The sequence below is a fragment of the Erwinia sp. S38 genome, assembly GCF_016624545.1.
GTDB classification, from domain to species: domain Bacteria; phylum Pseudomonadota; class Gammaproteobacteria; order Enterobacterales; family Enterobacteriaceae; genus Erwinia; species Erwinia coffeiphila.
Map to the genome: position 1 here is coordinate 1 of NZ_JACVTS010000024.1, position 57671 is coordinate 57671.

Here is a 57671-nt window from a genome sequence, read left to right on the forward strand (position 1 = left end):
AATACTATACACAAAAAAAACCAACCCATAAACCCCCTACCCGCCCCCCGGGCCCGCGCGGCGGCGGCTGGTCAGTGGGGGGCAACCGGGGTGCAGGTACGGCGCGGGTCCTGGCGGAGAGGGGCGCGGGGGGTTCAGGTTCGGCTCGGTGTGGATGTTAATAGATGTATTTATGTGTGTTGTAACTAAAGGCTAGCGTTTTAACTCAATGTGCAATTCTGATTAACTTTCGGTATCGTCAGCTTAAGGCAAATTCAATTGAGGTGCGTATGAATTCAACCGCATATGCTCGCGGAACAAAAGCTGCGTCTGTCTGGAAGCGCTTATCTCGCGTCTACCTTGACGCTGATGATCGCTTTGCTGCCTGGGCTGAAAGGAAAAAGATACCGGCATCGATAGGAAAATCTGTTGTGCCTTTTTCTGTTCTTTTACTAATGACGCTGGCCATCGTTGCAGGATTCGCATTCGGCGCCGTAATCATGATTGTTGCTGCTTTTGTTTATATGGTTCGCCACATCCAGCTAAGTGGATCAGATGATTTGGATTCTACGTCATCTAACAGTTCTTGTGCTGCAGGCGGGCAATTCAGAAGCGGCAATGATGGAGAGGGTTTCTACAGCGGTCCTGACAATATTACGGTGACAGCTTCAAGGTTAGACAGAGAGGACGACGATTAGTCGATGCTAAACTAATCGTCGGTTTGATTAGATTTTCATTGCCCCTTTTGCCTTCTCAACAGCTTCTCCCCCACTCTTTTGAACCTGAGAGGTTCCACTTTTAAATGCACCGTCTAAAGTGCTGCCCATTCTGATACCCGCCCATGACAGAGCCCCCATCCACACTGCAGGTAGTACAAGAAACATCGTGGCCATAACAAAGTTCATGATCAGGTCATCCGAACTGTTCTGAAAACCTGCCATGTTAAAGCTGCTGTGTGTGTCAGAACTGTATAACGCTGTCAGCAGCCAGCTGTCGAGCCACCGAGCCAGCTCCCACCAGAACGTCAGGAAGTTAAGGGCAAAAAGCACAAACGTGAGCGTAATGACGGTTTTAATTTCATAGGCTGAGAACGCCAGGATAAGCGGCAGAATCACCACCACCGCCATGAGTAACACAGCCTGCACCATTGGCAGCGCCTGGCGCATGGCATCAAATGCCGGGAACGCTGCCAGACTGCCTAGAGCGGTACCGCCGATCGCAGCCACACGGGAAACGGAGTTATCAAGCGTAAAATCGGCGTTGCCTCCGTAGCCGGCATAGACGTGTCCCCCCTGTGATACGGTCAGGCTCTCAGGGCTGACAAGACGACGGATAATGGCCTCCTTATAGTCAGCCGCATTGCCACCAATCATGGTCATAGCGGCCGACAGACGGGTCCATAGTCCCGGGTCAGCCTGATCGACGACGCGCGACTGCAGTCCGGTGTCAGCATTATTCCACCACTCGTTGCAGGTTGGGTAGCCACCGCGGCCGGTATCCGGCCTTCCGCTGTCACGGCTCTCATTCCAGGCAAATTCCGCCCGTGGCGTTTTCGATTGCAGGTTGCCGTAATAATTACTGAGGAAGGTTTTGCTGCCTATCCACTCAATATCACGCAGCGTGGCTTTGTCTTTCGTCTGCCCCTGATCATGACGCTTCCACATATACAGCGCGAGCGAATAGCAGTCGTTGGTAAAGTCCTGCAGCTCTTCCGCAAGAGCCTTGTTGTTAATCCGCGTGTGCTGAACCTCAAAGCGGAGCTGACGCATGTCCGGACGGCAGGGGATTGTGGCAACAGACGCCTGCGTGATGCCCTTTGCCAGCTTGTGAATCAGATACCACCAGACCGGCGCTGCAGCAGTCTGATCGTTAATGCTCGATATAACCGGTGAATATCCCGTGTCGTCGGGCGCTTTTGGCGTCCACGTCCCGCAGCTCTGCGCACGTGACGTGTCATATTTGATCGTGCTCATATCGACGTTCATCAGCGGCATACAGCAGGCAATCATTACCAGAAAAGACGTGTAAACCGCATGCTCCATTCGGGGTATGGACAGGGCACCTTTATTCCCCTCATCTTCACCTTCTTCACGTACTTTCAGCCAGATGCCGATAAGCCGGAAAGCGACAGGCGCGGCAAACAGACCCGTTGTGATGAGAATATTCCAGAGTCCGTTGTTAACCACCCAGCCAAGCAGGGTAAGGAAATATTCCAGGTAGCTGTTAGTCAGCATCAGGACGCTCCCGTGCCGCCGAGCAGCACCAGTTCACAGACGACGGCAAAAATGACGCTGACGGCCGCAATGCGGATAAGCGGCTGGCGGTGTTGCGGGCCGAAGCCGGGCGCACGAAATACTTTCACAAAACCCCACGCCAGCGCACCATAAACCGCCAGGCGCCACATCAGCCAGCCATAGCGGGCATGCTCCATCCAGTCACGAAATGCAGCGGCCTGAGCAGGATTCCTTACAGCCTGGTCCGCGACAATGAGCCCGGCCAGCAGGAATACCAGCAGAGCACCGGCAGTACACAGCACGCGAAACAGCACGGGGTGCCGGCGGAAAAATGAGGCGCGTTGCGCCCCGTTTTCGATTTTCACAGGATGCGCTCTCATCAGTTGTTTTCCGTCTCAGGAACGGCCAGACGGTTAATGCGGTTGTCGGTGCTGTCATCGCTCTGCGTCTGCGGGTTACTGTTAACGCGCCCGTTTTCCCGCTCGATAATGGTGAGCACAGAATTGCGGGACAGCTCGCGCTTGAGCTCCATTTCGTTGCGTAATGCGGTGATCTCGCGATCGATGGCCGCAACGCGACGATCGCCTTCCTCAATGGCCGCATTCTGCGCGGCAGCGTTAGGCTCAGACATGCCGGTAACAATCATGCGGCGCATAATCAGCGCGGTTTCAACCGTATCCGCCATCGCCAGTTCGCCGGCGAGGCGGGCGGTCAGGGCGGCGTTGTCAGGATCCCTCTGAAGTGCTCTGATGACGCCTGCAGTAATGGGTAAACTGCCGGTTTTGAGTTTTGCCAGGTTCGTCGCGTTAGGCTGCTCGGTGCCGTTAACGAGTTTTACAAGCTGTTCAGTGTTCTCTTTGGTGGTCTCTTCCAGGATGGGCGCAAATCCGGTGCCGGCCTGAGTGGCACCCGGCTGCTGTTCGTCATCGCCGCTGGTACACTGAGATGCGTCGCTGCAGGTGCGCAGAGAGCTGTCCCCCACGACCTGCACCACAGCTTTAGCCGCTTCTTCAGCGCTGGCATATTTTCCACAGGCCCCCCCGTTACAGCTGTTGCTGCTGACTGAGTCAGAACTCAGTACCGGCAGGCTGTTCATCATGTTGAATCCCGCAGCGGTTAAATCATGCGTTGGCCGGATGGCCTGCTGCCCCTGACCGCCCCGTTTCTGTCCGCCGATCCAGTTCTGGCCTGAGTTGCCCTGCAGCTTGTCCGCTGAGTTATTCACGCGGACAGCATCAGCGTCTCCACTGTTAACAAGCGATCGGTACTCATCCATGACCGCGCCCTGCGTCCATTTGTTATTGCCGGCAAAATCCATCATGCGCTTCGACATGTTCTGGCAGTTGAGCTGGGCTTTATCAAAAGAGACGTTTGCCTGCAGCACGCCGTTTGTGAGCATGTCGTACAGGCCGGGATTGGCACGCTGGATAATCATTGCCGGCAGGCTGGCGACGGCACCGGTGGCGTTCTGCACCACGTCGCCCATAAGGTTTTTAAAGCCGTTTGTTACCTCGTTGAGCTGATTACCGACGGTCGTTTTCAGGTCGAAGTTGCCGCACATCAGGTCGCTGCTCCAGCCTGCGCTCATACCGATTTTACGCATGCTGCTGCGCGTTGCCGGCTGCGAAATGACAGAGCCGCCGCCGAGCGTATAGTAAAGCTTGTCAGAAACCGCGCCGCTGACGTCCTTGCCGTAGCCTATGGCGCTGTTATTCACGGAGGGCAGTGAAATACCGAATGCGCCGGACCGGTTATCATCAGCCGCCTGCGCGGATGCCGCTGCGGACGTGATGCACAGCGCAAGCGCGGCAGATTTAAATTGAACTGGTGACATTGTGCCTCTCAGAAGTCAGTTGAATAGAGGAAGGTCTGTCCGCGTCGCTTGCAGCAGCTGTAGGGCTGCCAGAGCGCATAGGCTTCGTTGCCGTCCTGAGCAATGGGATACGCGCCGTCCGGAAAGACGGCGCAGGAAGCTGAAAGCGTGGGCGACAGGCGCTGCCATTTATGATTCGCCGTGCCCGTGTTTTCTTTCACCTCTCCGGGCGGCCAGTAGCCGGCTTTGTGTGTACCTTTCAGTACCTGATAAACGTGAGGCTGCCCGGAGCGGGTGATAATGTCGGCTACCCGCTGCGCGACCACGGCGGAGGCTTTGTCATCGTCTGTCTGGCTGACGAAGCCGGATCGGGGATAAATATTGCCCCACATGTTGGCGCTGACCTGGCTGCCCAGTTCGCGCTGGCCTGGAACCAGCGCCTCGGGATACAGCGATTCAGGCAGTCCCGATCGCCAGACAAGTGAATCCAGCGTGCTCAGAAAGTAGGGATTAAATGGCGTGGCGGCGGTATCGCACGAATAACCGGCAATGCTGCCGCCTATGACGGAGGTGGCAGGGTGGCCTATCGCATCGGCGTATTTGAATTTGATGTTCGACTTGCGCTGCCCGGGCGTCTTGATATCGGCGGCGTTACCGCCGCCGGCTGGCGCACCGCTGGTCAGCGCGTTATCGATCGTACCGGACGCGCCGCTCATAAACGCCATCTCTGTCCAGGGATTACCTCCCGGGCCGGTGTAGGTGGACACCACCACTTCAGGAATGAAGTGCGTCACCTTAACGGAGGTTTTCACCGAACAGCCAAAGGGCGTACACATCAGCCAGTAACAGATGCCGCTGACGCGCCAGCTGATGCAGTCCTGGGTAATGGCGCTGGCAATGATGCCGGCAGTATTAATGGCGGAAACCGTGGCCGGAGTCGCGGCTGCTACAAGCACGGTGGCAATACCGGCGGCGTTGAAGTGCGTTCCGGGGGAGAAGCGCATCATTTACCCCCCTGACTACGAAGCGTTGCAGCCCGGGCAACGTCGGCCGTGCCATAAACCACATCCCTATCATCAAAAACGACGGCGGGGAACTTATGCAGCCCGATCTTCCAGGCATGTACAACCTGCCGGTATGCCTGAGCAATCTGCTCCTGCTGTCCGGGCCACTGCGGCGACTGAATGATTTCGCGGGCCTGCTGAGCGGCCAGCTGAGGATCTGAAGGCAGCTTGCCGAAAATGGCGTCCTGCAGGCGGTCGGGGCCATCAAGCCAGACAACAGAGCTTTCTTCAGTCAGGTTCTGAGGGGGATGTTCGGCATCGGTATACACAACGTTGCCGGCCATCAGCTGAAACGGTATAAACAGGAAAAGTGAGTGTAATAGCCTGAGTCGCATAGCGGATCTCCGTACGGTAACAGGCCTTCAGAGTGGCAGCGCGTGGTCAGGCTTTCAGCAGTAAACTCTTTTTCCGAGTTTGAAAATTACTGAGGTCGGAATTAAAACGGATGTTAGCGGTTAGTGAAACTGTCTCTACCGCAGTCATGACGTTAAGCAACGAGGTCAGCTTTTTGCCTAAAGCAGGCGAAGCTAATGAGATTATGAATTGATCAATGGGGAGCAGGCCACTATTAAAAACAAACCTGCATGTATTATCTGAACAGGCCTCAATTTCGCCATTCTAAACTCCTTACGGACTAGAGAATATTCAGTGCTTTATCCTTATAATTATTACGCGCCTTTAGCCTGCCTTAAGCGATAATAAACCAGCCCAACTATTATCAACACACATCCAGTCAATTGTTGACAAGTCATTTTTTCACCATACCAGAGAGTTGCTGCCAGCACTGTTAACAAAGGCTCAATGATCATAATCAATGCAGCATTTGCCGCCGTAGTCATGCTTTGCCCTTTAAGCTGCAACCAAAACCGAAGGCTCGTTGCGATAAAGGCACTGGACAACAGCCATCCCCAGGTAGACTCACTAACCTGCTGCGGCCATTGTTCAAAAAGTAAAGAGAGTAACAGAGCGATGATGCCCGTACAGCCGAGCTGGAAGGCAGCCAGAGCCTGAACCGGAACTGTGGCAGCAAAGCGTGTGCAGAAGCAGAAATAGACCGCCTGCAATAAAGCTGAAGCCAGAAACAGCAGTTGGCTTACTTCAAAAGTGAGTCCTTGTTTTAAAGTGAGTAATGCCAGTCCAGACATGCTTATTGGCAGTGCAATCCAGAACGCGATCACTGGACGATTTCCCAGTATCAGCCAGGCAAACAGGGGGACAAACAGCATTGATAAGCTCATTATGAATGCGCCCTCGCCTAATGCTTTTGTAGTGGCAACCGCGTATATCCACAACAAAATATTCGCTGTCTGCAAAAATCCAGTAAGGATTACGGCTCTTAGGCTGCGCATCATATTACGTAATTCAGCAGGTCGACTCAGCAGCAGTAACGCCACACTGGCTAGCAAAAAACGGATCGCTATAAATGCAAGGACTGGCATTTCAGCCACAGACTCACGAGAGCATACCCAGCCAAAGGCGGCAATAAAGGTTGTACAAAATAGCAACCCATCCGCTTGTTTTTGTTTAGAAAAGTTCATTTTTCGAATCCGTTAGATGCGGCTTGAAGAACTGGCAAGAATTAAAAAATAAATTTCACAAGACAGTTTATTGAAATATTCGATTCATAATAGCGCAGATTGGATGAAGCTTCATCTGCTGTACTAATCAATGTTGGCGGATCTGGTCATTAAAATGTGTGACCTCTCAATCGGCCAATTTTTGCAAGGTCGAAGAAGCAGTTGCACAAACTGCAAACAGGAAACGAATGGAGCCGTGCTATGGAAGGTGGCAGTTTGAACCTGAACATATGTGCTTTCTTTTTATCAGTGAGCACGCGGACAATATGGCAGTCGTTAGGTTTGAAGGGGCTATGCTATTAGATTTCAGCTGCCTGCTTGCGTGGAAAATTTAGCTGGTAAGCAATTTATCATGCCTTTTCCTGTGATTGCCCAATGGAATGATTAAATTTTAAACACATCTGCCAGTCGGCATACGCCTGTATCACATGTCGTTCAAACGAACTGCGTTAATCTAAACGCCGCAGATTCCACCGGATACACTTCAGAAGAAACCCAATAGAGATATAACTAAAAATGTAAGTGATGATTTCTAAACTTTTCAATTGTTATGTTATGACATACCCAAACGAATAGACATTAACTTTTTGTTTATTTTTTCACCAGTGCTTGTGGGGGAAAATAAAGAATTCATGCGAAGAGTTGAATCCGGAAATTTCAGAGGGATAAGTGATCAGTACAAGTTTTAAACCAGTGAAACACACGAAGTGGAATGTCGTGACTGTTGTAAGTTTCGTGCTTCTTTCAGGCAATGCATATGGAAACGATGAGATTTTAGGTAATGATGATGACCTTATAGTTACTGGTGAAAACCGAAGTGAAGAATCTGATGCCAGAAAATCACTGACACGACAGTATAAAAACTCTTTGTCTGTGCAATACCTCAAGGATGAGGAGCTAATCCATCGCCGACAAAGCGGACTGGGTGAAACGCTTGCAGGATTACCCGGTATACATCTGGACAGCTATGGCGGCGGAGCTTCCCGACCCGTCATCAGAGGACAGACCTTACCGAGGGTTGCCGTGCTCTCTGACGGAGCAACAATTTACGACGTATCGTCAATTTCACCCGATCATACAGTTGCAACCGATCCTCTGCTTCTTGATGAAATTGAAATCATCAAGGGCCCGGCTGCAACTATTTATGGTGGTAATGCATTAAATGGGGCAATAAATCTCATTGACAGCAAAGTGCCGAAATCAGTACCTGATGACAACATTACAGGCTCAGGAGAATTAAGATATGGTACCGGCGATCATGAAAAAACCGGAGTAGGTCGCATAACAGCCGGAGCCGGTAATTTTGCTTTTCACGTTGAGGGGAGCAGCCATGACGCAAGTGATTACCGGGTTCCATCGTCCTATGGGTCAAATCATCTTAAAGACTCTTACTCTAATAATAAAAGTACGTCTGTAGGCGCATCATGGATTACTGAAAAAGGTTATATTGGTGCCGCTTACACCCTACAACGTAATAACTATGGTTTGCCTGGCCATACTCATGAAAATAATATCTGTCATACTCACGCCAGCACGAAGCTCCACTGCGCGTTACACAACGGTGATGTGGATCCTTTTGCAGATATTGACGATTCAGATACAGCGTTCATCGACCTGCGCAGCGAGCGTTATGATATTCGTGCCGATTATGATTCAATTTTACCTGGAATCGAGCATGCAAGGGTTCGTTTCTCGCACACAAATTACAACCACAACGAAATCGATGGTGGAACCTTATTCGCAAACTATAATAATAAAGTAAGAGATATTCAGATTGAGTTAACACACGTTCCTGTATATGGCTTTTCAGGAATGATAGGTTACCAATATACTGAATCTTTTTTCAGTGGACTTGATGATAATACCGTACAGGTTCCCGCTCCTGAAGGTGCGCCAAGAAGGCTGAGACATAATTTCCTTTCTGACAGTCATGCCTTCTTCATTTCTGAAAAGAAAAGCTTGGGCCCGCTTGATGTTGAACTGGGTGCCAGAAAAGAATTTAATCATACAAATATCGACTGGCCTTTCTGGCGGGAATTCGCTTATAACGATTCTGATCTTAACCCGCTGTCACTCTCCTTTGGTACCACATGGCATTTTGATGACAGTTATTCCCTTTCACTGGATATCAGCCGAACGCAACGCGCGCCAAGCGTGCGTGAGCTTTACACATTTGGTAATAATCTGTCGACAAATACGCTTGAAGCCGGACTGATTACCGGAAGAAATCTCATTAATAATGACTGGATTGATGATCACTCGAAAGTGATAGAAACAGCAAAATCAGTGAACCTGACTCTCAGGAAGTCGAAAGGGTATACAACCTTTGAGGTGGGCGGATTCTATCAGGATATCCATAACTATGTTTACGGAAGGCTGCTTGATAAGGCTGAGGGCAGAGACTTTATGTACTTGATGTATACGCCGGCAGATGTTGTGTTCATGGGCGTGGACGGCGAGGTAAAACACTATTTTGATTATCAGACCAGCGCGAGTCTGTTCGGGGATTATGTTTATACTGAGCTCAAAAGCGAAAATGATAAATTACCAAGGGTCTCTCCGGCTCGTCTGGGCGTACGTTTATATCATGATTTCGTGAACTTTAACGGTGAAGTCGAGTTTTACCACACATTTACGCAAAACCGACATGCATCATATGAAACAAAAACGTCTGGATATAACATGCTTAACATGACTTTATCCCGGCCGTTCGAAGTCGGAGATTTTCAGAACGGAGAGATTTATCTCAGAGGCACAAACCTGACCAATACTTTAGCTTATGCTCACAGCGCATTTATTAAAGAGAAATCTCCCCTGCGCGGCAGAAATATTGTTCTTGGGTTAAGATATAATTTCTGACCTCCTTATTAGTGTATTAGTCGGATGACCACTGCACCTCCATAGCGGGAGGTGCAGTTTGCATCATCGTTAAAATAATCTTTTATAAAAAATTTAATAGTAAGATTCGCCGGACTAAAATTTCTTTTTCATGCACAATCAATTATTCAGATGATTAAATATTCCAACAAACAAACTGCCAGCGATCTGATAATGGCACAATTTTTAATGCTTTATATAATAATCTGCACAGGCCCGTGATTATCGCAGTGCTCGCCATGAGGGTGATGCAAATGTCCGTCTACCAGATAGTCAACGTGGTCACCGTGCGGAACAGCCTCATGGCCACATCCCGGGCCGTGCACGTGATCGGGTGCATGCCCTGAGCAATGGTGTTCTGGTGTACATACGTCGGGATTACTGGCACTGACTTCCAGCACGTGCTCATCCACATGGTCGCCGTGAGGATGGTGCAGATGGCCATCATGGAGGTAATCGACGTGATCGCCATGCTGAATGGCGATGTGGCCACAGCCGGTGCCGTGAGTGTGATTGTGGTTTACGTGATGCTTTTCGTTGCAGCTGGACATTACTGACTCCTGAATATCAATGGTCTTCGTTTATGTGTTCACGGGGTTTGACGGTCAATGGTGTAAAAAACCACGCTAAGAAGATAATTCATTGTTTAAATTGAAATTTAATGGTCTCAGCTCTCCCTTCAGAATATCCTCCGGCAGCGTGAACGTATAATGCCCCAGCATATTGATATGCCCGTGCATCAGTGGCGAAAGCCGGGCAATATGTTCATCCTCTGGTGTTTCCCCCATCATCCTGAGATGCGAAAGCGCTTCCTGCATGTAAAGCGTGTTCCAGAGCACTACTGCATTCGTAACCAGGCCCAGCGCACCCAGCTGATCTTCCTGTCCCTCACGGTAACGCTTTCTGATTTCACCACGCTGCCCATAACAGATGGCCCTGGCGACGGCATGTCGGCCTTCTCCCCGGTTGAGCTGCGTCAGGATCCGCCGGCGATAATCCTCATCATCAATATATTGAAGAAGGTACAGCGTCTTGTTGACCCGCCCTACCTCCATGATCGCCTGAGCCAGCGCCGATGGACGGGTACTCCTGAGCAGGGAACGGAGCAGTTCCGATGCATGGATGGTGCCCAGCTTCAGGGAGCCGGATGCCCGCATCATTTCATCCCAGTGATTTTCAACCTTCGGCAGCTCCACGCATCCCCGGGCCAGTTCATCCAGTGCGCCGTAGTGGGCATTTTTGTCGATTCGCCAGAATACGGCTTCTCCGGCATCCGCCAGCCGGGGCGAAAACTGGTATCCCAGCAGCCAGAACAGGCCAAAAATAATATCGCTGGTCCCTGCCGTATCCGTCATTATTTCAACCGGATTCAGCCCGGTCTGCTGCTCCAGAAGACCTTCCAGCACAAAAATAGAATCCCGCAGTGTTCCCGGTATGACGATGCCGTGGAACCCGGAATACTGATCGGAAATGAAGTTATACCAGGTGATCCCCCGCCCTGAACCAAAGTATTTCCGGTTAGGTCCGGCGTTGAGGGTTTTAACCGGGGTAACAAAGCGCATGCCATCGGCTGAAGCCACTTCGCCGCCACCCCAGCGACCAGCCAGTTCCAGCGTGGACTGAAAATCGACCAGGCGGGCGTTGGCGCTGACCAGCGTTTCAGCCCGGAGATAATTCTGCTTCACCCAACTGAGCCGGTGGCGGGTCAGCGCCGGTATATTGTGTTTTATCAGGGGTTCATGCCCGATATTGCAGGCTTCGGCCAGCAGAACGGCACACAGACTGACGTGCAGATCTTTTGCTCTGGCCTCAGATTCACTGACGTGTGTAAACTCACGGGTGAAGCCTGTTCTGGCATCAATCTCAAGCAGCAGTTCGGTGAGATCCACGGGTGGAAGAAGTTGTTTCACCCGGCTGCTCAGTTGCGTCAGCGCGGGCGGCTCATCGAGCCTTTCCAGACTGCCTATGGTCAGAGAGGGGTATTTACCTTCATGACACATGCTCACGGCATCATTGCTGTCAAAGCGCGCAGACACGGCTTTCCAGGTCTCGTCCAGCTGGTTCGCCAGCTGCTCTGCGGCGGTTCTGCCGTCAGTGGGGTGCCCAAGCGCCCGACAGACAGCGACCCGCTGGGCCTGCCATTCTTTCCCCTGAAGCAGCTTCTGACGCGGATCACCCCAGCGCTCGCTGTTTTCCAGCCAGAGATCACGACGCCGCAGTGAATCCTGAAGTCGCTCCAGCAGGCACAGTGAATAACCGGCGCGTTGAATCCGTCCCTCCGCATCATAAACCAGGCGTTTCCAGGGGCCGGTAATGATGTGCTCAGGCGCATCATCAAGGATACGTTTTTTCGAACCGTTCAGTTCTGTCAGGTAATGGATAGCAGCCAGGGTGTGCTCACCGCCAGGCACGGCTCGGAAGTGTAGATCACGCAGAAGCGCAGGCAGGAAACGCTTTACCCGTCCGTACTGCTCCACCATTTCATCCTGAAAGCTGGTGTCCTGCGGGCGGGCGAGTTCGTTAACTTTATCAACAGACTCCGCAAGCCTGGCGACCGGCACGGTGCTGAATATGGTCTTTCGCAACGCTTCATCATCCGTGTTTTCGTCAAGCAGAAGTGCACAGGCCCTCGCCAGAAGCAATGCTGCCCGGTCAAGATCTTTCAGCGTCCTGAGCCGCTTTTTCTGCCCTGTTTTCTTCGCCTCGCGGGTGATGTCCAGGATCAGCATATCCAGTACATCCACTGCGTCGTCCAGCGCGGCTATTTCCTGCGCTTTAACAAACGCGGTCAGAACGGCCAGACGTCTTATTTCGGGCATTCTGGCGATATACCTTGCTGACGCCATGCCCGCATAGCGGGCCAGATTACGCAGTTGTATGGCCGGGAGTCCGTCAAAATTCAGCCGTGAAAACTCAAGGTTCCTCAGGCGGGTATACCGCTCCAGCGCTTCTGTAAAAGACGGACCGCTTACCGTTACGGGACCTTTTCGCAACTGCTCCATCACCGACACCCGCTGTCCTTCAGGGACTTCAAGTAAGCCAGCGAGTTGTGCTGTCTGCCAGCTGTCAGGCAAAGATGCCAGCTTTCTCCACAGGCGACGATTAGCCCGTTCTCTTACTTCACCAATAATCCTTGTCAGCGTTGAGGCGGCGGGCAGCAACACTTTGTGCTGAAGCAGCCATGCCGTCGCAAAATCAAACATCAGTCCGGGACGCTCATTGCTGAGCCATGCCCGCGTGTACAGCAGACGTTTAAGCCTGAATGCCCAGGGGAAATCGCCAAAATCATGATAGCCGTAATGCTGTCTGATAAGCGCATGGTGTTCCCAGCGTGTATTTTCCCTCAGTGCATAACGGGACAGGACCTCCGGTCGGGGAATACCTAACTGGGCAGCCACATAGCTCCGTACGCCAGCAGGGGTCTGCATGAGATCATTCATAAACGAGCCCAGAAAACGGGCGGTGGTGAGCTGAAGAGCAATGCCAAACCGGTTGTGCCTGCCCCGGCGTTGATTAACGAAATCCAGGTCGCGCTCATCAAGATGAAAATACTTTGCCAGCTGAACTTCATTTGGCTCGGCGACATAGCAGCCATAATTCTGAATCTGGTCATCGGTCAGAAAATCACCACTCATGAGTGCATTCCTTTGTCATCCATTATTCCATCATTTTTTTGGAAGTATCAGATATTATGATATTTGATACCCGTCAAAACCGGAGCGGAAACGGGTATCAGAAATCGCAATTTATGCATTATGATACCACTTTGTATCAAAACCGATTTGTGAGACTTAAAATGGCGTTACTGGGCTATGCCAGAGTATCAACCAGTCATCAGAAGCTGACCGTGCAGATCATGGAGTTAAAAAATGCCGGTGTGCGTGAGGACCGGATTTTTACCGACATGATGAGCGGAGCAACCGACGAACGGGAAGGACTTCAGCGCCTCCTTGGTCGGGCAGAGAAAGATGACATCATCATCTGCACAAAAATGGACCGGCTTGGCCGAAACACCGCTGACATGATTCATATCGTGGATGCCTGCTATAAAAAAGGCATTGCCATTCGCTTCCTGGAAAATGGCCTCAGCACGGAAGGCACGATGGGTAAGATGATTATCCAGATCCTTGCCGCCGTAGCAGAGGCCGAGCGTGAACGCATTCTGGAGCGAACCAATGACGGCCGGACAGCCGCAATGGAGGCTGGAGTAAAGTTCGGACGGAAACCCCATAAGGCCTCTCAGGCAGCACTGAAGATGATTAAAGAGGGTCTGCCGGTAAAAGAAGTCGTGCGCAGGACAGGAATATCACGCGCGACAGGTTTCCGTCTCAGGCGGCAGACCCTGTGATACAGTAAAAATCAGGCGGAGCGGCTTACTGCATCAATGCCCGTCAGAGAAGCAGACAACAGCCACAGACGTTCAGCTTCTGACGGGCAAACCGCCCAGGCTCTGACCCCTCTGAAAGTGGGAGCAATGCTCTCATCAATCTCTGCTATGTCGCAGTCTTCACAGTACATGCCTCCTTTCCCATCGAGAGAAGGTGATGTTGCCGCCCAGACCTGCGTAGCGGCACCCTGTTGTGGCGTTTTAAATTCAGGATCTGCTGGCCGGCCTTCTTTGTCCAGCCATCCGGCATCCGTCATTTCCTGTTGTGTAAGATGGCGCTGCAGGGGAGTAAATATTTTTCCCGGGTGCAGTGAAAAAGCCCGAACCCCCTGCTCCCTGCCTATCCTGTCCAGATGGACTGCACAAAGGGCATTCGCCGTTTTCGATTGCCCGTAAGCCAGCCATTTATCATAACTTTCTGAAAAAGTCAGGTCGTTCCACCGCATGCCCGAGGCGTGATGTCCTGCGGATGAAACCAGTACGACTCTTGCGTTGCCTTTCAGAGCCGGCCATAAACGATTGATAAGGACATAATGCCCAAGATGATTTACAGCAAACTGAATTTCCTGCCCGTCAGACGTCCGGGTTTCAGGGCAGGCCATAATGCCTGCGCTGCAGATGAGAATGTCTATGTGTTGATGTGATGACATAACCTGACAGGCAAAAGCAGTAATACTCTCCGGGCGGGCCAGGTCAAGCTCCGCGACCTGGATGCGGGGCGTTCCGCGTAATCTGCTCTCTGCTTCTTTCTGGTGCCTTGCACCGACAATGACCCGTGCACCGGCTTGTGAGAGCGCTCGGGACGTTTCAAATCCTATCCCGGAATGGCCGCCGGTCACTACCGCCGTCAGTCCGGTCAGGTTCAGCCCCGATACCACCTCACTGGCCGAAGATCGGGAACTGAATCCGGAATTCAGAGGCTTTTGCATATTGTTCATAAAACACTCCCTGGTGCCTTGTTAAATAAGTCCGGTTTATTATTCGCTGACGATGCGCCAGAATTAAATGTAAAATAATCCTTATTTCTGTCGGGATCGTCCAGGATGCAGTCAGACCCACTTTCAGATTTTCTGCTCTCTCTCAGTGCGAAATCGACCTTTTTCACCGGGCTTTACGCAGGCGGGGAGTGGGCTATCAGTTTTCCGGCTCCTGAGGGTTTCAAATTTAATACCGTGCGCAAAGGCAGTTGCTGGCTGACGGTGGAAAATACCGGGGAGCCTGTTTTTCTCCATGAGGGCGATTGTTTCCTTCTCAGCCGGCAGAGGGCATTTACGCTCGGGAGCGGTCCTGATGTAAAAACGATAAACGCGCAAAAGGTATACTGTAACGCCGTGAACGGTATCGCCCGTTATGGTACAGAAGAAGATTTTTACCTCGTAGGCGGCCGGTTTGAATTCAATGAGGATATGTCACTGATTTCTGAACTGCTGCCGCCCGTTCTCATTATCCGCCGGAATGCGCCTCAGGCTGATGCCCTTCACTGGTCACTGGAAAAGCTGGCAAACGAACTGGCGAAGCCTCAGCACGGCAGCGCGCTGATGATATGCCATCTTGGTCATATTATGCTGGTTCAGGCGCTGAGGCTGAGTTTTCGTACAGAAAGCAGGGTAGCCCCGGGGTTACTCGCTGGACTGACTGACACGCGGGTTGCACGGGTGATCCGGGCAATTCATGAAGACCCGTCCCGGCACTGGAGGCTTGCAGAACTCGCGGCCATCGCTTGTTTGTCCCGTTCAGCGCTGGCGCAGATATTTCGTGAGAAAACGGGTATTCCACCTGTGGAATATGTGCTGCGCTGGAGAATGCAGCTTGCAGGGCGCGCCCTGATAAATTCAGATACTCCGGTTTCTTCCCTGGGGCAGGCATTTGGATATGATTCTGACAGCGCTTTCAGTCATGCGTTTCGCCGAATTAAAGGTCTTACACCCAGTGAATACAGGAAGACCATGCGTTTAAAAACAATGAATTAACCTCTTAACGTGGTTTTTTACATCATTGACCGTCAAACCCCTTCACAGGCGTTGCGGATGATATCGGCAACATGTTTGTCGGCGAGGCTGTAAAACATCTTCCTCCCCTCTCTGCGGCGGACGACCAGTCGGTGGTGAAGAAGGTCCCGTAACCTTGCAGAGACGTTCACCATCTTTTCACCAGACAACTCTGTAAGTTCAGTCACGCTTTTCTCACCGCTTTCGAGCAGGATGACCAGTCGCATTCGACCTTCATCAGACAAGGCGTGAAAAAAAAGTGATACCGCCTTCAAATCTGATTCCATAGCTGAGCCTCACTCAAAAAATCTATAGATATATAGATTATACGATTGAAAGCATAATTCAATCTTTAATTTGCTAAATCGTTTGTAAATGACTACATGAATGTGACGTTTTTATTAAAACCACTTTTAATCTTTAATACATTGATATATATGTAAAATTAACCAAAATACTACCATGCAAGATAACGATTATTGCCAATGATTGTAAGCAAACGTCTTTTTATGTGGTTAATTGTTATGTTATAACGTTTCGCATTGAGGTTTGTGCTCATCCGTACCATCAGCGATGAAACTGCGTACTTCATATAAAAATTCTGAATTTGAGTGACTTAAATTAAAAAATGGATTAATTGATGAATATCAGGGCAGTAACTTTTGCAATCGCCTCTCTTCTCACTGCTAATGCCTGCGCGGTAAGTATTGATTATCGCCATGAAGTTAAAGATACCGCAGAGAACACGCATAAAGACCGCCTGCTGATTTCACATCGCTTCAGCAACGGGTTTGGTATTTCTTCGGAAGTGAAATGGAAAAGCGGAGACTCCGGCGCACGCAGCGATAACGTTTACCACGAAAACGTGAGCGATGGCTGGGAAGCCGTACCCAGCTATCTCTACCGTTTTAATCCACTTTTTGCCCTTGAGGGCGGTCTTAATCTCGCCGTAGACAGTAATTACACCAACTATCGTCCCTACGTAAAAAGTTACGTGTATTTCACAGATGACCTGAACTGGTCACTTCGTTTCCGCCCGTTTTATAAGCGCTACAGCGGAAATATCAACACTGAAAAAAATACGCAGGAAAAAGGCATGACCATTACGTCCGTGCTGAGTTATCGCCTGCCGGGCAACTGGGGTATCGAGTACGAGCTGGAATACCACAAAACCGACACCAAAGAGTTTGCGCCCGTTGCAAACAACAAAGACTACCAGTGGACGCACGACGTCAAGGTCTCCTATGCCGTTGACAAAAACTGGAAACCCTACGTGGCTGTCGCCAACATTCCTGGCAGCAAGTATACCGACGAGCGTCAGACGCGCTTCCGCGTGGGTGTGACTTACAGCTTCTGATTTCCCTCCTGCTGAATCGACCAGTGGCTGAATAATGCTGTTCGGCCACCAAAGGAAAACCAATATGTTAAAACAAGCATTTATTTACAGCGCGCTCGCGCTGGCCGTAACTACGTCATTTGCATCAGGCGTTGCTGCAGCAGCAGATACCTCAGCGCAGGCTCAGAATACGGTTGTGATTATTGAGCGCTTTGAACTGGGGCATTACAACCCTCTTCTGGGCCACGGCCGGAGCGGTGAATCTCACTTTTATCAGGGGCTGTACCGGATTGAAGCCGGCGTCTTTGACAGACAGCCTGATCTGATCCCTACCCTTGCCTCCGGCCCGGCAGTGGCTTCGGAAAAAAATAAGGTCTGGACCGTTCCGCTGCGTAAGGGGATCAAGTTCTCAGATGGTACGTCATTTGGACCAGAGGATGTGGTCGCGACCTATCAGGCCTTTATCGATCCGCGCTCGGCGTCTTCTGAAATTGCAACATGGGATAACGTTGAGAAAGTCGAGGCCACCTCCGATGCCGTGGTGTTTACGCTCAAAGAGCCAATGGCAAACTTTGATCGCCGTCTTATCAATGGCATCGCCCCTTCCGAAGCGTTTGATTTTGCTAACCTGAGTAAGGCAGAAGCTTCCCCGCTGAATACGCATCCGGTGGGCACTGGCGCTTATGAATTAACTGAGTTACGACCCGATCAGGCGATCCTGACCGCCCGTAAGGACTACTGGGGACCTCAGCCGCAGGTGCAGAAAATCGTCCTGCGTTATACCGCTGATGAAAATGCGCGTGCGCAGCAGCTGAGAGCCGGTGAAGGCGACGGCACCGCGCTTCCGGCCGACCTTGCCGCGACCTTCAAAGCGCCAGAATACGAAACCTTCTCCGTGAAGGCCGGAGACTGGCGTGCTGTCAGCCTGCCCGCCGGCAATCCGGTAACGGGAGATGATGCTATCCGTCTGGCGGTCAACTACGCCGTAAACCGGGCCGACATGGTCAAATACGCGCTGAAGGGGCACGGTACCGCCAACTCTACCTACCTGGCCCCCTTCTTTGGTGAGGCTTACGATCCGGCAGAAGAGTTCAGCTACTCACCCGAAAAGGCTAAGCAAATCCTTGATGATGCTGGCTGGAAGGTGGGTACGGATGGCGTGCGGGTGCGTAACGGCCAGCGTGCGGCTTTTGATATCATTTATTTTCCGAATCGCGATCGCTCCCGCCGCGATCTGACGCTGATGGTCGCGAGCGACCTGAAGAAAATCGGCATTCAGGTCACGCCGGTGGCGCGGGATTCAAAATCAGTCACACGGGACGTTTATGCCAGCACCTCCGTGATGGCCGGAAGCGGCGTGCCGTACTCTGTGGACAGTCAGGTTTACCACATCCTGCACTCTAAATACGCAGAGCCAGGGGTAGGCGCAAGCTGGGATAACGCCTCTGATTACCGCAATCCGGTCATAGACCGCCTTCTCGACAGCGCTCGTGCGGAAACAGACCCTCACAAGCAGGCCGGCCTCTATCGCGAACTGCAGAAAGAATATCACCGCAAGCCCGCCATGCTGCAGCTTGTCTATCTTGACCATATCTACGTTCAGCGTGAAATGGGTTACAAAAATATCAAGGTCACACTGGAGCCTCATTCCCATAACATCGGATTTGGCCCCTGGTTCACCATTGAGTCCTGGAAAAAGTAGCAGATGGCATTCTCATCAGGACGGTGGCATCGCCGCCGTCGTTCCGTACTGCTGATGGTGGCAAGGCGCATTACTTTCCTTGTACCGCTGCTCATTCTGGTCACGCTGGGGCAGTTTGCTTTGGCCACCGTCAGCCCCTACGATCCGCTTGATGCTTATCTTGGTGGGCTTGCCGCCGAGATGACGGCATCACAACAGGCGTCGCTGTCGGCTGTACTGCACCTTGATCTGACCTGGTATGCGTCCTGGTGGGAATGGGTAACCGGGGTATGCTCAGGAGACCTGGGTATATCCCGCGCCTACCAGCAGCCCGTTACCGCTGTCATCAGCGATCGGCTGCCGTGGACGGTGCTGTTAGGCTGCACCGGACTGGTTTTCAGTACGGCCGTTTCATTTATTCTGGGAACGGCTGCCGGGCTGAAACCCGGCGGCCTTGCCGATCGGTTTATCAGCTTTTTTGCCATCATTCTGCAGACGATACCCCCGTTTGTGCTGGCGCTGGTTATGCTGGGTATCTTTGCCATCTCATTCAACCTGCTGCCCACCGGCGGGCTGACTTATCCAGGGCAGGCGGCGACGCTGAGTTCTACGCTGATGCATCTGTTACTGCCAGGCCTGGTGCTGGGTTTAACACAGCTGCCGTGGCTGATACTCAGCCTGCGGGAATCGGTGACGGATGTACTGAATTCAGACGCCATCCGGGGAGCCCGCGTCCGGGGTATTCCCTTTTCGCGCATCGTCAGCCATCACATCATTCCGACCGCGCTCCCGCCTTTTGTCGCGCTGGTTGGATCACGACTGGCGGAGCTGGTCGCGGGCTCCGTGTTGGTTGAAAGCATCTTTTCCTGGCCCGGGCTCGGCAGCGCACTGGTCAGAAGTGCCCAGTCACTCGATTTTGCGCTGCTGACCTTTCTGACGGTGGCGGTAACGGTGCTTGTCCTGCTGGGCAACCTCATCGCCGATATTCTTTTCGTTATTCTGGACCCGCGGGTTGACGCAGATGCTTAAGATATTTTCTCTCTCCCGAACGCCTCCGGGCCTTTCAGCCATCCTCACCTGGATGACATTTATGGTGGTTGCCGGCTACGCCATCGTGGTTCCCTGGGTCAGCCACGTTGATCCTCTGATAACCGACTTCAGTATGGCGGACCTGCCTCCGGGTAAAGATGCACTGTTTGGAACCGATGCAGAGGGTCACGATCTTTTTATCCGCGTAGCGCAGGGGCTGCGCATTTCTCTCGTAATCTCTCTGGTAACGGCCACAACGTCCTGTCTTTTTGGCGTGGTACTCGGCACGCTGGCAGGCATGAGCGGGGGCTGGGTTGACCGTATTATAATGCGGATTACGGACGGTATTAATGCGCTCCCCCACCTGCTCATTGGCATCCTGATCGTGTCACTGTTTAAGGGTTCGGTCATAGCGATTATTGCCTCCCTGACCCTGACGCACTGGACCTATATTGCCCGGGTAGTCAGGGCGCAGATTATCGGCGTCCGTCACGCCGAATTCATTGAGGCCGCATGGCTTTCCGGCATGAACCGCTGGCGTATCATCCGGGTTCATCTCATTCCTGCCGCACTGGGACAGACGCTAATCGGCCTGGTTTTACTGATCCCGCACACTATCTGGCACGAGTCCACGCTATCTTTTCTCGGGCTGGGGCTTCCGCCGCACATGCCCTCACTCGGTACGCTTCTGTCATCAGCTCAGGGTGCACTGCTGCTCGGCCAGTGGTGGATGCTGCTGTTTCCCTGCCTGTTGTTGATTGCCACAACGGTGTCAGTCTCACTGATTGGCGGCATGCTTAAAAACCGTATCACCGGTCATCAGGAGACGCTGCGATGACGCTGAAAATCGAAAATTTAACGGTCAGGATCCCGCTGGCGCAGGGTAGCCAGGTGCATGCTGCCTCGCTGATAAACCTCGACGTGGCGAAAGGAGAGGTCCATGCCCTGATTGGTGAGTCAGGGTGCGGCAAGTCCACTATCGCGCAGGCCATTACGGGCCTGCTGCCGCACAAGGCGCGCGTATCAGGCAGCGTTCTTTATCGTGAGGAAAACATCCTTGGCAGCCAGTCTCGCTTTCTGGGTAAACATATTGCGCTGATCCCGCAGTCAGCCGCCACGTTTATGACGCCCGTCAGAACGCTGGGCGCGCAGCTTGCAGAAACCGTTGAGGTGCTGGAAGGCCCGCTCACGCCCGAAGAGCTGATGGCAACCGTCGATTTAAAACCTGACGTTTTGCAGCTTTATCCGCATGAAATTTCTGGGGGTATGGCCCAGCGTGCCGCCGTCGCCTTCGCACTGGCCGGCGCGCCGGACGTGATTATTGCAGATGAACCCACCGCGTCGCTGGATCCTGCCCGCAAAGAGGGAATATTCCGTTTGCTGCGGCAGATTGCCGGCGAGGGCGCGGCGGTCATGCTTATCACGCATGATATCAGCACGCTGCTCGATACCGGTATCGCTGACGAGCTGAGCGTATGTTATGCCTCACGCATTATCGAATCCGGTCCTGCAGGCACGCTCCTTAACGGCGGAGCAGAACACCGTTACACGTGTGATCTGCTGGCAGCTCTGCCGCGCAATGGATTGCACAGGATGCGCGGCGTGCCGCCGGAACTGACCGACCTATCCGATGAATATAGCTATGAATCGCGTATTGCCATGCCCGGGGGGACTGAATGCAGGGTTTGATTGCCAGTAATGTGATTGTTGAGTTTGAACGTCCTGACGGCAGCCTCTGGCGGGTGCTTGATCGCGTGAGCCTCACGGTGCCACCGGGCAAAATTACGGGTCTGACCGGTCAGTCCGGACGCGGCAAAACGACACTCGGGCGCGTCATGGCCGGACTGGTCGTGCCGGTAAGCGGAAAGGTGACCTGTAACACTATGCCAGTCGGTAACGTACGCAGCCGCTCCGGTAGTCAGACCCGGGGACAGATTGGCATGGTGTTTCAGTCACCCCGCCGCTCCTGTGATCCCCGGCTGACGCTGCAGAAGACCATTTTGCAGACCGCAAGCCGTGGCGTGGATATCGACCGGATACTCTCAGATGTGGCGCTGACTGCCGATTTGCTCAGACGCTTTCCTGCACAGGTGTCCGACGGGCAGCTGCAGCGGGCGGCTTTGGCACGAACGCTTGCTGCTGAACCGGAATATATTATCCTGGATGAGATGACTTCCATGCTTGACCCGGCTACGACGGCTACGCTGATGGATGCGATTAAGCGATACACCCGCAGTGGTGGTGGCGTGCTGATGATAAGTCACGATCACGAGCTCGTAGAGGCTGTATCTGATGAAATAAGGCAGCTATGAACGTCCTGACTGCAGAAGGACCGTCATTCATGAGCCTGCACTCTGTATTTTGATTGCCTGAAGGAGACTGTTTTGACGAACAAAAAACGCGTTGCCATTGTGGGTGCCGGAGCTCTTGGACTCTCGGCTGCCCGCTCTCTCAGCGCCAGCGGTGCGGATGTGACCGTTTTCGAACGGAGTGACATCGGGGCCGGCACCAGCACAACGACTTTCGCGTGGATCAATTCGAACGGTAAAAATCCCGCAAGCTATCACGCGCTGAACGTGGCGGCGATGCGTGAACACGCTGAGCTACAAAAAAATTCCCGCTCTGAAGGCCAGTGGCTGCAGCAGAGCGGAACCTATGAGTGGGCAACGAACAGCGCACAGCAGGAGCGACTCACCGCGCGTGTTACCCGCCTGCGTCAGACAGACTACATCGCAGAGGAGCTGTCGCAGGCGCAACTCAGAACGCGGGTGCCGGAGATACGGATCGATCCCCGCGCAGACCGCATCTGGCATTTTCCGGAAGAGTGCCTGCTTCATCCCTCGGTATTCCTTGCGCATCAGTGGGCTGAAGCGCGCCGGTACGGGGCAGCACTTCATATCAATGCCGGCGTCAGGGATATCGCTGAACATGAAAAGGGAGTGATACTGCACCTTGATGACGGTTCAGAATGGAAAGGTGACAGCCTGGTGCTGGCTACGGGCCGGTGGTCACGGGAACTGATGTCGCGACTTGGTCTCCAGCTTGCCATGGTGGATCCCAACCAGCCCAATCGGATTGCCTGTGGTTTTCTGGCGGTGACCACGCCACAGCTTACGCAGTTAAGTGCCAACCTGATCACCCCAGAGCTTAACGTCCGGCCAGACGGAGGCGGCCGGCTGCTGCTTCAGGCTCCTGACCTGGATCACCTCGCTGACCCCGCGGCGTCTGTCCCTGCTGAAGGCTACATAGGTCAGGAAATGCTGCACAGGCTGCGTCGACTGTTTGATAACACCCGCTCTGCAAAAATTGAGCGGATCGCGGTCGGACAGCGTTCGCGACCGGCTGACGGGCTTCCCGGCATCGGTTTTGTCACACCACATAAGCGCGTGTATCTGATGGTCACCCACAGCGGCATGACGCTGGCTCCGCTTCTTGGCAGGCTGGGAGCAGAAGAAATTCTGCAGGGGTCGCGATCGGCTCTGCTTCATGACTATTCCCCCGACAGACTGCTGGGCAAAACGGCTGACGACTTTCCGGCCTTCTCCACCCTTCATTTTCCCGCCGCACAATAGCTTTCAGCAGCATTTTTAAAGCCTCTGCCTTTTCATTAACACGAGAAGGCCGTGGTCTGTCAGTTACTTCAGGCTAAAAGCTTCCTTACTCTCTGCTGATTGACCGTTCGTTTCACTCTGGCCAGTGAATAAGCCTGAGTCCTTTCTTCACGGTTTTCCGGAACTCTTCACACTCGCCATGCTCCGCTTTGTGGCAGCGCGCTACGTGTTTCAGCCCCCTGCTAATCTGACGGAGCCGACTTATGGCCCAGTCAATCTCCGCAGCCCGGTTTAGAAGCATTTCTCTGTCAAGAGCAACCGATCCGGACGTATTCAGCATGGGAACAATTTCATCAAGCGTAAAGCCGGCCGCCTGCCCCAGCGCTATCAGCTGAAGTTTACCTAATACGCTCTCATGATATTGCCTCCTCAGGCCGTTCCGGCCTACAGAGCGGATAAGCCCCTTTTTTTCATAAAAACGCAGCGTGGAGGGCTGAACGCCCGTGATGTCTGACACTTCCCTGATATCCATTTCTTAGGGCATTGACTTAAACCTGACTTTAAGTTGCAAACTGCCTGTCAGATTAACATTTACTCAATGAGAAACCGATTATGGATGCTTTACTTGTCACAAAAACGCTCATCGCAGGCATTGGCGCAACGCTGGTTATGGATACGTGGTCACAGTTTCAGAAACGCATTTTAAAGATCCCGCCGCTCAATTATGCGCTGGTCGGGAGATGGATGTTGTGGTGCCTGAAGGGAAAGTTTGTGCATCACACCATCATGACAACGCCGCGCGTTTGGGGAGAAATTGTTTCAGGGTGGGTTTTTCATTACCTGACGGGCATTCTTTTCGCATGCATACCACTGGCGATAAGCGGCAAAGACTGGTTCGGCCAGGCTCCTCTGCTGGCAGGAACAGTAACGGGCATCCTGACCATGATGGCGCCGTTTTTTATTCTGCAACCTGCTTTCGGCTTCGGCCTCGCAGCATCGCGCACGCCCCGGCCATGGCTTGCCAGATTGATGACTTTTTTGACACACCTGTCATTCGGGATAGGTCTTTGTATAGCGTCTCAGCTGTTAATCCCTTTATTATTTGAAAATTCATAACCATGCAGCTGCTCAGTCCGAAATTCGTCAAGAGTTAGGAGAACGTGATTTTTGACGGCTACGACTGGTTTAACCCCTGAATGGGAATGTCTCTTATCTGACGCTGCTAACTGTCAGACCTTCCGCTTAGGGGTAAACTTACTTACATTTTGAAATGTTATGTTATAACATATGCACCACTCTTGAGGATCAGGTTGGTTTTAAGATGTCAGAAGTTGCCATAAGTTTGCAGGAATTAACCCTTGGATATGATGGAAACATTGCGATTGAAGCTGTTTCAGGCTCATTTCTGACAGGGAGCCTGACCGCGGTAATTGGACCCAATGGGTCTGGAAAGTCGACATTGATGAAGGGTATTGCGGGAATTCTCAGCCCGATAGCAGGCAGTTGCCATTCTAAGCCTGGTGTACGTATCGCCTATCTGCCTCAGTCCTCTGAACTCGATCGCAATTTCCCTGCAAACGTGCAGGACCTGGTTTCGCTGGGCCTGTGGCAGGACCGGGGGTTGCTTAAAAGGCATTCAGGGAAAGACAAAATGCGTATCAGCGATGCCCTGAATTCTGTTGGCCTTAAAGGTTTTGAAGATACTCCGATTAACCAGCTTTCAGGGGGTCAGTTTCAGCGTGCTTTATTCGCAAGAGTGATTGTGCAGGATGCCAGTCTCATTTTGATGGACGAGCCTTTTAACGCAATTGATGCACCAACCGTAGAGGTTTTGCTGTCACTTATTAAAACCTGGCACTCCGATAACCGGACGGTAATCGTCGTAATCCACGATCCTATGTTAGTTAAGCAACACTTTCCCGAAACGATAATTGTCAATGGCGTACTTCTGGCGTGGGGGGAAACCAGTAAGGTTCTGCAGGACAGTCATTTGCCCCTGCCCTTTTGCTTTCATGAGGAACTGACGAGCAATAAGGTGGCACCTGAATGATGTCCGTTTATGACTATTTGATTTATCCATTTGTTGAGTTTGGATTTATGCGCCGCGCATTAACAGGCTCGCTACTGCTCTCTTTGAGTGCATGTCCTGTGGGTGTGTTTCTGACACTCCGCCGGATGAGCCTTGTTGGTGATGCCATGTCTCATGCTGTATTGCCAGGAGCTGCAATTGGTTTTCTTCTTTACGGACTGGAAATCATTCCTATGACTCTGGGGGGCATGGTAGCAGGGCTAATAGTCGCATTAGGCGCAGGAATGGTTTCACGGTTTACCGTTCAAAACGAAGATGCATCACTGGCAGCCCTTTATCTCATATCACTGGCGCTGGGTGTAATGATTGTGTCTTTGCGTGGATCAAGTGTTGATTTGATGCATGTGCTGTTTGGAAGCGTACTGGCCCTCAACTATGAAGCGCTATTACTCATGATCGGTGTATGCGTCTTGTCATTGTTAACTTTGACATTTTTTTGGCGTGCGCTCATTGCTGACTGCCTGGACCCACTTTATCTGCGCTCCGTCTCCCGCCTGGGGTTACCGGTACATTGCGTGTTTCTGGCTATGTTAGTAATAAACCTTGTTGCTGGATATCAGGCTCTGGGTACGCTGCTTTCTGTGGGTCTGATGATCATGCCGGCCGTCACAGCGCGCTTCTGGGCAAAAAGAGTCATCAGTTTATGCCTTACTGCAGTTCTGCTGGGTATGATTTCTTGCATAAGCGGCCTTCTTATTTCTTTTCACTATTCACTACCATCAGGTCCAGCCATTATTCTGGCCAATGGAGTTATCTATCTCATTTTAACTACTCTGGCCGTGATGAACCAAAAACGACGGGTAGTTCGTCGTTCTCTAAATAAACCTGACACACGTCCTCACGAACGGAGTAAGTCGTTATGAAATCTTCAACCTCATTGGCTGTTGCCATACTGTTATCACTATCTGCGCATGCGCAAGCCGGCGAAAAACTGAATGTTGTAGCCAGCTTTTCTATTCTTGGCGATTTAGCAAAAAATGTGGGCCAGGATCGTATTTCCCTACGCACAATCGTTGGTCCGGACAGCGATGCGCATGTTTATGAACCAACACCGGCTGACGCAATTGCCATGTCTAAAGCTGATGTCGTATTAACTAATGGTTTGCAGTTCGAAGGTTTCATCACACGATTGATTCAGGCCAGTGACAGTAAAGCAACAGTGACAGAAGTTACCAAAGGCGCTGAAATCCTTCGTGACCCTTCCGGAGGTCATTATCACTTCAATAATGGTAAGGCAGTTTTCCATGCGGCTCCTTTTGATCCTCATGCCTGGCAGTCACTGGCAAATGCTCGTGTTTATATAAAAAATATTGCAGCAGCTTTTTGTTCTGTAGATAAAGAAGGATGTGCCGGTTATCAAAAAAATGCAGAAATTTATGATGCAAAACTTAATATTCTGGCCATTGAAATTAACAGCCTGATAAAAAAAGTACCGGAATCGCGCCGTACTGTAGTGGTAGGCCATAATGCTTTCCGCTATTTTGAACATGAGCATGGCATTCATTTTTTATCACCGCAGGGTGTTTCAACCGAATCGGAAGCTTCCGCTGCTGATGTCGTTGGAATTTTAAAAGAAATTAAAAAAGATAAAGCATCCGCAGTTTTCTCTGAAAATATTTCCAACCCTCGCCTGGTTGAGCAGATCGCCTCAGAGGCTAATTTACCTGTTTCGGGAACACTCTTTTCCGATGCACTTTCTACGACCGCAGGCCCGGCACCAACGTATATAAAAATGATGCAACATAACACCAGGACAATCGTTGATGCGCTGGCCACAGAATAAAACCAAATTAATGTCACGCAAAAAACTGTAATCAAGATTATAAAACAATGGAGTTTGATATGAAGAAGCTTTTATTACCTCTGACAATTTCTGCTGCTTTAATCAGCACAATGGGAAATATGGCATTAGCAGATGAAAATGTTTCAGCATGGCGGTTGTTTGTATCCGATCACGATAAACCGATGGTTAATGTAATTGATGCTGTTGATGGAAAAAAGCTGGATGCTTTTTCAACTAAAGGGCCAGCGACTCTTTATCGTAGTGAAAGTGGCGCAACGGTATATGCAGTGCAGGGTAAAGCTAATACGGTATCTGTAATTTCTTCAGGAATTTCATTCCATGATCACGGTGACCATGCAGACATTGACGTTGGCAACGCTAAATTACTTAAAATCGAAATCAAGGGTAATAAACCTGGTCACTTTGTAGAGCGCCAGGGAAAAGTGGCGCAATGGTTCGATGGTGAACAGTACACTCTCGTCTACAGCGAAGAATCAATGCTGGAAGGCTTCAATGATGGAAAAAGGGTTTTCGTTGGTGCGCCACATCATGGTGTAGCCGTGCCCTATGATAACTATGCCGTAATTTCAGTTCCTAATCCCGAGGACGCATCAAAACGTCCTGTTGGTGCCAGAATTGTTGGACTTGATAGTAAAAAAGCTGGCGAAAACATTTTGTGCCCGGGCTTACACGGCTCTGCAGGATCTGGTGACACCTACGCGCTCTCTTGCGAAACCGGAATACTTCTGGTTTCCCAGAAAGGTGACAAGCCTGAAATCCGACATCTGCCCTATTCCAGTAATCTTCCCAAAGGTAGCGTATCTACTATGATTGGCGGCAAGGGTATGCAGTACTTTATCGGGAACTATGGTCCGGACCGTATTCTTTTGATCGACCCGTCTGACACCCAGAGCTTCCGCCTTGTTCAGTTACCTACCCGCCGCGTTCATTTTGCAGTAGACCCGGTACATCCGAAATTTGCCTATGTCTTTACCGAAGATGGTAAGTTAAATCAGGTTGATGTGATTAAAGGTCAAATCACGAAATCTGTACGAGTAACCGATGCTTACTCTATGGATGGGCACTGGAATGATCCACGACCACGTATTGCAGTCGCGGATGATAAAATTTTCATTACGGATCCCTTGCAGAGTAAAATCCATGTATTAGGAACATCGGATTTAAAAGAAATAACTGATATTAAAGTTGAAGGCCATCCATTCAACATCGTTGCCGTAGGCGGTACTGGAATGAAACATGATGGAGAGCATCATCATGATCACAATCATCACCACGATCATGAACACGCTCATTAATTTCCTTAAGTAATTTGAAAAAGGCCTTCCAGGAGGCCTCTTTCACAAAACCTATACTTCATCTTTATAGAAAAATTCATTGTTCATCTAACAAAGTGTTATGAACACACCACCCTTGAAATGTTAATTTTAAAATGAGGAGTTTCTTTGATTTCTGATGAAGAAAAAGAGGGCACCCTCTCTTTAGATGACACGCTAAAAAATGAGTTTGATATTCATTTGAGTGGTGTTGAGAAGATTGAAATCAACAGTCTGATAAATAAACTCAGGCATTCAAAATTAAAGTTCACATTAAAAAGACAAATTATTTTCATTCTTATCTTAAGATCTGGATCACAAGGCATCACTGCTTACGAGATACTGGATTTTTTAAGGTTAAAAAAAGAAAATACTAAGCCAACGAGTGTGTACAGAGTGCTCGACTACCTTATTGAAACTGGCCTGGCAGTTAAACTGCAAAGTCAATCTAAATTTATTGTAAGGCGATTTCAGTCAAACAAAATATTGAGCATATTCACTGTTTGCTCTGAATGCGGGATGATAGAAGAACTGACGGATAACTTTTGTCAGTTAAGTATTACCCATCTACTCAGTGGACTAGGTCATCAACTTACCTGCAATGCAGTTGAACTGAATGTCATCTGCAAGAATTGTAAATCTCATAACTGAATTAAATTCATTTAAATAATGAGCACGAGAGCATGCTCGCTAAAGCATGCCCTGTGAACGCATTTTTAACTTAATGATGAAGTAAATCGTCAACTACCTGTTCACTGGTAAGTTGATAAGGGAAGTATGTCGGCCAGTTATCCAGTTCTTTCAGAATCTCTTCCTGAGAAGTGTTACCCATAAACAAGTGGAAGTGTGCAGATTTGCGCGGACCGATGGTGTGGTCACTGAACTGAACAAACTTCGGTGCATGCGAATTGGCATCTTTACACTCAAAGAGGTAGCGTACCCCTTTTTTTCCTGATGCATAATGCAGGATTTTGTGGCCCGCATAATCATATTTACAGGAATTCACTTTCCCATCGACGTGAAATTCCATCACACCATTTTCAATGCCTATTTCAGTTACATCCGTTGTATAGCCTTTTTTATAATATTCTTTAAATTCTTCAGCCGTTTTACTGGTGTCTTCTTTCGCTTTTTTCTGGAAAACAGGATCCATTTCACCAGATAAAAGAATTGGGTAGACAGATTGCCACATCCCTTCCCAATCAGTTAAAGGCCGGTCTTTAACATCAGCATCATCGAAGACGCCATGTGAAGCTTTTTCTTCTTTTTCTGTCATGGGTGCGCCATGCGAATGAGCATGATTGTGACCATGTGCATGCTCATGAGAATGACCTTCATGAGCGAAAGCCTGCCCGGCAGTAAGCAATCCTGACAGGACAATGGATAAGGTATTGATTTTAATGAACACAACAAATCCTTAAGTTTGGTTACCAATTGAAATGTTATGCTATAACATTTCAATTACCCCTGCAAACTTCACTTAAAGTATTGATTGCCCCTGATGCACCAGAAAGAAAGGTGTATGTGCCCGGTTTTGCTAAAAGTATTGCCACTGTCCTGCTTCTAGATACCATGGCTTGCCACACTGACATGTAATAAACTGACTTGTTTGTCGGTTAATTCAGCAAACCATCTTAGTTTCCACTGCAGTATCTCTTAGGACCTCGCATAGCATGCCGCTCTCGATTCACCACGTACTTGGATCAGTCCTTAAGAACCAGCTTAACAAACACTTATTGCGATTACAGAAGCTATAAATTATGAAAATGAATTCAAGTTGCGTTCACTCCTAAAGGACATAGCAAGATATTATTCCCATAGAATAAAGCGTAAAAAACCGGCCTTTAGGCCGGTTACATGCTGATTTTGAAATCAGTCAGAAAAAATGTTGTTGATCCATAGCGTCATGAAAACCATATCCGCTGCGTCAGGCACATTTACATGCCAGCGCGGTGAATCAAATTCGTGATCCAGCGGGAGTCCGGCGCGACCTTCCTGCGTCAGCAGAATGTCCGCACGCTTGCCCCTGCTGTCCTCAAGATGAACCGACACGCAGCTGCTCTTACCGATACGATGCGGGTTACAGGTGATCGTGACCGGCGGTTGCAGCCTTGACCTCAGCGCGTTCTCCATTGCGGTCAGTCGCTCGGCCGTCGTTGCGGTCATCGCGGGTTCACCCTGCGGGTGCAGGCTGAACATAACAGGGACAGGCGTTTCATCCGGCGCAGGGCGCTGGGTCAGAGGTTGCGCATACTTAAGTTTAATCATGCGGTCAGCATCGCTCTCTTATCGTTGTGTTCGTCCATCCCGGCGGCATCTTCCGTCATCAATCCACGAAGACGATCCAGTTTTTTCGCTACGAGAATAGCAGCGTCCAGCTCAGAACAGTTATGTTTACGCATCAGTGCTTTACGTTCGGCTTTCTCTTCTTTCTCCGTCATCCCTAGCGCGAGGTAAAGGCTGGGTGGAACAGCGCGGAACAGCGCTTCAATTTTCTTCGAGAGCACCACGCCTTCGGTATAGCACAGTGAGAGCTTACTGGCGGAAAGCAGTACGGCTTTTTGCTCTTCTGAAAGCGTCCGGAAGCGGGCAATATCCTCCACCTCTTTTTTCGGCATCGTCAGGCAGATCCACCATTCCGCCATATTCAGCATCTTGCCGGCAGCGTTCGGGTAATCCTCAAGGTTTTGTGTGGCAAGCCACAGCCATGCACCAAGCTTACGCCACATCTTGACCACTTTGGTCATATAGGGGGCGAGAAGTGGGTTAACCGTCACAACGTGCGCCTCATCCACGGTAAAAACAATGTCGCGCTCAAGATACTGGTCACGTTCGGCAATGTTATTAATGGTGTTGGTCAGCGACACCATCGTCAGCGCCATCTGCGCCTCGTACCCTTCACGGGCAAGGTGTGCTAGGTCAATCAGCGTAACGTCAGCCTCCGGCCAGAGAGAGCCCTCCTGGTTAAAGAGCTCTGCCTCAAAGCTTCCGTGTTGCGTAAACATGCCCAGGGATTCCGCCATTTCAGCCGCTTTTGCCCGGCGGGTTTCGTTACGCACCTGCCCGCTGCCACTCTCAGTCTCCAGTGAAATGGCGTTAAGCGCATTCTGCAGGTCGCCCGGCAGCATCTGGCGGCCTTCATCCAGAGTTTTACGTGCGGCCATAATCAGCGCTTCGCGGATCATGGCGCGGTCGGCACGCTTCAGCGCGGCATCTTCTTTCGGGTCGCCGCCAGTGATCATCATTCGGGCAGAAATTTCCATCTCGCCCAGAATGTCGCGCTTACCGCTCTCTTCATCATCATCCAGATCGTCTTCAATTTCCGGCAGGTCACTCTCATCAATTGCCGGAGCGGGCGCGTCGCCGTCAAACAGCTTATGCGCATCAGCGAAGGGGGGCAGCGATACGCCGCTGCCGGGTTTGACGCTGACCTTGTTAACCGTAAGGCCCAGACTTTCAAAGTAGTCAGCGGTCAGACCGAAACTGTTACCGGCTTCCGCAATGAACAGGCGCGGGCGGTGAACGGCCATCAGCTGACAGAGCATCGAGCAGAGCGTGGCGGATTTACCTGCGCCGGTCGGTCCGAACAGCAGCATGTGCGCGTTCTGAGAGCGGTCATCCTTATTTAGGGGATCAAAATCAAGCACATCGCCGCCACGGTTAAAAAAGCTGAATCCGGCGTTACCGGTCCCGGTTTCGCGGCCGGTGACGGGCAGCAGCCCGGCAAGGTGCTGAACCCACGTCAGGCGGGTATACCAGTTTTTTTTGTCATGCTGCGGGTTAAAGCACATAGGCAACGCCCGCAGCCAGGTGTTAAGCGGGCCGGTTTCATGTTCAGCGCGTACCGGCTGCAGCCCTTCGTTCAGCAGTACGGTGCTGAGCTCGATGCGCTTGCGGTTCATTTTGGGCATGTCTTTTGCCCGCAGGATAAAGGTGATGCCCGCACGATACAGTTTGTGGCGGTTTCCCAGCAGATCCTTTACCGCCGCGACGTCCTGACGGACGCGACCCGACTCGGTATTCTCGCCGATAGCGTTTTTCGCCAGGCGGTTAAATTTCTCTTCCAGCGTGTCCTGCGGCTCTGCGACAACCGTCATGCACAGCATGGTGCCTTCGGGGAACGTGTCCATCAGCGCGTTAATTTTCTTTTCACCCCGGCTCTTTTCGCCGGTGAGCGTGCCGGGCTCAGGGGGTTTACGCAGGCGCTCCACGGAAATGGCGGAATGGGCAATGTTATCCAGCCACCACACGCCGTTTTCAACGTCAGAACGTGGCGGCGTGAACAGCAGGGTTTCGGCGAAATCATTCTCTACAGGGATCATGCCTGCAGGCGTATCCCGGCTGTCTTCATAGGCCGCCGCACGGTAAAATGCTTCTTTATTCATGCCCTCGGGCGCAGGATTGAACATCCGCAGCAGCCAGGCGTGAACCTGCAGGCCATTCTGGCGCGTGCAGTAGATGTTGACGCTGGAAAAGGCGCTGCAGAGGCGCTCACACGCCTGATTCAGCATGCCGATGGGTGACATCAAATCAACGCTGTTTTTTGTCGCCCAGCGGTAGATAACCATGCGCGTGCGCCGCTGCTGCCCGCGCCACGGCTGGCCGGTGATCAGCTTGTCTTCAAACAGACCTTCAGGACGCGCAATCCCGCGCATATGCTGCTCAGTTTCCTTAAGCCACGCCTCGGTAAACCCGCTGCCCTGCGCGTGCGGCCTGACGTAGCCGCGCAGACGGTCAAGGTAGGCATCGACGTTATTTTCATCCTGACAGTAGAACTGAACGATCCACGGATTGCTCGCCAGGTCGTCAAAGCTGTCCTGCAGCGCATCTTCAACCACGTCGCGGATCTGCTCCAGTCGCTCGTCAGGACGGCCTTCGGTTGCCGCCGGCGTCACTTCATAGACGGCACCCACTGAGATACCATCATCAAGCAGCAGGCACTGCTCCTCATCCAGAAACTCTGCCCACGGCAGATAATCAACGATGGACGGATTATGGGAGTAAACGCGTTTTTCATCGGCCTGTGACATTTTACCGGGACGGACAACGGGCTCCGGACCGGCCTGCTCAGAAACGTCAGATAAGCGGCGGTTTTTTTCAGGGGATTTCCCTTTAAAGAGTCCGAACATTACAGCGCCTCCGTACGTTCGCCAGGCATGGCGTACTGCGTCTGGTCATAGAAGGGGAAAACGGTGCTGTAACCGGGCACGGGGGTGTTTCCCTGTGCGAGATGAGGGAACACGTACATCACCATGTCAGGATTAGGCAGTCGCGGGAACTGCTGGCTGATTTCGGATTCCTGCGTGCGGCTGTAGCTGCGATCTTCGCTCAGTGCGGCCTGTTGCTCGCTGTCAGAAAGACCACGGCGCAGCGTGCTGCGGGCTTCACTGCCGCGCGAGACGCCTGATTCACCGTCGGTACCTTTCCACAGCTCCAGCATGTTGCTGTTGCCCGGCGGCAGCATTTCATCTTTGTTTGTTGAGCAGCCGGCAAGCGTGCTGGCTGCAATAATCATGAAAACCCCGAATTTTGTAGTAATACTCATGGTCATTCTCCTCAGTCCAGTCCGCCGGTGCTGCCGTCTTCGCCAGGCAGGGTGAAGTCGTAACGCACACGGCGGCCCTTATCTTCGTAATCGATCGCCAGCTCGCGGGTAATGTGTACGGCAAGTTTTGCACCCGGCTGTACGTAGATAGCGTCAAAAGTCTGTCCGTAGCGCTGTTTGACCCAGTCAGTTGTTTCAGACATACCGCCGGAAAGAGCCTTCCCGAGCGCCGCCTTTCCGGCGTCGCCAGTCATGGCGCCGGTAATACCATTCACATTGTTCTGCGTTGTGTACTGGCCCTGACTCAATCCTTCACCCGCCGCGCCGGCTGCAGACAAACCAAAAATTGTTGGCAGGTAACTGGATGCATTGGATTTGCGTGTTCCGGCAATACAGGGGATACCGTTTTCATCAGAAATCCAGCCGATGCCGCCACTGGTGCCGGTCTCTTTACCGCCGTTCTGGTTGCTGCTATTGCCGCCTTTGCCGCTGCGGTCCGGCTTCGGCAGAGTCCGTACGGTGCCGTCGGTAAACACAAACGTGACGCTGTTGACCTGACCACGCACGCAGGACAGGGTCCAGTCGCCGGAGGCGGTGCCGGAGACAATCGCACCCTCAACGTCCGGCAGCTCAATGCCGTTGGCCGTCAGGTTGTCTTTTCCGATGAGTACCTTAAAGGGATACGGGTCGGTTACGGTGCCGTTGATCGGCACGCGACCGAGCAGTGCCGTCATGGCGCGGCTGCCAATCAGTGTGGAGTTCTCCGGAAGCGTATACACCGGTTCGGCCTCCTCTTCCGCGCCTTTTTCAGCGGTGGAACCCTTTACCTGCTGTTCATAGCTGCCTTTTTGCTTCGTCAGGGCGTTTTCACTGAGAAACGACGTCGGGAACTGTGAACCGCCGGCACTGCTGCCCGACGCGCCATTTTTCTGCGCCGAGGACGTGGAGGGGCTGTCCTGGGGCGTGACCCACATCAGGCCATCACTGCCGGAGGCCGGGGCATTGCCACCGCCGGCACCCATACTGTCAAGGCCCAGACCCAGCGGGATATCGCTGTCAGTATTTTTTGCCTTGTCTGCAATACCCTTACCGGCATTCTGCAGTTTATTCGTCAGCTCGTTGATTTTTGACGTCAGGACGTTCTGCTGCTGGCGCATCTGGCTTTCACGCTCGTGATAGCTCTTCTCCACGCCCTGAACCGCTTCATTAACCTGGCCGGAAACGTTGGTATTGCGCTCCCTCAGCTTTTCATTTTCGTCCAGCAGTCTGGCATTCTGCTTGTTAAGAGAATCCTGCTGCTGACGAACGGCGTTTAGCGAGCCCACGATGGTTTTCAGCGTATCCTGCGGCGTGTCGCCCTCGATGCCGAGCGCTTTGAGCTCTTGCGGAGACAGGTTTTTCAGCGCATCGTCTGTCTGCGCGTGTGTTGCCTGCGCGGCGGGCTCCTGTGGCTTGCTGTTATAACTTTTCACCGCAATGAATCCGCCGCCAACCAGAATGGCCGGAACCAGCACTTTAACCAGTCCGTTTGACTTAATTTTCATAGCGGATCACCTTCTGGGCCGGGCGGGTAGCAGCCTTATGGATTACGGATGGCTCACGTACAAACGCGTCATCAGGACGACCGGCGGTGACCAGGTACAGCGTAGTGGTGTCTTCGGGCGTGCCGGCGGCACCCACCCAGCGGTGCTGGAACGTTGCCGTGACAAACCGGCCCTGCAGCTCACGCGGATCGAGTACAACCTTCTGCGATGAGCTGTTGCGGATCCTCAGCGCAATGACGGTGCGACCGGCCACGCCCCAGCCCGCTACCGGTGACACGGTCACAGGAGCAGAGGGATATAACGTCGTAATGCGTGATGGCAGGTGCGGATTAACGGGATGAATGCCCGGCACGGCTTCAACGGTGCGCACCGGTGCATACAGATTCTGTGCTGCGTAGCGCGTCAGCAGTACCGGAACGGGAGCTTTATAACTCACTTTTTTTCGCTTCGCCTGCGTGCTGTTGCTGCCGCTGGCGGCTTTCTCCCCGGTGCCGGCGGTTGCCCTGCTGAGGGTGCTGACGTCGCCGCTGTAAACGATTTTAACCGGCTCGGCTGACGCGGTGGCCGTTGTATGGACGTCCAGCAGAATAACCTCACCGCTTTCCATGTCCTGCAGCTGCAGGCGCGTCTGAGGAAAATCGCTGTCAGCTTTGAGGTAGACCGCGCCGCCGGTGCTCTGTACGCGCAGTTTGCCGTTCAGTGCCGGCGGAAAACCCACGCGCACGTTTTTATCAACGAAAATCACGCGTTCCTGACCCGTTTTGAGTGGGATCTGCAGCGGCACGCGCTCCCATTTCATCAGCTCGTCCGCCTGCGCCGGTGCGGAAATCATCGCTGCCACCGGCAGCAGGGACAGTGACAGCGCCACAAGGCATGCACGCGATCCTGAGGTAAAAGATGGATTCAACATCAGAACATCCCCTTTCTTTCTGGTTTCGGCTGTTCAGGCGCGGCGGAAAGACGCTGCGGGATGCCTTCATAGCAGTCCAGCGCCATGCCAAATGGATTAGATTCAGAGTCGCCGTCCCAGCGCACGACTTTTAGCGGATAGCGCACCATCGCGCGTTTAACCGGTTCGGTGAGGTAGTACTCGTCGGCAACAAGATCGAGTTTCACCGCCCAGTTATCACGATCGATGACCTTCACGCTCTCACCTGAATAACCACGTCCGGGAATTTCGTAAACGACGCGCACACGGTCGGTTAACTCGTTTTTTTCACCGCGAACCTTTGAATCCTCTTCAAGAAATGCCTTGCACTGTGGCGTCAGGTAAGCTGAAAGCGACTGAATGCGGGCGGGATAGTCCACTTTGCCGTTTTTGGGCCAGGCGTTCAGCTGCTGGAAAATGTAATACGTAAAGCCGTACACGGTCGGAGGGGGGATTTCCCACCACGGGCGCGTGCTGCCCTTGCGCAAATCAGGCGGATTGTGGATGGTCAGCTTTTCAGGTGCCCGCATCCAGCCCCCCATTGCTGTAATTAGTAACAGCAGCAATACGACACAGGCCGCCCGCAGGGTAAAAATATGCTGATCGCGGCCCTTAACCGCGTGGCGAAAACGACTCATCTGATACTCCTGAGGGTTTTGCTGCGTCGCAGGGACCAGCCCCGCGAGTCAATAATCAATCTGAAATCCCCCAATCCCATGCGGCGCTTCTTTAACTCGAATTGCTGCCAGAGATAATTTTCTGGTTTTCCCCGTTTTTTGCTGGCAAGCCATTTGCCGCCAAACGCAATCAATACAAGTGGGAAAAGCAGAGCGCCGGTTGGAATGGCAAGCCAGCCAAAAAGTAACGCGAAGGGCAGGGAAAGTATGAAGCCGGATAAGATGCCAATTAGTGCTGTCAGTCCTAACTCGGGGGTATTAAACCCCCGAAATACGACTGGCTCAGCATTGAGGCGATCCGGTAAAAATTTAATGGTCGCCATCTGGGGCTGTCCCTTACGCGATAACTTCTGCAGACTTGCCGAGCAGCCAGATAACTGCGACCAGCATGACAACCCCGACAACAACAATGGACCCGAATTTGGTCCAGGAGGCACGGTCATTACGAACTTCACCAAACGTTACGAGACCAGCTTCAGCAACTTTAAAGAATGCAAAACCGCACAGAACGAGACCACCAAGAACGAGTCCATCCTGCACATGACCGCTGAGCGTTCCCATCAGGCCGGTTCCCGTGCCGCTCGACGTTGGACCTTCAACCGTCGGCAGATCGGCAAGAGCTGGCCTGGCAGCCAGAGCACTCAGCAGGCCAGCCGTCAGGATACGTGCCCAGGCTGATTTAGCTTTAGTCTGGGCTTTAGCGGTCACGCGGGTTACTGCTGATACGAATTTAGACATGATTTCACCTGTAAAAAGAGTGGGTTTAGGGTTAACTACAAAACATCCAGATACTTACGACTAACAATAAGACTGAGCGAACTACGGCTTTGCCCATTGCGCCCTCCTTCAGGCGCTGATTTGTCCAGCCTGAGTAGACATCCACGATTGCCCATGCTGCCCAGAAGAAGAGGAATGCAATCAGCAGCCCGAGACAGAGCAGGTGCAGCAGATTGGGTTCCACATTTCCGGAAGCCGCTTTAAAGGCTGCTTCCTGTGCAGCGGTCATTGCCATCAGGGACGCTCCCGGCGATAATTTCCTGCCACGCCAGACAAATCGCGGGGCTGGGCACGCGTGGGTTCCAGATAGCGATCAATGCCTGTGCTGATGGTTTTAAGGTCGTCGTTTGCCCGCTGATAATCGAAGAAATAGCGGCCACGCTCTGACGGATCAGCCTGTGCTGCGGTAACCCGCGCCCGTTCCAGCGAAGCCTGAACCTGGACGATCATTCGCTGAGCGGATGCCAGCTCGTCTTTCTCAGATGCAGACGCCGGAGAGGACGCGAGAAAGGTCAGGCCCAGCACACCGCCGCATAACAGAAGTTGTGTTGCCAGACGAAGAGATTTCATATGCACCTCCAGTGGTTGTTGAGTGCGGTAAGCATGCGAAATCTGGCAGCCGGGTTCAGCCGTTAACTCTTTTTGGAAAAATAAAAATTTAGAAAGCAGCTCAAATGCCGGAGGAAGTTGATTCAGATATTAATGATTGTTGTAACTAAATAGATGATCTGACGCGGCGCGATGCGCCTTGCCTGCTGACGGCCGGCATCTGAAAACAAGTTTCAGGTGCCTCCGTCCAGCTCTGATATGGGGAAACCAGCGTTAGACATTAAATTAATTCCCCGAACGCAGAATTTAATCTGCGGTTTCGCCGACTAATATTGAATGATGAGTAAAATCAGGCACAGCGCGCGTTAACAGGTATCGTGCAGAAAGGGAGGGGAAAAATTATGTGCGGAAGGTTTGCGCAGTATCAGAGCCGGGACATTTACCTTGACGCCCTTGGCGCAGCCGACAGCGATTACGCGCACGATCCAGAACCCATCGGCCGTTATAACGTAGCGCCCGGAACCAACGTGCTGTTGCTGAGCGAGCGCGACGAGGAACTGAAAATAGATTCGGTGTACTGGGGTTACGGACCCGAATGGTGGGACAAGCAGCCGCTCATCAATGCGCGGGGAGAAACCGCCGCATCGAGCCGTATGTTTAAACCGCTATGGAACAACGGCCGCGCCGTGGTGTTTGCCGATGGTTGGTTTGAGTGGGTGAAGGAAGAAGAAAGGAAACAGCCCTAATTTGGGTCAGTTTGGATATTAAAATGTGATGACGAAGACAAGTTTCACCCTCGTCATCTTGATAGCTAACCGTATTAAAATGACAGTCCGCGCTGATCCGTATCAGGTCCAGCTTTTCCGAAGAGCAGTGAATTTTTCACGCGTTTCTCCCAGATAAAGCGCTGAGGAGAGAAAGCATACGCTGTATCCCAGTAATTCAGTCGCTTCTTCCGCCAGATTTTTAACTTCCCGGTTATACCCGTAAGACATAAGATGCTCCCAGAGCTGATTCATGCCAAATATACGTGAGAATATTAATATTATGATCAACCCCATCGCAGTCATCAGCCACGAACGGTGCTGAATAAAATCAGTCAGCCCTGTAACGGTGCTTGCGGGTATGAGCGCGGAAAGTGCAATACACACGACGGCGGTTGTAAGAGCAAACCAGAGCCAGCTGCCGTGCCTGATCATGTCAAAGATGTCGTCCAGCTCCCGGATCAGCATACATAAGTAAAAACCCCCGATAAGGATAAGTCCGCCGCGGATCTCAGGGCGCTTTGTCGCGCACCAGAAAAACAGCACGGCGATGCCTGCCAGAATGATTTCCTGCAGGATTTCAGTCACGGAATTTTCATGTAGAGCGTTGTACATAAAGTAAACGTCAACGTAGATGGCTGACATTGCCAGCAGGATAAAAACCGATGCGAATAGCAGGAATAAACATTCTCGGGTGAGAAGCGAAACAAAGGGAATCATGTCGAACTCCGTAAAGTTGGTCTTTTTATTCAGTTTACTTTTTCTGTTGCCTTTCATTTTTTGTATCATCAATATGTCATCAGTAATCTGTTCATTGAAATCATAAGGATATTAATCGCCGTTGCACACAGCGTATAAAGGTTCATATGAATAAATATCACCTTGCTTAACAAGCCTTATTTCAGTGCGTTATTTACAATAAAACGAACCCGTGATTTCGCTTTTTTAGTCAGGCCACTATTTCACCCGCTGATATAAGCGAACCCGATAAATAACTGAGCCTGACTCACTTAGTGAACAGCAGAGTCCGGAGAGCTATTTTCTTATGCGACCGGAATGTAGTAGCACCCTGAAAAATAACTATAACCATTAGAAGTTTTTATGCTGTTAATTTCCAGCAGGTCCGGGCCTTCAGCCCGGACTTCTTCTCTTAACGGCAGTTCAAAATGATAGATTGTTGAAATCATGTGCCTGAATTCGTCGTAACTACCAAGCAGATTAAATTTCAGGTAACTGCCTGCCATCCTGATACTTTCTAATTCGTCGGAATGAGTAGTGTCGCACAGTAACATCTTAAGCCTGGCATCACCGAATCTGCCTACAGGTTCGCAATGGACAACCGAGTAAATGGTTTCAGCTTGTTCGAGCATTGTCATTTCAAGATTAGACAAGCGGGTAATCTTATCGCTAATACATTCGATGCTATGAAAATCAACATCATTAGTGAAACTGTGGTGATGGCTGAGGCTGATGTCCAGACTCACATAATCAGGTGGAGGCAGGGGATGCCTTACCATTGTCGAACTGGGAATGATCCCGGTAAAGTTCCACATACGGCTATCCCGGTATACTCTGGGTGGCGTTCTGAAATGCCTTGAGAAGACCCGTGTAAATGCCTGCTGTGTGCCAAATCCCAGCGCTTCTGCAATTTCAATGATAGGCATGTTCGTTAACTTCAGTACCTGAGCCGCCCTGGCGAGTCTTCTGTTGCGAATATAGGTGGCTAATGGCATGCCGGTCTCTTCCCGGAACAGCCTCTGGATGTGCCATTTGCTGTATCCGGACTTACGATAGATCTTCTGTATCGTCAGGGAGCTTCCCAGATTTTGTTCTATCCAGTGTAATAATTCTAGCGTGAATTTTCTCACGGTTTTCCTCTCAGAATAGCAAGGTGCAGGATTAGTCAGAGCTCTCATCTAAAACATAATTCTTATTGTTAATGACGAACTCCCCCAGAATGTGGTCAATGATTTCAATAAACTCTGTTAATGGCTTCTGGGACTTCCCCGTGATAAAAAATTTTCTGACGGCACCATAAAAAGAGTAAAGCAAGATATTTGTTATGATTACGGACTTGTCTTCCCCATCTATTTCGCCTTTACTTATGGATAAGCACATCGCATCTTTTACTAGCTGCTCAAAATCACACATGAATTTTGAGAGGCTGAGCTGCAATGGCTTGTAAGTTTCGGCCTCGTCACAGCGATAAATCATTAATTTCAGGTAGTGCTGCACCTGACTTTCCGTAGATAAATCATTAATGCAGCGCCTAAACATGGAAACAAGCGCGTTCAGTATATGCTCATCGCCTGACGACAGCCCTTTCAGCTCGGCCATTAAAGGCCATCTGAAACTCTGAGTGACATGGTAAAGCAACTCGTTTTTATCCCGGAAATGCCAGTAAATAGCTCCCCGGGTGCACTTTGCTTTTTTCGCCACCATATCGAAAGAACTCAGGTAAACGCCGTGTTCGCAAAAACATTCCTCCGCCGCTTTTATTATGCGTTCTTTTGTGATGGAAGCTTCTTCCTTGGTTTTTCTGACCAAGTTAACCTCCAGTCAGCGGGATATAAACAGGGGCAGCCGCACATCTTTAAGGAGGCTGTTAGTGGTACCGCCCAGGATCAGTTCGGACAGACGTGGCCGGCTCCATGCACCGATTACCAGCAGGTTTGAACCATGTGCGGTCGTGTGCTCAACAATGACATCGGCAACCTCTCTTCTGTCGGATTCGACGTTGACAAGGTCGACACTGACACCATGGCGAGCAAGGTAAGCCGCCATATCAGCGCCGGGGTCTTCACCGTGAAGGCCCTGACTGTGATGTGCATCCACAATCAGTAGCTGAACTTCTTCCGCACTGATTAAAAGGCCAAGAGAGTCAGATACGGCCCGCCATGCCTGCCGGCTGGCGTTCCACGCAATGGTGACTCTTTTCCCGATCCCCTCCCCCTGCCAGCTGTCAGGAACGACAATTATCGGCAGGCCGGAGTAGGAAATGAACGAGTTGATCGTCATTCCCTCCGGTAATCCACTCATGCTCGGATAATTAAAAATGACCAGATCGCTGAATAAAGCATGCTGAATTGCATTTTTATTATCTTCCGTCGACGGTATAACGCGAAGTTCAGCCTGCACGCCCAGCTTATCGGAAATATCCTGTATGCCATGATGCAGCTCCAGTAATTTACTGGTTGTTGAGAGCTGATGCTTTTTTATTACCTCAATGATGGCATCCCCTCGTGAAAACGATTCTTCCGGGACGCCAGATTCATGGCGCATTGACGTTACGCCTATCAGATGAGAATTCTGTACACCGGCTAGTTCTCCAGATCTGGCGAGTACGCTCAATCCTTCAGGGGAAGCATCAAAAAATACGGTAATGTTTGAATAGTCTGTCAGCATAAATACCTCATTATCTTTCGTTGCTATTTACGTTTACAGGAACTGTCCGGCTGGCAGGATGTGGATTTCCTGCCAGCCGGTTCAGATGGTCTTTATGTGTCAGTATTATTTTTACGCTTTTTAAGGCTGTTCACTAAAACGTAAAAAAGAGGGATGAAGAATATGGCAAGGAACGTCGCTGTCACCATACCGCCTACTACGCCCGTACCGATGGCATGTTTACTTCCTGAGCTTGCGCCGCTGGAAATTAACAGCGGTATGACCCCCATGGTAAATGCCAGAGACGTCATAATAATCGGACGCAGTCGGAGGCGTGCTGCCTCAATGGCCGCCTGAGATAAGGTCCTCCCCTCTTTCTCGTACAGCTCCTTGGCAAATTCGACGATCAGAATTGCGTTTTTGGCGGAAAGTCCCACCGTCGTCAACAGGCCAATCTGGAAGAAAACGTCGTTTTCCAGGCCGCGCATCATTGTGGCAAGCACGGTACCAATAACCCCCAGTGGAATGACAAGTATTACCGAGAAAGGTACAGACCAGCTTTCATAGAGCGCTGCAAGGCACAGGAAAACGGCGATGATTGACAGCGCATACAGCGCCGGAGCCTGCGAACCCGAGGATCTCTCCTCATAGGAAAGACCCGTCCAGGAGAGCTTCATTCCGGAAGGTAAATCTTTTGCAATGTCTTCCATTGCAGCCATGGCATCGCCTGAACTGTAACCCGGTGACGGCTGGCCCAGAAGCTCCACAGCAGGTACACCGTTGTATCGCTCCAGTTTAGGTGAGCCTATCTCCCACTTTCCGGAAGCGAAGGAGGCAAATGAAACCATTTCACCGGACGAATTTCTCACGTACCACTGGCTGAAATCCTTCTCCGTGATCCTGGACTGAGGCTGACCCTGAATGTAGACGCGCTTGATACGTCCGCGATCCAGGAAGTTGTTGACAAAAGAAGAGCCCCACGCAGCCGACATGGTGGTGTTGATGTCATCCAGGTTGACACCGAGCGTGCTTGCTTTTTCATCATCGATTTCGATTTTGTACTGCGGCTCATCGTTTTTACCGTTAGCACGCACCATACTGAGTGCCGGATTTTTAGCGGCTTCAGAGAGGATTTTTTCCTTAGCCTTCATCAGCTCGGCATGGCTGTGTCCGCTAAAGTCCTGCAGGAAAACATCGAACCCCGTGGCGTTGCCGAGCTCCATGATTGCCGGCGGTGCAAAAGCCAGGACCCTGGCTTCTTTTATTGTGCCAAAGTAGTCCATAGCCCGGCGCTGAAGATCAAAAACGGTATCCTTGCGCTCATCCCAGGGCTTGAGCTGCACAAAGGCAAGCGCAGAGTTCTGGCCGCGCCCCGCAAAGCTGAAGCCACTGACGGCGAATACAGCCTGAACGTTGCCTTTCTCCTGTTCGGCGAAATATTTCTGCACCTTATCCAGCACGGCATCGGTCTGATCCATGGTGGCGTTGGCAGGTAACTCAGCCTGAACAACCATCGTTCCCTGGTCCTCATCGGGTAAAAACGAGGTCGGCAGTCTGGGGAACAGCACGGCTAAAGCCACCACAATGAATAAAAACAGCATTAAATACCGGCGTTTGCCGGTAATTACCCGGGACACGCCATTTTCGTACCGGCGCGCATTTTTTTCGAACACGCGGTTGAACCAGCCAAAAAATCCTTTTTTATCATGATGATCCTTACCGACTGGCTTCAGCAGCGTTGCACAGAGTGCGGGCGTGAAGATCAGCGCGGTGAGTACGGATAGCGCCATTGCAGAAACGATGGTTAACGAGAACTGACGATAAATTACGCCTGTGGAACCGCCGAAAAACGCCATCGGTATAAATACGGCGGACAGCACCAGCCCGATGCCGACTAACGCACCGGAGATCTGATCCATAGATTTACGGGTCGCTTCAACCGGCGAGATGTCCTCTTCAGATAAAATTCGCTCGACGTTTTCCACGACCACGATTGCGTCATCAACCAGCAGGCCAATTGCCAGCACAAGACCAAACATGGTCAGGATGTTAATAGTGAAGCCGAAGGCTGACATGATGCCGAAGGTGCCCAGCAGAACGACGGGCACGGCCAGCGTCGGGATCAGCGTGGCGCGCCAGTTCTGGAGGAACAGGAACATGATCAGGAAAACCAGGGCGATCGCTTCAACTAACGTATGCACGACGCCTTTAATCGACTCTTTTACCACCGGAGCGGTATCGTACGGATACACCACTTTAACGCCCGGCGGCAGCGTTTTAGCTAACTGATCCAGGGTTGAACGCACGGCGCTGACGGCGTCAATGGTGTTCGCGCCAGTGGCTAAACGCAAAGCAATACCCGCACTGGGGTGACCGTTCAGCTTGGCATTGAAGTCATAGTTATCCGACCCCAGCATGACGTTTCCAACGTCTTTTAATAAGACGCGTGAGCCATCCGGATTTACCTTGAGCAGTATGTCCTGGAACTGAGAGGCTCTGGTGAAGAGTGTTTTGCCGATTACCGTTGCGTTTAATCTTGAGGTATCTGCTGAAGGCCGCCCGCCTAACTGACCGGAGGAGACCTGAACGTTTTGTGCCTGTATGGCGGCCATCACGTCACTGGGCATTAACTTGTAGTTGTTTAACTTGATCGGGTCCAGCCAGACACGCATCGCGTTCTGAGCGCCCAAGACATAAAAGTCGCCAACGCCTGACGTACGGCTGAGGGGATCCTGCAGCTGCGATACAATCAAATCGCCCAGTGCGTTGTTATCCAGTCGGCCATCTTCTGAAATCAGCGTGGCTACCAACATAAAGTTGATCTGGTACTTATAGACGCGGATACCCAGCTGCTGGACGGTCTGAGGAAGCATTGGTGTGGCAAGCTGCAGTTTGTTCTGAACCTGAACCTGTGCGGTATTCGGGTCAACACCCTGCTCAAAGGTCACAACAATATTTACGCTGCCGTCTGAATTGCTCTCAGAGCGAATGTATCGCAGGCCATCAAGGCCGTTCAGTTGCTGTTCAACGACTTGAGTCACCGTATCCTGAACGGTCTGCGCCGAAGCGCCCGGATAGGAAGCCGTTATGCCAATTGCCGGTGGTGCAACATCGGGGTACTGGTTAACGGGTAGCTTTAAAATTGCAAGCGCGCCTGCGATCATGACGATGATTGCAATGACCCATGCAAAGATAGGCCGATCTATAAAAAATCTGGACATGCTGCTCCCTTAAATATCCGTATTATCTTTGTGATCTGACGTCTTAGATAAACTGCCTTCGGATGAATTTTTTGCAGCCTGAACAGGCTTAACAATCATTCCAGGAGTCACATTCTGTAAACCATCGACAATGACCTGCTCGCCGGGCTTGAGTCCGGCACTGATTAACCAGTTCCCGTCAATGCTTTGATCCGTTGTAAGATTCTTCTGTTCCACAACGTTGTCAGCATCCACCACTAACGCGACCGCTTTACCCTGAGTGTCCCGCGTCACCCCTCTCTGTGGCACAAGAATGGCGTTTTCACGGATCCCCTGCTGCAGCTGCGCGCGCACAAACATACCGGGCAGCAAAACGCCATCAGGATTAGGGAAAACTGCCCGCAGGGTTACCGAACCGGTGCTTTCATTGACGCTGACTTCGGAGAACTGGAGAGTGCCGGTCTGTTTGTACTTTGTGCCGTTGTCAAATTCCAGGCTGATTTTTGCTCGCCCTTCGTCATCGCTTTTGAGGCGACCGCTTTCCAGATCCTCACGAATCTGAACCAGGGCCGATGCCGGTTGTGAAATATCCACATAGATCGGATCCAGCTGCTGCACCGTGGCTAATTCATTTGTCTGCCCGGCGGTGACCAGCGCTCCCTGGGTGACATTGGAACGTCCAATCCTTCCCGAAATCGGGGATTTAATTTCGGTGTAATTCAGATTAATTCTGGCATTGTCGGCGTTGGCCTTTGCCTGCAGATACTGGGACTTCGCGTCATCCAGATTCTGCTGGCTGACGACATTTAAAGACGCGAGTTTGCTGTATCGTGAGAACAGTAACTTAGCCGATTCCAGGCTTGCATCAGCACTGGCAAGCGTCGCCTTATAGGGCGCAGGATCGATATGATATAAGGTCTGGCCTTCTTTTACGTCCGTACCCTCGGTGAAATCCCTCTTTAATAAGATGCCCCCTACCTGCGGTCTGACTTCCGCGATCAGATAGGCGCTGGTGCGTCCGGGTAATTCCGTCAGCATGCGGACATTGCTGGGCTCGACTTTATACACACCTACCACGGGGGGTTCTACATCAGGTGTGGAAGCCGGTGATTCATCACACGCGCTGAGGAGGCTCGTAGCGCCGATCATTAACGCCAGGTTAATGAAGTTGCCTAGCTGTTTTCTTTTTTTAATATCATGAAAATAATACATTTTTTATCCCAAATTGTGATCTAGGTTGGTTGACCAATCTTTTATTAGCGTATGATTAAGCGCACAAACCTGCGGCATAGCGCGTTGTAGGTTGAACGACCGACCTAAAAATGTAAAGTTGTGATTAAAGTTTTTATTAATTGCGGGGCTCTTGACAGTTTTGCAAAAATCACGCCACACATTCAGAAAATGATGTTAGTCTTTACGGCGTGCTATATGATTTAAATGTATATTTATCAATTTCTTGCGTTGTTAGGTAATTGATTTTCTGGTCAGTGATGTTTATGTCCACCTTTCGCGAAGATAATTTTCAGGACAAGAAGGTTCAGGTATGTCTGTTAAAAAAAATGGCGGTGATTCTGATATAGCAAAAAGACGCAAAGAGCAGGTTCTTGAGGCTGCTGTTGAGTGTTTTAAGCTTCAGGGATTTCACAAAACGAGCATGTCTCAGATCTCAGCCGCAGCAGGAATGAGCTCCGGTCACATCTATCATTACTTCGGCAGCAAAGAGGGGATCGTTGAGGCAATCGTCGCCAGAGACCGGAGTCAAATTGAAACCTATATTTCTAACGTGAAATCCTCGATGAAAACCAAAAACGCCGTCGAGGCGCTCGTTGATGCCACGCTTGCGGATGAGCAGCGCTTTTTAGACAGAGGAACCGCAGCGCTGAAAATGGAAATTTCAGCAGAGGTTTCCCGCAATGCGTCCATAGCGCACTTGATCCAGGAATACGATAAAGACGTCTTCCAGGATTTCTATAATATTCTGGGCGGCGCTTCAGAAGACGTCATCTCAAAATGCGAAATCATCACCTCCTTACTGGAAGGGATGGCTGTGCGGTCGGTACGTAATCCCGCATTCGGAGAGGCTCTCGATAGGGATATGTTACGCAAAGTGATCACTTTCGTACTTAGCGAAACCTGAAAAGAGAATGGCCTTTATAAACGCAGGTTTCCGGGTGCTCTCAGGTTCCTGGCAGGAAGGTAGATCGCAAGGATTGACGGTTGCATTGGATAAAATTGCATGTATTTTTTCGGCTTATTGAGCGTTTCATCGGATGTTAATTGTGAAATTTAGCAAAGCCTGCATTTCACAGGCTTTGGTATCAGGCCATTAAAGATAATGGTATGAGCACCTCCCACCACAGGGTGCATGTGAGATTTACCATGCTTAACAGTCCGCTCATAGCTGACGTTAGCCTTACGTCAGTCCGCTTTGTGCCCAGGCTGTGTGAAAACCCTGCCCCAAAACTGAAGTGTGCGCATCTACGTAAAATCTTGCAGTGCCCAACTGGCTGGCTGAGCCAGATTTTACGTATGAGAGCAGTTTTCAACCCTGTTTTTGGCAGTTTAAGCGACCAAAGCAGTTTTCACACAGCCTGTGCAAGGAGCGGACGTCAGTATCAGGCACCGAAAAAGGGCATACCGGGGCTTTAAGTAAGAGGCCAAAAGTTTGAGTAAGGCACACATGTCTTTAACTCAGACAATGGAAAGCGTCTTTTGAAAAACTTTCCGTTATTGACCCAACCACATAAAGCCATGCCATTTTCACATTCGAGCACAACCATTGTACTTCTTCTTTTTCGACGCCGAACAATTGTGCCCACTTCCATCATGTTGATGCCTGACTGGAGAGGCCTTTCTCATCTTCATGTCTGTTTGAGAGCACCGATCTGACAATAAATTCGTTACTCTTTTTGAGTTCGTCAATTTCGGGCTGAATTTTCCCATAAACTCGCATCCCTTCCAGCATCATAAAAATGCTTATTGCCATTGTTCGTGGGCTTTCATCGCACCGAAAAAGCTGCTGCGTCTGACCCCTGCATAATATTTTTTCCAACTGATTGATTATTGAGTTGAATTTATGATGAACCTTACTTTTTACTTCTGCATCACCCGGTAGAAGTTCACTGGCCGCGGCAATGGTAAAACAACCTTTTTCTCCATCAGGAGAAGATGATAAAAGCGCTACAAATTCTAACGTTTCGCGCAATGCCATTTCTGGAGAAAACTCTGCATCGCGTTCTGCTGCTCTGGAAACACCTTCATCCATGTATTGCTGTAAGGCCGCGAGATAGATTGAGCGTTTATCAGGGTAAAGCTTATAGATACTGGCACTTGCAAGGCCAGAGGCTTTCATGAGGTCTGACATTGATGTTGCCCGATATCCTTTTTGCCAGAAGCATTCCAGCGCGGTATTAAGAAATGTTTCAGGGTCGAATTCTCGGGGTCTACCAACAGATGCTTTCATTCAATCCTCCAGAAGTGAGAATTAATTGTAGATCGCTCAATCTACAATTAAAAGCACCTTCTCAGATTTACCTGACAAACTTGTCTAGGCTGCAAAGCTTGATGAGCATATGTCTGCTTCACGCCCTGAGACATTCGGCAAGCAGCATGTCTGCTACTTTACCTCTTGAGATAGCTTCCAGCCTTGTAGCCCGTGTCGCAATCCATTCGACCTTACGCGCCCATAATTTCATTAAACGTTTATTAGTGAGTAACTGAACATGAGCAGCATGGTCGTTGGCGCTGACATCGCCAAAAACGTTATTCAGCTTCACTATGTTGATACTGAAACCGGAGAAGTGATCAACAAGGCGGTTAAACGCACCTCGTTTCTGAGCTTCTTTCAGAACCGGAAACCCTGTTTAGTCGGCATGGAGGCCAGCGGAGGAGCACATCACTGGGCCCGGCAACTGAGTCTTCTGGGACATCAGGTCAAGCTGATGCCCGGCGCCTATGTGAAAGCATTCAACATATGAAACAAAAATGATATGGCAGATGCTGAAGCAATCTGGCACGCTGCTCAGCAGCCGGGTAAAGCTGTGGCGGTGAAAACGGAAGCGCAGCAGGCGATGCTGGCACTTCACAGAGTGCGATTTCTCCTCGTTAAATCAAGGCAGATGCAGGTCAATGAACTGCACGGATTGTTGGCTGAGTATGGCGAAGTGATGCGCAAAGGCAGAGCGAGCCTTTTCAGCAGCATGCCTGACATTCTGGTGCGTCTGGAGGAAAGATTGCCTGCTGAACTCATTGAAACTCTGCGTGAACAGCTCGCGGAAATTGAACGTCTTGAGCATCGAATCTCTGCGCTGGAGCGGCGAATAAAATCGCTAAGCAAAGATGATCCGGGGGTAAGAGCGATCAGCGATATTCCCGGCGTTGGTTTTCTGACAGCAACAGCGGCCATTGCAGCAATGGGAAGTGCCGGTGCATTTCGTTCCGGCCGGGAGTTTGCGGCCTGGATAGGTCTGGTCCCAAGACAAACCGGTACAGGCGGCAAAGTGGTACTGAAGGGCATCAGCAAGCGAGGTGATAAATACCTGCGTAAGCTACTGATTAACGGTGCGCACAGCGTTATCCAGAATGCTAACGAACCGGGGGCGTGGGTAACCAACCTTCTCAAGAGACGGACAGTAAACGTTGCATCAGTCGCACTGGCCAACAAAATGGCCAGAACCATATGGGCAGTTCTGGCACACAATAAGCCGTATATCAAAGCGCCGCCGGAAACGGTGCAGCATTGAAGAATTCAAGATCAGTAAGTATCCTGCGATTGCGCGGGTAGTTGTAAGTAATGACATGACAGGTCAGACCGGGGCGCACTAAACCTGAAAAAAGTATCGAACTGCGGGTTCGTAAAGGTAATGAGGCGTGCGCCAGCGGAATTCATTAGGGCCCGCGACAGCTCAGGCTGACGCAGCAAGGCCGGATATATAACTGCAATCGCCTTAATGTCATAACCCTAAACTGCCTGGCATACGGGAGGTGCTCATATATATTTTTTGAACGATGCCGTTGTAACCGTAATGGTAAGCCCCAGCATTAACGCTGCGGGCAGCAGCAGAAGATTCGGATAGACCGCTGAAGGCCAGGAGAGATAGGCCATCACCGGCAGATACACAGCCGGCTTAATCAACCTTTTCGCACGGTGGTACAGAAAAGATGACTCATAACCGGCACCAAACCGGCGCAAATCACGTCGGCCAAGCCCTTCAACCACGGCAACGCATATAACCAGTACGAACAGCGGTACAGAAAGGGCAATGATAGTGACGCGGATCAGCGTCACAATAGAGACATATACCGTTGCCAGCATATACTGCTGCAAATAAGTCCCCAGCCAGCGGCTGGCACCCTTAAGATTGCGCGATACCTCATTGCCGCTGTTCATCTCGGCCTGATATTTTTCCTGTATCCAGCCGATGATCCCACTGTCCACAAACGCCCACTGATAGGCATCCGTTATCCAGCGCGTCACCGTTGCAGCCGGCTCTGAAAGCAGCAGGCTGCGGGTAAAATCAGAAGACAGATAGCCAAACTCGGTATTCATCACGGCCTGGCTGTGCGCTGCCCCCATTTCAGGCCAGAAGAACGCAATCCCGACATATTCAATAACAAGGCTCACCATCAGTGAAGCCAGGATCACGCCAACGAGTTTCCACGGCCAGCCCCAGGCCAGGTTATAAAGCAGGCCGTGCTCACGGGGTTGCGCGGGGTGCTGCTGCGGATATTGCTGCGGTGCGGTACGACGTGCCTCAGCCATTGTTATCTCCATTCACTGGCGCAGCTGCTGAACTGCGGCTGTCCCACCACCCTTCACTGCTGTGGTAATTCCGGCGCATCTCTTCGGCAAGACGCGCGATGTTCTCAGGCATATGCACGTCACCTGCATCGCCCGCCGGCAGCGGCATACGAATTTTCCAGAGCTGGCCGCCCTCAAGCAGCGCAAACGCCTGACCTTTAGGCAGTGTGACAATGTCGGCAGGCTCAAGCAGCGGCACCTTAATGGTGCCGACGCGGTCCTGGGTGCTGGAGGTAAAATCGTGATTGACGGTGACGTCAGCTGAATCCTGATGACCCGAGACCAGCGTTTTGCTGTAGATTTCAACCTGCGGCAGCTGCGAGGTTAGCAGCTCTGCCGTCCGGTTTTCTCTCACGCGCAGCATGATCAGGTTGTTGAAGTTGCCCTGAACCTGAGAGGTCTTGGCCGCGCTCCCGATCCGGGCTTCAATATCAGATGAGGTCTGCGTGTAGGCCGTCACCTGCATGCCCGCACCGCCACCTTTGTTGATGAGCGGGATAAACTCATTGCCCATCAGTTCGTTGAATTCATCGCAGTGCAGGTTAATGGCGTCCTTACCCTCTTTTGAACCCGGCAGGCCGCCGTTGATACCGTGCTTGTAGATGTGCCCGGCCACGCTCACCAGATCGGCAAACATGCTGTTACCCACGGCGCTGGCAACCTCGCTGTCGCTGAGCGCATCCAGCCCCACGTAAACGATGCCTTTTTTACGGATAACCTGCTCCCAGTCAAAAATAGGGCGCGGATCTTCCATATTCAGATAATCGGGAGACAGCAGCTCCGCCGTTTTGCCGGTGGTCAGTTTTTCCAGCAGCGGCAGCAGTGACGCCACGATTTTGTCAAAGTAGGTGCGGTCATAGCGTACGGCAGAGCGCAGTCCGTCAAGGATCGGGTCATACAGCGCATTTCCTGCATCAGAACTCAGCGCCACTTCAACGGCCCAAATCCGGATAGCTTCAGGCTGTCCCTGCATGTTGCGCGGCACGTCGTCTTCACTGAATGCGTTGGCGTTGTTCTCGATCTGGCCGTGCAGTTCGGGCAGTTTCTCGGTAATGATTTTTTCGGCATAACGCAGATACAGATCGGCGATGTTGTTCACGTAGCGGGTAATAAGGGTGTAATCCGGGCGTTCCCCGAGAGCAACCAGCGCACGCGCAACGATATTCACGAACCGCCAGGCAAACTCACGAAACGCAGCGCTGTTACCTTCACCGCTGAGCTGACCAGCAACGCGGGTAGCAACTTCCGATACGCGCCCGAAGCGCCCTACGGCGTTATACCGCGCGGAAATATCAGGCCAGCCCAGGTGGAAAACGGTCAGCTCATCGCCCCGGCCTGCCCGGTGCGCTTCCGCCCAGACCCTTTTCAGCAGGTCCGCATCGCCTTTCGGATCAAACACAATGGTGACGTCTCCACGGCGTATATCCTGAGTGATTAACAGCTCAGCGAGGCGGGTTTTGCCCACGCGTGTTGTACCGTAGACAATCGTGTGGCCGACACGCTCACGTAGATCGAGCGTGACGTCAGTTTCATCCGGTTCAATGCCGTGTACGGCTGGATTTCCGCCAACCGGGGGAAGCGGGCGAACCGGATTGACGGGCGTATCGGCACTGAGCAGTTTGCCGATCGCCGGCAAACTGTTTTCCGACGCTTCCTCTAACTGGCGGGCAAGCTGATACAGCCTCGACGGCTTCAGGTAGTGGGCCACTTCCGGGCGCAGCGTATCGCGCAGGCGCTGGGTGTGTTTCTGAGTCCAGCGAAACCCACGGCCCAGAAAAAGCCGGCGTTTACTGACGGGGATCTGTTTTGACGTCATGACGTAGCACGGTAAACGGCGAAGGTTGCGGCGGTAGCGAATAACCTGCATTCCCTGACGCGCGCGTATGGCAGAAAGCACGGCAAATCCGCCTGCGGTAACGTAGCTGACGGAGGGGGCCAGGGCGACTGCCCAGGGCGCTGTCACGCAGACGATGGCGGCAGTGCCCGCTGCGACCGCTGTATTCAGCTCCACAGCCGGGCGCAGAAGGGCTTCAATTACGTATTTATCACTCACAAAAAAACTCCTTAAAGGGCTTACCTGCCAGCAGAGCCAGAAGGCGTTGTCCGCTGATAATCATCAGTTGCTGTGAATCGCTGCTGACAGCCCTGCTTTTCTGGCCCGTCCTGCCGGTATGAATAAACAGGCCACGCTGCCCCATGCGCGTCAGCAGCGCGTCAAAATCCTGAACATGCGCCGGCGCGATCGCCCGGCTGTAGCGTTTGGCCTGAATCAGCCAGCACTCACCGTTAATGTGTACCCGTCCGTCAAGACCGCCGTCGCCGCTGTATGACGCATTGCGCTGTACGGCATAGCCCTGGCGCTCAAATGCCAGCAGCAGTAACTCCTCAAAGACGTAGGGATTAATCCTGCGCAGATAGCTCATGCGCTGCCCGTCTCCGCCGAGCTGGCGAAGGCGGGTACAGACGCGCTCTGCCGTGGCGCGATACCGGCGGTGCCGCCGCTCGCTGGCCGACTCACGACGAAAACGCCAGAGCAGAAAGATAATCAGGGCCAGCAGGACGGTCAGGAGAACCGGATTTGCCATCAGCAATGCAGCGACGTAGGGAGCGGATATCACTGCCCTGCCTCCTGAGACAGGCCGCTGTCCGTGATAAGTACGGGGTAATGGGTCAGCTGCAGGCGGCGGGCAAGTTCAGATCCCGATGAGGGAGCTAGCTGAAGACCGGGCGCGAGACCGCGCAGAGATTTCAGCGATTCCATGCTTTCAACGTTTACAACGAGGCCGGCTGCATTTCTGGCCGAAAGCTGCCGTGCGTTCTGCTGCAGCCACTGCCGTGAATAGCTGTCATCGCCAATGATAAACAGCGCTCCGATGCCCGGCAGCTGCAGCGCCCGGGGGGGCACGTTTCCGGGGGAAAGTTCTGGAGTAATAACGGGCAGCATGGCCGCTTCCCCCTGTTCAGGGGCTGCAGCAGGCGCAGGCGACGTATCCTGGCGGTTTACGGCCTCGAAAACAGCCTGCGTGCTCTGCCCACCCAGGTCTGCAATGACGTTGAGCTCCGCCAGCGCGGCTGGCGAAAAGGCGATAAATGCGGTAACGATGAGGTTTTTCAGATTCATGATCACTGACTCCGTGGATCTATCCAGACGAGGCCGTTATCCGGCAACGATGCGGACGCGGTCTGTTCAACTGCGGTAGCCGCCGGCAGATGCGGCGAGGACTGGAGCATGGCGAGCTTGCTTTTAACGAAAGCGCGATAGCGGGCAGCAGGTGCGCCGCCTGCGGGATGGTGATAACAACCGGCGGCATCGAGCCAGCTTCCGGGTTTCCGGTCCCAGCACTCGCGCAGGATGGCGGCAGCGGCGTTGAGATTTACGTAAGGGTCCAGCGCCTCCCAGGTTGACGTAAAACGCTGGCCGTTCCAGCCGAGATTAACCTGGGCAATACCGACATCGATGCGCTTCAGTGAGTTCGTTTTCATGAACACCTGCAGCGCCTGCCAGGCTTCAAGGCGGGTTTTATAGCGATAGCCCTTACCCGCGACGTTCAGGGTCCACGGCCACGGGCGTTCGCCCTGCGGCAGCCTGCGCGATGATTCCTGCAGGCTGACAGAGTAGAGCGATTCAGGCGGTACGCTGTGAGTCTGCGCCACGCGCACGTACCCCTCCGGAACGGTCTGTTTGCCCCCGGCAAACGTGGACAATGAAAGCAACAGCAGCGCCGCTCCGGTCAGAATGCGGCGAGTTGCCATCCGTCTTCCCCCTGCTGCAGAACGACTGGCATGATGCCGTTACCGAACCGCATCCAGCGACCGCCGTCGTGATTCAGCGTGATCTGACGGCTGCGCACCCTGTCCAGCGGAATGTGATGGTCTTTCGCCCAGCCGCGAAGTTTCCCGTCATCGCCCTGGCTGTCTACAAGGTAGATATCAACCGGCCTGTTATCGGCTAATACCGCTGCCAGCCGGGCGTCACACTGCCCGCAGCCCGCTGACTTAACGAACAGCGCCAGCCGCCCGCCGGTGTCGTGCGCAATGCCGGCTGCGTTGCCCATATTGACCGCAAGCGTTTCCGGATAGAGCCGCTTCCATGCGGCAGTGACTTCGCGCTGGAAATCCAGCTCTTTTTGCGTACGCGCAAACTCTTCCTTTACCCACTTCTCAGCATACTGACGACGCTCGACCTGGCTCCGCGCCTCGATACCCAGCGTGGACAACGGATCCAGACCCGGTGACTGAATGCCGCGCGGACCGTTCATCAGCGACTGATAGCGCTGATAATCGTCCTGACTCAGCCCCCACTGACCGGCTTGCTGTTGCAGATCCTGTACGCTGCTTTGTTGCACGCTCTGACCTTGCGCATCCACCGGTTCGCCTCTGGAATTCTGAACCTGAACGCTGGCCTGCGCAGAGCAGCAGAGCATAATCGCTGCAAGACTGGCTATTTTTAGCTTCATATCGTCTCCGTTAGCGAACGTTGATAGTCGTTAAGCGACCGTTCACGCGAAATTGCGCCTGCCCGTAGCCGGCGTGAACAAGTGTCCAGCCATTAACGGTCTGGCCTTCGCCGATCAGGCGGATTTCAGCCAGCGAGCTGAATCCCGTCGGCGCAATGGCCGCAAACGACTCCGTGCCCCGCTTTTCAACGCCGGTCAGTACGAATGGCGCTTTGCGGGCCACTGTCCTGACAGCCCGGTGCGGCTTAGCGGGTGTCGGCTTTTTTACAGGCGTTGCCGCTTTGGGTTCAGCTGTGGCCTGCTGCGCTTTCTGAGGCGGATGCTGCAGCGCAGTAACTGACTGTTCCAGTGCAGCCTGACGGCTCTGCAGTGCAGTCTGCGAATCATTCAGCTCACCGATTGACTGGCGAACCTGATCGACTGCTTCAGATAAGCCTTCGGCAGACCAGGCTTCGAGCGATTTACGGACCGCATCGAGCTGAACCTGCTGCCTTTTTATCGCTTCAGCCTGCGTGCTGATGTTGGCCTGGAGTGGTTCAAGATCGGTTTTAGCCAGTGCCTGGGTGTAAACCACGTTTTGCTGTTTCTCGACGTAACTGAGACGGTTTTCCTGCGACACACCGGCGCGAAGAGATATGAATGCGAGACCCAGCGCGGCAATAGAAAGCGTGGTAAGTCCTATAGCCGGCAGCCGGCGTTTTACGGCGCTGAAACTGCCGCCTGATGACGGAACAACGTCATCAGCGTTTTGGTGAGGGAAGGACGTTTCTGTTGTCATTTTGTCAGCCACCCTCCGTGAGCAGGCTGGGCCTGAACGGGACGAGGGGCGATCGCCTGAGAGGAACTGGCAGAAGATGGCGTGCCTGCAGCCGGTTCGTAGGCGCTGGCAGGACGCGGAGGCAGCTGTGTTACGGGCAACTGGTAACCGGCACGCAGGCTGTGGCAGACCACACGCTGTACGTCATCCACTTCAAGCTCCCATGCCGGGCCCGCCAGCACCTGTAGCGCGGTGCGAAGGCGCATCGGGCCGAGCTGGAACTGGACGGCCGGCAACGACTGACGGTACAACACGCCGTTAGCCGGACCGGTCTGACAAAGCGAGTAGCCGGACTGCTTCAGGGCATAGCGCATGGCGTCAGCCACGGTTGGCTGCACTGAGGAGGGGATACGGACGTCAATAATCTGGGAGAGGGGGTCGCGCTGCACGGCCTGCGGATCCGTGCTGACCAGCAGATAACGATCGTAGCGAACCACTTCTGGCGTCCGCGCATAAACATCATCAGCGGATGCCTGAATATTGCGGGATACGCTGACCGGGGCAACC

General features: G+C 52.0%; 55 protein-coding genes and 2 pseudogenes (1 of these 57 running past the window's edge). 20 read left to right on the forward strand and 37 right to left on the reverse strand.

The annotated features are described in order from the left end of the window. Positions 1-269: 269 nt before the first annotated feature. Entirely contained in the window at positions 270-677 is a 408-nt protein-coding gene (locus IBT46_RS21850; RefSeq protein ID WP_200547398.1) for a hypothetical protein, read from the forward strand. Positions 678-704: 27 nt separating this feature from the next. Here the strand turns inward: IBT46_RS21850 and IBT46_RS21855 are convergent, their stop codons facing one another. From IBT46_RS21855 to IBT46_RS21880, 6 genes are all read right to left on the reverse strand, one after another. Then, complete coding sequence (locus IBT46_RS21855; RefSeq protein ID WP_200547399.1) at positions 705-2213, reverse strand: conjugal transfer protein TraG N-terminal domain-containing protein; 1509 nt, start codon at positions 2211-2213, stop codon at positions 705-707. Next, positions 2213-2593, reverse strand: coding sequence for a hypothetical protein (locus tag IBT46_RS21860; RefSeq protein ID WP_200539462.1), 381 nt, complete (start codon positions 2591-2593; stop codon positions 2213-2215). Before IBT46_RS21860 ends, IBT46_RS21855 begins: the two co-directional genes overlap by 1 nt. Further along, complete coding sequence (locus tag IBT46_RS21865; protein ID WP_200547400.1) at positions 2593-4047, reverse strand: integrating conjugative element protein; 1455 nt, start codon at positions 4045-4047, stop codon at positions 2593-2595. The genes IBT46_RS21860 and IBT46_RS21865 overlap by 1 nt, the downstream gene beginning before the upstream one ends. A gap of 8 nt (positions 4048-4055) precedes the next feature. Then, positions 4056-5033: a TIGR03756 family integrating conjugative element protein gene (locus tag IBT46_RS21870; RefSeq protein ID WP_370569513.1), complete on the reverse strand. Its 978-nt coding sequence runs from the start codon at positions 5031-5033 to the stop codon at positions 4056-4058. Beyond that, on the reverse strand, positions 5030-5425 hold the full coding sequence (locus IBT46_RS21875; RefSeq protein ID WP_200539464.1) for a TIGR03757 family integrating conjugative element protein: 396 nt from the start codon (positions 5423-5425) through the stop codon (positions 5030-5032). Before IBT46_RS21875 ends, IBT46_RS21870 begins: the two co-directional genes overlap by 4 nt. Positions 5426-5758: 333 nt before the next feature. Then, entirely contained in the window at positions 5759-6628 is an 870-nt protein-coding gene (locus IBT46_RS21880; protein ID WP_200539433.1) for a DMT family transporter, read from the reverse strand. A 708-nt stretch (positions 6629-7336) separates the two neighbouring features. Between IBT46_RS21880 and IBT46_RS21885 the strand changes: the two genes are divergently transcribed. Continuing rightward, the gene (locus IBT46_RS21885) at positions 7337-9526 is read left to right on the forward strand and encodes a TonB-dependent receptor domain-containing protein (protein WP_200547401.1); all 2190 of its coding nucleotides are present in this window, start codon (positions 7337-7339) and stop codon (positions 9524-9526) included. A 212-nt stretch (positions 9527-9738) separates the two neighbouring features. On the opposite strand, the gene IBT46_RS21890 is transcribed toward IBT46_RS21885, so the two are convergent. Next, positions 9739-10095 (reverse strand): hypothetical protein, encoded by a 357-nt coding sequence (locus IBT46_RS21890; protein WP_200539431.1) that lies wholly within the window; start codon positions 10093-10095, stop codon positions 9739-9741. Between the two features lie 75 nt (positions 10096-10170). After that, on the reverse strand, positions 10171-13179 hold the full coding sequence (locus tag IBT46_RS21895; protein ID WP_200547402.1) for a Tn3 family transposase: 3009 nt from the start codon (positions 13177-13179) through the stop codon (positions 10171-10173). Positions 13180-13340: 161 nt separating this feature from the next. Here IBT46_RS21895 and IBT46_RS21900 point away from each other — a divergent pair, with 161 nt between their 5' ends. Then, positions 13341-13892 (forward strand): recombinase family protein, encoded by a 552-nt coding sequence (locus tag IBT46_RS21900; protein ID WP_200547457.1) that lies wholly within the window; start codon positions 13341-13343, stop codon positions 13890-13892. A gap of 11 nt (positions 13893-13903) precedes the next feature. On the opposite strand, the gene IBT46_RS21905 is transcribed toward IBT46_RS21900, so the two are convergent. Continuing rightward, positions 13904-14869: an oxidoreductase gene (locus IBT46_RS21905; RefSeq protein ID WP_200547403.1), complete on the reverse strand. Its 966-nt coding sequence runs from the start codon at positions 14867-14869 to the stop codon at positions 13904-13906. A 105-nt stretch (positions 14870-14974) separates the two neighbouring features. On the opposite strand from IBT46_RS21905, the gene IBT46_RS21910 reads away from it, so the two are divergent. Continuing rightward, on the forward strand, positions 14975-15901 hold the full coding sequence (locus tag IBT46_RS21910) for an AraC family transcriptional regulator (RefSeq protein WP_200547404.1): 927 nt from the start codon (positions 14975-14977) through the stop codon (positions 15899-15901). A 32-nt stretch (positions 15902-15933) separates the two neighbouring features. On the opposite strand, the gene IBT46_RS21915 is transcribed toward IBT46_RS21910, so the two are convergent. Next, on the reverse strand, positions 15934-16206 hold the full coding sequence (locus tag IBT46_RS21915; protein WP_200547405.1) for a helix-turn-helix transcriptional regulator: 273 nt from the start codon (positions 16204-16206) through the stop codon (positions 15934-15936). 353 nt (positions 16207-16559) lie between these two features. Here IBT46_RS21915 and IBT46_RS21920 point away from each other — a divergent pair, with 353 nt between their 5' ends. The 7 genes from IBT46_RS21920 to IBT46_RS21950 all read left to right on the forward strand — a co-directional run bounded on the left by IBT46_RS21920 (position 16560) and on the right by IBT46_RS21950 (position 23537). After that, a complete protein-coding gene (locus IBT46_RS21920; RefSeq protein ID WP_200547406.1) occupies positions 16560-17276 on the forward strand; it encodes an oligogalacturonate-specific porin KdgM family protein in 717 nt (238 codons plus the stop codon). Positions 17277-17340: 64 nt separating this feature from the next. Beyond that, complete coding sequence (locus tag IBT46_RS21925; RefSeq protein ID WP_200547407.1) at positions 17341-18957, forward strand: ABC transporter substrate-binding protein; 1617 nt, start codon at positions 17341-17343, stop codon at positions 18955-18957. A gap of 3 nt (positions 18958-18960) precedes the next feature. Then, a complete protein-coding gene (locus IBT46_RS21930) occupies positions 18961-19965 on the forward strand; it encodes an ABC transporter permease (RefSeq protein ID WP_200539427.1) in 1005 nt (334 codons plus the stop codon). Next, positions 19958-20803, forward strand: a complete 846-nt coding sequence (locus IBT46_RS21935) for an ABC transporter permease (RefSeq protein WP_200547408.1) — start codon at positions 19958-19960, stop codon at positions 20801-20803. Before IBT46_RS21930 ends, IBT46_RS21935 begins: the two co-directional genes overlap by 8 nt. Continuing rightward, positions 20800-21654: an ATP-binding cassette domain-containing protein gene (locus tag IBT46_RS21940; RefSeq protein WP_200547409.1), complete on the forward strand. Its 855-nt coding sequence runs from the start codon at positions 20800-20802 to the stop codon at positions 21652-21654. Before IBT46_RS21935 ends, IBT46_RS21940 begins: the two co-directional genes overlap by 4 nt. Continuing rightward, the gene (locus IBT46_RS21945; protein WP_200547410.1) at positions 21642-22277 is read left to right on the forward strand and encodes an ABC transporter ATP-binding protein; all 636 of its coding nucleotides are present in this window, start codon (positions 21642-21644) and stop codon (positions 22275-22277) included. The genes IBT46_RS21940 and IBT46_RS21945 overlap by 13 nt, the downstream gene beginning before the upstream one ends. Positions 22278-22349: 72 nt before the next feature. Continuing rightward, the gene (locus tag IBT46_RS21950; protein ID WP_200547411.1) at positions 22350-23537 is read left to right on the forward strand and encodes an FAD-binding oxidoreductase; all 1188 of its coding nucleotides are present in this window, start codon (positions 22350-22352) and stop codon (positions 23535-23537) included. Between the two features lie 112 nt (positions 23538-23649). On the opposite strand, the gene IBT46_RS21955 is transcribed toward IBT46_RS21950, so the two are convergent. After that, entirely contained in the window at positions 23650-24048 is a 399-nt protein-coding gene (locus tag IBT46_RS21955) for a MerR family transcriptional regulator (RefSeq protein WP_200547412.1), read from the reverse strand. Between the two features lie 80 nt (positions 24049-24128). Between IBT46_RS21955 and IBT46_RS21960 the strand changes: the two genes are divergently transcribed. The 6 genes from IBT46_RS21960 to IBT46_RS21985 all read left to right on the forward strand — a co-directional run bounded on the left by IBT46_RS21960 (position 24129) and on the right by IBT46_RS21985 (position 29373). Continuing rightward, positions 24129-24632 carry a DUF2938 domain-containing protein gene (locus tag IBT46_RS21960; RefSeq protein WP_200539421.1) on the forward strand — a complete coding sequence of 168 codons (504 nt, stop codon included), beginning with the start codon at positions 24129-24131 and terminating at the stop codon, positions 24630-24632. Between the two features lie 205 nt (positions 24633-24837). Then, the gene (gene aztA / locus IBT46_RS21965; protein WP_200539420.1) at positions 24838-25566 is read left to right on the forward strand and encodes a zinc ABC transporter ATP-binding protein AztA; all 729 of its coding nucleotides are present in this window, start codon (positions 24838-24840) and stop codon (positions 25564-25566) included. Beyond that, positions 25563-26468: a zinc ABC transporter permease AztB gene (gene aztB, locus IBT46_RS21970; RefSeq protein WP_200539419.1), complete on the forward strand. Its 906-nt coding sequence runs from the start codon at positions 25563-25565 to the stop codon at positions 26466-26468. Before aztA ends, aztB begins: the two co-directional genes overlap by 4 nt. After that, complete coding sequence (locus IBT46_RS21975) at positions 26465-27388, forward strand: metal ABC transporter solute-binding protein, Zn/Mn family (protein WP_200547413.1); 924 nt, start codon at positions 26465-26467, stop codon at positions 27386-27388. The genes aztB and IBT46_RS21975 overlap by 4 nt, the downstream gene beginning before the upstream one ends. Before the next feature lie 59 nt (positions 27389-27447). Continuing rightward, positions 27448-28704: a zinc metallochaperone AztD gene (gene aztD / locus IBT46_RS21980; protein ID WP_200539417.1), complete on the forward strand. Its 1257-nt coding sequence runs from the start codon at positions 27448-27450 to the stop codon at positions 28702-28704. A 147-nt stretch (positions 28705-28851) separates the two neighbouring features. Then, entirely contained in the window at positions 28852-29373 is a 522-nt protein-coding gene (locus IBT46_RS21985; RefSeq protein WP_200539416.1) for a Fur family transcriptional regulator, read from the forward strand. Positions 29374-29443: 70 nt separating this feature from the next. Here the strand turns inward: IBT46_RS21985 and zinT are convergent, their stop codons facing one another. The 11 genes from zinT to IBT46_RS22040 all read right to left on the reverse strand — a co-directional run bounded on the left by zinT (position 29444) and on the right by IBT46_RS22040 (position 38763). After that, positions 29444-30130: a metal-binding protein ZinT gene (gene zinT / locus IBT46_RS21990; protein WP_200539415.1), complete on the reverse strand. Its 687-nt coding sequence runs from the start codon at positions 30128-30130 to the stop codon at positions 29444-29446. 464 nt (positions 30131-30594) lie between these two features. Beyond that, entirely contained in the window at positions 30595-30990 is a 396-nt protein-coding gene (locus IBT46_RS21995) for a hypothetical protein (RefSeq protein ID WP_200547414.1), read from the reverse strand. Then, positions 30987-33851 (reverse strand): conjugative transfer ATPase, encoded by a 2865-nt coding sequence (locus tag IBT46_RS22000; RefSeq protein WP_200547415.1) that lies wholly within the window; start codon positions 33849-33851, stop codon positions 30987-30989. The genes IBT46_RS21995 and IBT46_RS22000 overlap by 4 nt, the downstream gene beginning before the upstream one ends. Continuing rightward, complete coding sequence (locus tag IBT46_RS22005) at positions 33851-34267, reverse strand: TIGR03751 family conjugal transfer lipoprotein (protein ID WP_200547416.1); 417 nt, start codon at positions 34265-34267, stop codon at positions 33851-33853. The genes IBT46_RS22000 and IBT46_RS22005 overlap by 1 nt, the downstream gene beginning before the upstream one ends. Before the next feature lie 11 nt (positions 34268-34278). Next, entirely contained in the window at positions 34279-35811 is a 1533-nt protein-coding gene (locus tag IBT46_RS22010; protein WP_200547417.1) for a TIGR03752 family integrating conjugative element protein, read from the reverse strand. Beyond that, a complete protein-coding gene (locus IBT46_RS22015; RefSeq protein WP_200547418.1) occupies positions 35801-36721 on the reverse strand; it encodes a TIGR03749 family integrating conjugative element protein in 921 nt (306 codons plus the stop codon). Before IBT46_RS22015 ends, IBT46_RS22010 begins: the two co-directional genes overlap by 11 nt. Then, positions 36721-37377: a PFL_4703 family integrating conjugative element protein gene (locus IBT46_RS22020; RefSeq protein ID WP_200547419.1), complete on the reverse strand. Its 657-nt coding sequence runs from the start codon at positions 37375-37377 to the stop codon at positions 36721-36723. The genes IBT46_RS22015 and IBT46_RS22020 overlap by 1 nt, the downstream gene beginning before the upstream one ends. Beyond that, the gene (locus IBT46_RS22025) at positions 37374-37739 is read right to left on the reverse strand and encodes a TIGR03750 family conjugal transfer protein (RefSeq protein WP_200547420.1); all 366 of its coding nucleotides are present in this window, start codon (positions 37737-37739) and stop codon (positions 37374-37376) included. The genes IBT46_RS22020 and IBT46_RS22025 overlap by 4 nt, the downstream gene beginning before the upstream one ends. 13 nt (positions 37740-37752) lie before the next feature. After that, positions 37753-38154, reverse strand: coding sequence for a TIGR03745 family integrating conjugative element membrane protein (locus IBT46_RS22030; RefSeq protein WP_200539408.1), 402 nt, complete (start codon positions 38152-38154; stop codon positions 37753-37755). A 31-nt stretch (positions 38155-38185) separates the two neighbouring features. Further along, complete coding sequence (locus IBT46_RS22035) at positions 38186-38428, reverse strand: TIGR03758 family integrating conjugative element protein (RefSeq protein WP_200547421.1); 243 nt, start codon at positions 38426-38428, stop codon at positions 38186-38188. Continuing rightward, positions 38428-38763: an RAQPRD family integrative conjugative element protein gene (locus IBT46_RS22040; RefSeq protein ID WP_200547422.1), complete on the reverse strand. Its 336-nt coding sequence runs from the start codon at positions 38761-38763 to the stop codon at positions 38428-38430. Before IBT46_RS22040 ends, IBT46_RS22035 begins: the two co-directional genes overlap by 1 nt. A gap of 380 nt (positions 38764-39143) precedes the next feature. Between IBT46_RS22040 and IBT46_RS22045 the strand changes: the two are divergent. Next, a pseudogene (locus IBT46_RS22045) lies at positions 39144-39485 on the forward strand (SOS response-associated peptidase family protein); the annotation flags it as partial. A 105-nt stretch (positions 39486-39590) separates the two neighbouring features. On the opposite strand, the gene IBT46_RS22050 reads toward IBT46_RS22045, so the two are convergent. The 6 genes from IBT46_RS22050 to IBT46_RS22075 form a co-directional block, all read right to left on the reverse strand. Then, the gene (locus IBT46_RS22050; RefSeq protein ID WP_234473275.1) at positions 39591-40283 is read right to left on the reverse strand and encodes a hypothetical protein; all 693 of its coding nucleotides are present in this window, start codon (positions 40281-40283) and stop codon (positions 39591-39593) included. Between the two features lie 266 nt (positions 40284-40549). Continuing rightward, positions 40550-41374 (reverse strand): helix-turn-helix domain-containing protein, encoded by an 825-nt coding sequence (locus IBT46_RS22055; protein ID WP_200547423.1) that lies wholly within the window; start codon positions 41372-41374, stop codon positions 40550-40552. Between the two features lie 31 nt (positions 41375-41405). Then, positions 41406-42053 (reverse strand): TetR/AcrR family transcriptional regulator, encoded by a 648-nt coding sequence (locus tag IBT46_RS22060; RefSeq protein ID WP_200547424.1) that lies wholly within the window; start codon positions 42051-42053, stop codon positions 41406-41408. A 12-nt stretch (positions 42054-42065) separates the two neighbouring features. Then, a complete protein-coding gene (locus IBT46_RS22065; RefSeq protein ID WP_200547425.1) occupies positions 42066-42911 on the reverse strand; it encodes a universal stress protein in 846 nt (281 codons plus the stop codon). Positions 42912-43003: 92 nt separating this feature from the next. Next, positions 43004-46111: an efflux RND transporter permease subunit gene (locus IBT46_RS22070; RefSeq protein WP_200547426.1), complete on the reverse strand. Its 3108-nt coding sequence runs from the start codon at positions 46109-46111 to the stop codon at positions 43004-43006. Positions 46112-46120: 9 nt separating this feature from the next. Next, positions 46121-47302 carry an efflux RND transporter periplasmic adaptor subunit gene (locus IBT46_RS22075; RefSeq protein WP_200547427.1) on the reverse strand — a complete coding sequence of 394 codons (1182 nt, stop codon included), beginning with the start codon at positions 47300-47302 and terminating at the stop codon, positions 46121-46123. Positions 47303-47633: 331 nt separating this feature from the next. Between IBT46_RS22075 and IBT46_RS22080 the strand changes: the two genes are divergently transcribed. Further along, positions 47634-48227, forward strand: a complete 594-nt coding sequence (locus tag IBT46_RS22080) for a TetR/AcrR family transcriptional regulator (RefSeq protein WP_004181878.1) — start codon at positions 47634-47636, stop codon at positions 48225-48227. Positions 48228-48914: 687 nt separating this feature from the next. On the opposite strand, the gene IBT46_RS22085 is transcribed toward IBT46_RS22080, so the two are convergent. Next, a complete protein-coding gene (locus IBT46_RS22085; protein WP_200547428.1) occupies positions 48915-49553 on the reverse strand; it encodes a TetR/AcrR family transcriptional regulator in 639 nt (212 codons plus the stop codon). A 259-nt stretch (positions 49554-49812) separates the two neighbouring features. On the opposite strand from IBT46_RS22085, the pseudogene IBT46_RS22090 reads away from it, so the two are divergent. Next, a pseudogene (locus IBT46_RS22090) lies at positions 49813-50832 on the forward strand (IS110 family transposase). 245 nt (positions 50833-51077) lie between these two features. Here IBT46_RS22090 and IBT46_RS22095 read toward each other — a convergent pair. The 8 genes in view from IBT46_RS22095 to IBT46_RS22130 are tightly spaced (at most 10 nt apart) and all read right to left on the reverse strand, a layout consistent with a single transcriptional unit that may run on beyond the window. Beyond that, positions 51078-51851, reverse strand: a complete 774-nt coding sequence (locus IBT46_RS22095) for a TIGR03747 family integrating conjugative element membrane protein (RefSeq protein ID WP_200547429.1) — start codon at positions 51849-51851, stop codon at positions 51078-51080. Further along, positions 51844-53943 carry a type IV conjugative transfer system coupling protein TraD gene (gene traD, locus IBT46_RS22100; RefSeq protein ID WP_200547430.1) on the reverse strand — a complete coding sequence of 700 codons (2100 nt, stop codon included), beginning with the start codon at positions 53941-53943 and terminating at the stop codon, positions 51844-51846. The genes IBT46_RS22095 and traD overlap by 8 nt, the downstream gene beginning before the upstream one ends. Beyond that, on the reverse strand, positions 53936-54508 hold the full coding sequence (locus IBT46_RS22105) for a restriction endonuclease (RefSeq protein ID WP_200547431.1): 573 nt from the start codon (positions 54506-54508) through the stop codon (positions 53936-53938). Before IBT46_RS22105 ends, traD begins: the two co-directional genes overlap by 8 nt. Further along, positions 54505-55011, reverse strand: a complete 507-nt coding sequence (locus IBT46_RS22110) for an integrating conjugative element protein (protein WP_200547432.1) — start codon at positions 55009-55011, stop codon at positions 54505-54507. Before IBT46_RS22110 ends, IBT46_RS22105 begins: the two co-directional genes overlap by 4 nt. A 2-nt stretch (positions 55012-55013) precedes the next feature. Beyond that, complete coding sequence (locus tag IBT46_RS22115) at positions 55014-55643, reverse strand: lytic transglycosylase domain-containing protein (RefSeq protein WP_200547433.1); 630 nt, start codon at positions 55641-55643, stop codon at positions 55014-55016. Beyond that, entirely contained in the window at positions 55622-56347 is a 726-nt protein-coding gene (locus IBT46_RS22120; protein ID WP_200547434.1) for a TIGR03759 family integrating conjugative element protein, read from the reverse strand. Before IBT46_RS22120 ends, IBT46_RS22115 begins: the two co-directional genes overlap by 22 nt. A gap of 10 nt (positions 56348-56357) precedes the next feature. Further along, a complete protein-coding gene (locus tag IBT46_RS22125) occupies positions 56358-57125 on the reverse strand; it encodes a TMF family protein (protein WP_200547435.1) in 768 nt (255 codons plus the stop codon). Beyond that, on the reverse strand, positions 57122-57671 hold the 3' portion of the coding sequence (locus tag IBT46_RS22130; protein ID WP_200547436.1) for a PilL N-terminal domain-containing protein. Its footprint extends 98 nt past the window's final position; 550 of the gene's 648 nt are visible here — the last part of the coding sequence; its start codon lies off the right edge, out of view; it ends in the stop codon at positions 57122-57124. The genes IBT46_RS22125 and IBT46_RS22130 overlap by 4 nt, the downstream gene beginning before the upstream one ends.

Excerpts from the sequence above, each read along its gene's own strand:
- IBT46_RS22120 (WP_200547434.1), bottom strand. The coding sequence starts at position 56,347 with ATGAAGCTAAAAATAGCCAGTCTTGCAGCGATTATGCTCTGCTGCTCT.
- IBT46_RS21975 (WP_200547413.1), top strand. The coding sequence starts at position 26,465 with ATGAAATCTTCAACCTCATTGGCTGTTGCCATACTGTTATCACTATCT.
- IBT46_RS22070 (WP_200547426.1), bottom strand. The coding sequence starts at position 46,111 with ATGTCCAGATTTTTTATAGATCGGCCTATCTTTGCATGGGTCATTGCA.
- IBT46_RS22030 (WP_200539408.1), bottom strand. The coding sequence starts at position 38,154 with ATGTCTAAATTCGTATCAGCAGTAACCCGCGTGACCGCTAAAGCCCAG.
- IBT46_RS22015 (WP_200547418.1), bottom strand. The coding sequence starts at position 36,721 with ATGTTGAATCCATCTTTTACCTCAGGATCGCGTGCATGCCTTGTGGCG.
- IBT46_RS21925 (WP_200547407.1), top strand. The coding sequence starts at position 17,341 with ATGTTAAAACAAGCATTTATTTACAGCGCGCTCGCGCTGGCCGTAACT.
- IBT46_RS21915 (WP_200547405.1), bottom strand. The coding sequence starts at position 16,206 with ATGGAATCAGATTTGAAGGCGGTATCACTTTTTTTTCACGCCTTGTCT.
- aztD (WP_200539417.1), top strand. The coding sequence starts at position 27,448 with ATGAAGAAGCTTTTATTACCTCTGACAATTTCTGCTGCTTTAATCAGC.
- IBT46_RS21905 (WP_200547403.1), bottom strand. The coding sequence starts at position 14,869 with ATGAACAATATGCAAAAGCCTCTGAATTCCGGATTCAGTTCCCGATCT.
- IBT46_RS21875 (WP_200539464.1), bottom strand. The coding sequence starts at position 5,425 with ATGCGACTCAGGCTATTACACTCACTTTTCCTGTTTATACCGTTTCAG.
- IBT46_RS22020 (WP_200547419.1), bottom strand. The coding sequence starts at position 37,377 with ATGAGTCGTTTTCGCCACGCGGTTAAGGGCCGCGATCAGCATATTTTT.
- aztA (WP_200539420.1), top strand. The coding sequence starts at position 24,838 with ATGTCAGAAGTTGCCATAAGTTTGCAGGAATTAACCCTTGGATATGAT.
- IBT46_RS21865 (WP_200547400.1), bottom strand. The coding sequence starts at position 4,047 with ATGTCACCAGTTCAATTTAAATCTGCCGCGCTTGCGCTGTGCATCACG.
- IBT46_RS22115 (WP_200547433.1), bottom strand. The coding sequence starts at position 55,643 with ATGGCAACTCGCCGCATTCTGACCGGAGCGGCGCTGCTGTTGCTTTCA.
- IBT46_RS21895 (WP_200547402.1), bottom strand. The coding sequence starts at position 13,179 with ATGAGTGGTGATTTTCTGACCGATGACCAGATTCAGAATTATGGCTGC.
- IBT46_RS21890 (WP_200539431.1), bottom strand. The coding sequence starts at position 10,095 with ATGTCCAGCTGCAACGAAAAGCATCACGTAAACCACAATCACACTCAC.
- IBT46_RS22050 (WP_234473275.1), bottom strand. The coding sequence starts at position 40,283 with ATGAAAGGCAACAGAAAAAGTAAACTGAATAAAAAGACCAACTTTACG.
- IBT46_RS22000 (WP_200547415.1), bottom strand. The coding sequence starts at position 33,851 with ATGTTCGGACTCTTTAAAGGGAAATCCCCTGAAAAAAACCGCCGCTTA.
- IBT46_RS22040 (WP_200547422.1), bottom strand. The coding sequence starts at position 38,763 with ATGAAATCTCTTCGTCTGGCAACACAACTTCTGTTATGCGGCGGTGTG.
- IBT46_RS22080 (WP_004181878.1), top strand. The coding sequence starts at position 47,634 with ATGTCTGTTAAAAAAAATGGCGGTGATTCTGATATAGCAAAAAGACGC.
- IBT46_RS21870 (WP_370569513.1), bottom strand. The coding sequence starts at position 5,033 with ATGATGCGCTTCTCCCCCGGAACGCACTTCAACGCCGCCGGTATTGCC.
- IBT46_RS21930 (WP_200539427.1), top strand. The coding sequence starts at position 18,961 with ATGGCATTCTCATCAGGACGGTGGCATCGCCGCCGTCGTTCCGTACTG.
- IBT46_RS21850 (WP_200547398.1), top strand. The coding sequence starts at position 270 with ATGAATTCAACCGCATATGCTCGCGGAACAAAAGCTGCGTCTGTCTGG.
- IBT46_RS21920 (WP_200547406.1), top strand. The coding sequence starts at position 16,560 with ATGAATATCAGGGCAGTAACTTTTGCAATCGCCTCTCTTCTCACTGCT.
- IBT46_RS22025 (WP_200547420.1), bottom strand. The coding sequence starts at position 37,739 with ATGGCGACCATTAAATTTTTACCGGATCGCCTCAATGCTGAGCCAGTC.
- IBT46_RS21935 (WP_200547408.1), top strand. The coding sequence starts at position 19,958 with ATGCTTAAGATATTTTCTCTCTCCCGAACGCCTCCGGGCCTTTCAGCC.
- IBT46_RS21995 (WP_200547414.1), bottom strand. The coding sequence starts at position 30,990 with ATGATTAAACTTAAGTATGCGCAACCTCTGACCCAGCGCCCTGCGCCG.
- IBT46_RS22010 (WP_200547417.1), bottom strand. The coding sequence starts at position 35,811 with ATGAAAATTAAGTCAAACGGACTGGTTAAAGTGCTGGTTCCGGCCATT.
- IBT46_RS22005 (WP_200547416.1), bottom strand. The coding sequence starts at position 34,267 with ATGAGTATTACTACAAAATTCGGGGTTTTCATGATTATTGCAGCCAGC.
- IBT46_RS21860 (WP_200539462.1), bottom strand. The coding sequence starts at position 2,593 with ATGAGAGCGCATCCTGTGAAAATCGAAAACGGGGCGCAACGCGCCTCA.
- IBT46_RS22035 (WP_200547421.1), bottom strand. The coding sequence starts at position 38,428 with ATGGCAATGACCGCTGCACAGGAAGCAGCCTTTAAAGCGGCTTCCGGA.
- IBT46_RS21855 (WP_200547399.1), bottom strand. The coding sequence starts at position 2,213 with ATGCTGACTAACAGCTACCTGGAATATTTCCTTACCCTGCTTGGCTGG.
- IBT46_RS21960 (WP_200539421.1), top strand. The coding sequence starts at position 24,129 with ATGGATGCTTTACTTGTCACAAAAACGCTCATCGCAGGCATTGGCGCA.
- IBT46_RS22110 (WP_200547432.1), bottom strand. The coding sequence starts at position 55,011 with ATGAATCTGAAAAACCTCATCGTTACCGCATTTATCGCCTTTTCGCCA.
- IBT46_RS21900 (WP_200547457.1), top strand. The coding sequence starts at position 13,341 with ATGGCGTTACTGGGCTATGCCAGAGTATCAACCAGTCATCAGAAGCTG.
- IBT46_RS21940 (WP_200547409.1), top strand. The coding sequence starts at position 20,800 with ATGACGCTGAAAATCGAAAATTTAACGGTCAGGATCCCGCTGGCGCAG.
- IBT46_RS21910 (WP_200547404.1), top strand. The coding sequence starts at position 14,975 with ATGCAGTCAGACCCACTTTCAGATTTTCTGCTCTCTCTCAGTGCGAAA.
- IBT46_RS22095 (WP_200547429.1), bottom strand. The coding sequence starts at position 51,851 with ATGGCTGAGGCACGTCGTACCGCACCGCAGCAATATCCGCAGCAGCAC.
- IBT46_RS21945 (WP_200547410.1), top strand. The coding sequence starts at position 21,642 with ATGCAGGGTTTGATTGCCAGTAATGTGATTGTTGAGTTTGAACGTCCT.
- IBT46_RS22065 (WP_200547425.1), bottom strand. The coding sequence starts at position 42,911 with ATGCTGACAGACTATTCAAACATTACCGTATTTTTTGATGCTTCCCCT.
- aztB (WP_200539419.1), top strand. The coding sequence starts at position 25,563 with ATGATGTCCGTTTATGACTATTTGATTTATCCATTTGTTGAGTTTGGA.
- IBT46_RS21880 (WP_200539433.1), bottom strand. The coding sequence starts at position 6,628 with ATGAACTTTTCTAAACAAAAACAAGCGGATGGGTTGCTATTTTGTACA.
- IBT46_RS22075 (WP_200547427.1), bottom strand. The coding sequence starts at position 47,302 with ATGTATTATTTTCATGATATTAAAAAAAGAAAACAGCTAGGCAACTTC.
- IBT46_RS22125 (WP_200547435.1), bottom strand. The coding sequence starts at position 57,125 with ATGACAACAGAAACGTCCTTCCCTCACCAAAACGCTGATGACGTTGTT.
- IBT46_RS22085 (WP_200547428.1), bottom strand. The coding sequence starts at position 49,553 with ATGAAAGCATCTGTTGGTAGACCCCGAGAATTCGACCCTGAAACATTT.
- IBT46_RS21955 (WP_200547412.1), bottom strand. The coding sequence starts at position 24,048 with ATGGATATCAGGGAAGTGTCAGACATCACGGGCGTTCAGCCCTCCACG.